This is a genomic window from Cohnella thermotolerans DSM 17683, assembly GCF_000429825.1.
In the GTDB taxonomy this organism is placed as follows: Bacteria; Bacillota; Bacilli; order Paenibacillales; family Paenibacillaceae; genus Cohnella; species Cohnella thermotolerans.
In genome coordinates, this window is the sequence record NZ_AUCP01000052.1 from 1 (window position 1) to 48,606 (window position 48,606).

Sequence of the window (48,606 nt, forward strand, 5' to 3'; positions counted from 1 at the left end):
TGTTCCAGGAGACGTGCCCATTCCTCTGTTTCTCCGCATGAACAGGTCGTACAGAATCTTCCTTTACAACGATACGGAACGAGCCGTAGGTCATGACATCCTTCACATACCATCAGCTTAAAACCGTTTCTGGGATCCCCGCATCGACGGAACTTCTCTACTTCTTTCCGCACATTGGCACGCAGCTTGCCACCATGTTTTGCCACAAACCGATCCCAGTGCCCTCGCTCATCAAAGAAGATTCGTTTCAAGATGTTCGTCTCCATATCCTAACCTTACCAAAAACAGAAATCAGGCGGAAGACCTGCTCCCACCCCAAAATTTATAAATTCTATAATGTCAAAAAAGGCTGCCCCTCCGGGCAGCCCCGCCGCGCGATTAAATCCAGCCGCGCTCCTTGAACCAGGCGTAATTGAGCTTCGCGCTCTCCAGCGAAGAGACGTCGTAGCGCTCCTGCTCGATGATGATGTATTCCACGCCGGTCTCTTCGCAAGCCGCCAGCGCCGAATCCCAATCGACCGAGCCGCGGCCGATCTCCGTATCCGTGCCGTCTTCCTTGAAGTCCTTCGCGTGAACGACCGGCACCCGGCCGGCGTACTTCTTGACGTAAGCGGCCGGATCCTCCCCGCCGACCTTCACCCAGCCGAGGTCGAATTCCGCGAACAGCAGCTCCGGAGACACCCGCTGCAGCAGAAGATCGATTGCCGGCGTGCCGTTGACCTTCTTGAACTCGAACGCATGGTTGTGATAGCCGAACTTCAAGCCGCCTTCGATGACGATCGCCGCCGCTTCCTCGAGAACCGCCGCCATTTTGGCCACGTCGTCCTCGGTCGGGTTGTCGCCCAGCGGATAGTAAGGAACGATGTAACGCTTCAGCCCCAGCTCCTGCGCATATTCGAGCTGACGCTTCACCTGATCCGCAATCGGCTCGGAGAGGTTCAGGCCGATGTGCGCCGAGGGCGCGTTCAGCCCGGCATCCGCCAGCGCCGCCTTGAGCTCGCGCGCCGAGACGCCGTAGTATCCTGCGAGTTCCACGTTGCGGTAGCCGATGCCGGCGATCTGCCGGATCGTGCCGAGATAGTCCTTCTCGCACAAATCCCGTACGGAATACAATTGAATGCCTACTTGCGGTTTGGCCATCGATTCGCGCACCACCTTGTCCATTATGGCGTGCTTCGGCTTTCGGACGCTTTGGCGCCGCCCTCCGATTTCGCACGCTGTTACACGTTTTATTATATCGGAATCGTTTTCATTCGAAGATGGCGGATTTTGCTCTGTTCTTATGGCATTTGGGTTGGCCCTTTAAACAAAATTTAACTTCCGGCTCCCGCATCGCTCGGCTATCATAAGGGGATAATCGAGCTGCGTAACGAGGTGTCATCCATGGCAAAAAGAGTGCTGTACATCGAGGACGATGCCGACATCGGCCAATGGGTCAAAGAGGACCTGGAGCGGCGGGGCTATGAGGTGGAGTGGCTGCAATCGGGCGACCGGGCGGCCGAACGGGCGGCGCAGGCCGATCTCGTCGTCCTGGACGTCATGCTGCCCGGCCTGGACGGGTTCACGATCGGGCAGCGGCTGAAGCGGGAAGCGCCGAACGTGCCGATTCTCATGCTGTCCGCCCGGACGTCGGTGGACGACAAGCTGCAGGGCTTGCAGTTCGCGGACGACTATCTGACGAAGCCGTTCCATCCGGACGAGCTGGCGGCGCGGCTGGAAGTGCTGCAGCGGCGTTACGGCCTGTCGGCCGAGCAGCAAATCCAGTGCGGCCATCTCCTGATCAAGCCCGAGCTGCAGACGGTGATCGACGGAAGAACGAACGAGGAAATCCCGCTCACGGCGAAGCAGCTGCAGATTCTGATGTACTTTCTCCGCAACCGGGGTCTCATTTTGACCAAAGAACAAATCTATGAAGCGGTGTGGGGAGAGCCTTATATGGAAGGCGACAAGACGGTCAACGTCCATATTCGCTATTTGCGGGAAAAAATCGAGCTCGACCCCAGCAATCCGCAAATTATCGAGACGATCCGGGGCATCGGCTATCGGGTGAGGCCATGAGGAACGGACGACGGCGGTTCAGTCTGAAAAACTCCTTAATGACCAAATATCTGCTCATCATTGTGTCGGCGCTGGTGCTGATTCCCTTCGTGTATCCGCTGATCGCCGTCCTCCTGACAGTCCAGATATGGGCGGGCCATCATGGAGATACCGAGCCCTATAGGAGCGCTTCGCACCTTGAGAGCATCTGGCACGAGGAAGCGGCCCGGCTGGACGGGGCGACGCCCGAGAAGATTGACGCGGAGCTCCGGAGGTTGAAGAGCGTCTACCCGAAAGCCTCGATGTTCTGGGTGGACGCGAGCGGCCGGACCCGCCTCCGGCTTCCGGACGGACAAGAGGTGCCGGCGCAATGGAGCGTTCCCTACACGGTTCAATTTATGAAGGAGGCTTCTAACTTCCGTATTTTTACGGTCGTGGCGTTCCTCGGCGACAAGCCGGGCCACGGCTTCATGGTGCTCAAGGTGCCGCGCGAGGCGTTCGAATCGCCCGCTGCGATCATGGACGCCCGCCAAGGCACCATTCTGATCTCGGGGATTCTGATCGTCCTCGGGCTGTTCCTGTTCGTGTCGCTGCTCTTTTTCTACCGCATCCGCAGAAGGCTCGTCCTTCTCCAGCAAGCGATGAGCGAGCCGACCGACAGCGGCATTCCTTCTCCGGTCGAGACCGGCCGCTCGGACGAGATCGGCCGGCTGGAGCAATCGTTCAACGAGATGATCCGCAAGCTGGAGCGAAGCCGGGAACGCGAAGCCGAGGAGGAAGCGCTCCGGCGCGACCTGATCGCCAAGCTGTCGCACGATTTGCGGACGCCGCTGACCGCCATCCGGGGCCACGCTTACAGCCTCGGGCAGGAGAAGCTCAGCGACAAAGGACGGGAATCCCTCCGCCTGATCGACCGGAAGATCGACTATTTGGGACGGCTGATCGAGAATCTGCTGTCTTTCACGCTGCTGACCTCGGGCAAATATCCGTATCGTCCGCAGCGCGTCGACATCGTCCGGATGGCGAAAACGCTGTTCGCCGGCTGGTACCCGGCCTTCGAGCAGGCGGGCTTCGAGATCGACTCGGACCTGCCGGAGACGGCGATTTACTGGGAGCTCGACCCGCAATGGCTGGAGCGCGTGCTGGACAATTACTTGCAGAATGTGCTGCGTCATGCGCAGTCAGGCCGCTACGTCGGTCTGAAGGTGTCGGAGGCGGACGGCGGAACGATTATAATCGAAGACCGGGGGCCCGGCATGACCGGCGAATCGGAGGAGAAGGGCGCCGGCATCGGCCTGTCGATCGCGGCGCTCATGCTGAGAGACATGCGGCTGCAAAGCGAGGTGCTCAGCGGGCCGGAAGGAACGACGGTGCGCATTTCGCGCGGGTGAATGGGCCGATTTTTGCTGAAGGCCGTTCGTCGAATGGATAGAGGCAGGCGGGAAGGTGAGCGTCACCGGCGGTCCTTCTATCGAAACCAAGAAGATGATGTCCTCTTCGCTCGGCGGATTTAACGAAGGCTTTTTAAACCCATCTTAATCGCCGCGCTTCCTTTCCTTTAACCTTCGCCTTCTAGAATGGAGCGCAGAGGTGATGGAGATGTCGGCCAATCAAGAGCTGATTCTGGAAACGAATGAATTAACGAAGAAGTTGGGCGGCAAGCCCGTCGTAAAAGCTGTAAATATGCAGATCCGTCGCGGGGATATCTACGGATTCCTCGGACCGAACGGCGCGGGCAAAACGACGACGATCCGCATGCTCCTCGGACTCGCCAAGCCGACAGCGGGAAGCATCCGCATCTTCGGCAAGGACATCCGGAAGATGAGGCTGGCGATTCTGCGCAAAGTGGGTTCGCTCGTCGAGTACCCTTCCTACTACGGCCATTTGACCGCCACCGAGAACCTGGAGGCGGTTCGCCGCCTGCTCGGCGTGCCGAAATCGCGCATCGACGAGGTGCTCTCGATCGTGCGCCTGACGAAGGAAGCGAAGCGGCCGGTCAGAGGGTTCTCGCTCGGCATGAAGCAGCGGCTCGGCATTGCGACGGCTCTGCTCGGCGATCCGGAGCTGCTCGTGCTGGACGAGCCCACGAACGGCCTCGATCCCGCAGGCATCCAGGAAATCCGCGAGCTGATCAAGAGCCTGCCCCAGACGAGCGGGGTGACCATTCTCATCTCGAGCCATCTGCTCTCCGAAGTGGAGCAAATGGCGACCCGCGTCGGCATCATCTCCAAGGGCGAGCTGATTTACGAAGACAGCATTCACCGCCTCCGCGAACAGGCCCAGGGGCGCGTCCGGCTTGGGGTGAGCAACCCCGAATCCGCCTGGCGGCTGCTGCTCTCGCACGGCTATCCGGTCGGCTGGGAGAACGGCAGGCTGACGGTTGCGAAAGCGGACGACCGGACGGTGGCTTCCATCGTCGCGCGGTTGGTAAAGCAGGACTTCGAGGTTTACCGGGTGGAAGAGGAGACGGCCTCGCTTGAGAGCATTTTCCTCCAGATGACCGGGACGGAGGGGAGCTTGTAATATGATGCTGCGCATTCTCTCCTCCGAATTTCTGAAAATCCGCAAGAAGCTGATCTGGCTGCTGGTTGCGGCCGGCCCGATCGGGGTCGTCGCGCTGCAGGCGGTCAATTACGGCGTCCGCTACGATTATTTAGTCGCCGGCAAGGAAACCGCGAAGCTGTGGAGCGGTCTGATCGGCAACGTCTCTATGCTTGCGCTGCCCGCTTTGATGGTCGGCCTCGCCCTCGTCGCTTCGATGACGGCGGGCATCGAGCATCAGATGAACGCCTGGAAGCTGACGCTGGCGCTGCCGGTGCGGAAGCGGCAAGTGTTCGCCGGCAAGTTCCTGCTTACCGCGCTGCTTCTGCTTATTTCCTGCACGCTTCTTGTGCCGCTGACCGTCGCGCTCGGCCTTGCGCTCGGCTTCGACGGGCCGATTCCGTACGGCGATTTGCTGACGAACGCGTATTATCCGTATTTGGCCGCGATGCCTTTTATCGCCTTGCAGGCGTGGCTGTCGGTGACGATGGCGAACCAGACGCTGCCGCTGACGATCGGCATCGTCGGCATGATCGTCTCGATGTTCGCCGGCGGCCGTTTTCCCGACTGGGTGCCTTACAAATGGCCGCAGCTGGTCAACGCCTCGCACGAGCCGCTGTACTCGGTGACCGCAGGCGTCGCTCTCGGGCTCGTCGTCTTTGTCGCGGGGATGGCCGAGTTCGTGCGAAAGGATGTGAAGTAACCGATGATGCGCATGTTTCGTTCGGAGTGGATGAAAATCCGGCGGTCCGTCGTCTGGCTGCTCGTCGCCGTCAGCCCGCTGATCGCCGCCCTGTTCGGCTTGTTCGCGGCGAAGAAAGGCGGGGATTTCCCCTGGCTCGAAGCGCTGTCGCTTATGTCCGTGCTGCACGCCATGCTGTTCCTCCCGCTTCTTACCGGCGTGTACGCCGCGATGATCTGCCGTTACGAGCATACGGGCGGCGGCTGGAAAGCGATGCTGGCCATGCCGGTATCCCGCACCCAGGTTTACGTCGTCAAGTTTGTTATTGTCATGCTTATGCTTGCGGCCACCCAGTTGCTGCTTCTGATCGTGCTGCTGCTCGTCGGCTTCGCGCGCGGGTTCTCGGACCCGATCCCTTGGCGGGAATTGGCTTCCTCGTTCCTGGGCGGCTGGATCGCCTGCCTGCCGCTCGCGGCGCTGCAGCTGTTCGTCTCCGTCGCGTTCCAGAGCTTCGCCGCGCCGCTCGCGGTCAACGTCGTGCTGACGCTGCCGAACATGCTGGTCGTCAACTCGGCGAAGGTCGGACCCTATTATCCGTGGGCTCAGCCGATGCTGGCCATGATCCCGCGCGACCATTACGGGTTTGGCGCGTTCAACCTTCCGCTCGAGACGCTGTTTGGCGTCGTGCTCGGCAGCTTCTGCGTCTTCTTCGTCGCGGGGTGGGCGTACTTCGCCCGAAAAGCCGTGTAGCCAGCGTCGGGGGTTGCTCGATATCATCGAGCAACCCCCGGCTTCTTTTTGCCCGCTCAGGGAACGCTTTGTTCGATTCTTCTCGTAACTCCTCGCTTTCCGCCCCTCGGAGCGCGCGTTGTTCGATTTATTCGAGTAACTCCCCGGCCTTGCTCCCCTCGGTACGCGCATTCAGCGTTGGGTTCTCCCCTTTTGAAATCCCTCGTTGACAGGGTACACAGCCGATGCTACTATATCCCTACTAATCCACTATGATTTATTTATTTTATCCCATTGGAGGTCTCGATTATGGCAATTAAAGCATCGCCCCTGGGCAAGCTGCTTCTTGCCTCCACCCTGTCCGCGGCCCTGTTCTTCCCGGGCATCACCGCCGTACATGCGGAAGACATCGCGGCGCCTGCTGCATCCAAGGACATTTCCTCGTCCGAGTATGCAACTTTTCTGCAGGACAAGTTCGGCATTACGCTAACCGCGAACGTCACGAAAGGAGCGTTTATCTCCGACCTGGCCCAATCGCTCCGCCTCGAGCCGACGGCAGACCCCGTCGTCTTCCGTGACTTGCCGCAGTCGAACCCGTACTACAACGCTGCCAAAGCGCTGTACCAAACCGGCGTATTGACCTCGGATACGGTGAACGCGTCGGAACCGCTCGGCGCCGTGAATGCCGTGCAAATCGCCCTCAAGGCGGCCGGCCTCAAGGAGTTGGCCTATACATACCCGCAGGACAAGGTCGAAAAAGCGCTGGCAAAACTCCCTCTGAAGCCGGCCGCGCTAGGACAGCAGGCGGCGCAAGAGCTGGCGGCCGCGGTCGATACCGGCCTTCTGCCGCCCGCTTATTACGGCGAACTCAAGCCGGGCGCCAAGGCTTCCGCCGACCTGGCGGCGGTGCTGATCGGCAAGGCGCTCACTTTTAAAGGACAATACAAGCACTATCTTGGCTACGTGAGCGACCCGGACATTTACGCCAAACTTACGGACGCCTTCGAAACCTCGGATATCATCCATGCGGACGAGCTTCAAAAAATCGTCGACGCTGCGCTGGAGCAAAACCTCGTGACCGGCTACAACCTGAAAGACACCCGTTACGAGCCCAACTTTGTAGACTCCCTGTCGCTTGTCTACGGGCATTCCGACCTGACGCACGCCCTGCAGCTGATCGGTTTGCTGCGAAGCGAAGGCATCGACGCCAAAGTCCAGTTCGAACCGAAAACGTCCGCCTTCGTCTACTTGAAGGAATGGGGAGATCCCGCCCCGTCCGACCTGTACGAAGTGAAGCAAATTGCCAACGGCAACTATATCGAATATGCCAAAGAATACGACATCGCCTTCGAATTCGACAACGCGGCCGACAAGCAGCGCTTCAATTCGATCGTGCTCGCGTACGCCAAGAAAAACGAAGAGAACCAGAAAGGCCTGCTGTCGGGCTCCTGGTGGCAGCCGCTGTACTACTCGTTGACCGAGCTTCCGGACTATAAGCTCATCACGAACAACAAAATCCAAATCGGCCATTATTACGCGCAGTCTTTCTCGCTCAAGGAACAGTCCCCGGCGGTCATCGACGGCTTCCAAAAGGTCGATCCCTCCGTCACGGTCGAGCATTACGACTTCTGGGCCGACGTCCCGTTCTTCAATTACCTGAACGGCGAATCGCTCTGAGCTCGCGAACTGTAAGCCGACGTTAGCGGCTTGCAGTTCGCGCTTCGGCGCCATAACGCCGCCATACGAACAAAGGGTGTCGTTCCGAAGGTACATGACCTTCGGAACGACACCCTTTTCGCGCGCTTACTTGGAAGCGGCGACGCCCAGCGTCACGATCTCGCATGGGCCGACCGGCACGACCAGCGTTCCGGTCGCGTCCGCGCCCATGACAGCTCCGCCGGTACGCTCCAGCACGTCGCTCTTATAGACGGGACGATACGGCTCGCCCGCGCGAAGCCGAAGTTCCGACGCTTGCGGTCGCAGGTTGTACCAGCGCAGCATCGCGCTGCCGTCGTTCTCCCCGATCTTGAGCGAGGAGAACGCGAGGCCCTCGCCTTCCCACGCGTAAGCCGCGTCGACCGGTGCCAGCTTGCCTTCGTGCACGCCGGTCTGGGCGGCCGTCCACGGCACCTGGAACTGGTAGGCTTCGGCATAAGCGCCGTCCACCGCTCCGTCCCCACCGTGCGGAATGATCTCCAGCTCCACGGTGTGCTCGCCGAGGCATTGCGCCTCCGGCGTCGGGAAGACGCCCCAGTCGCCCAGCTCGGCCACCGAGCGGAGCAGGGTGACGGCGATCGTGTTGCGGCCGTCGCGCAGCACCTCGTACTCGTTCAGCCCTTTGTTGGCGACGGTCAGCCCGCAAGCGCCGTCGACGACGTCGACAAACGCCTGCTGATGCTGAGCGTTGCTCGGGTTCCGCCATTCGGCCGCCGGCTCGTTGTCGCGGACGGCGACTTCGAAAATCGAGTCCGCGCGATGCGTGGAAGCCGCCAGATCGGTCGGGAACAGCGCGCGCAGGCGGTGATCCTTCGCCTGGTTGTCGAAGGTCGCGCGCACGCCGACGCCCCGGCCGCCGCGCTCCAGGCTGACGACCGTGCGGATCGTCAGCGGCACCGTCTCCCGGACGCGCTGCGCTTTCCGCTCCGGGAAGTACACCGCTTCTTGCTTCTCCGTCTCGAAAAGCGCGTCGGCCGAAGCCGGAACCGCCCACCGGTGAACGATCTCAATCGCGGCCCGATACGGCGTGTCCTCGATCAAGCGGATGTCCGCCGCTAATCCGCGGGTCGTGAGCGGCTTTTCCCCGTCCGGCTGCTTGTACATGTACTCGTTGCCGATATCCCCGGTATCCTCGTACACGAGCAGATCGCGGAACGTCCGGCCGGTCGTCTTGTCCGTCACGGCGAGCGAACCGTCATCCGCCACCTCGACGCGCAAGCGTTCGTTCTCCAGCGCACGTTCGCCGGCCGCCAACGAAGGGGAAGCCCCTATCGTCTCCCCGTTCCGCACCCACGCATAAGCTTTCCAGCCGAGCGCCGGCACGCCCGCGGCTTCGAACGTCAGCTTCACGCGGCGCGACCAGTACGCCTGGCGGAACTTGTCTTCCGGCAGATCGTAGCCGAACTGCAGCCCCAGGTCTTCCACGACGCATGCGACAGCCCGGCCTTCCGCGTCGACGAGCGTTCGCCCGCCGATGCCCGTCGCCTTCATGCGGCGGATCATCTCCTCCGGCGGCAGCCCGTCGCGGTAATAAATCCGCTCGACGTCCAGCTCGATCTCGACCGTTCCGCCACGCGCCCACCCCGTCGTGTTGAAGACGACAAACGGCAGGGCATCGCCTCCATAACGGGCGAAGGCGGACGTATCTACCGCCTCGGCCACGGCACGCTTGCTGTCGTCGATGACGGCCTCGGCGACGTGCCTGCTTTTCTCGAACCGGGTCACCATCTCCCGATGCACCTCGTCGACGCTGCAGCCGCAGATGCTGTCGTGCGGGTGGTTTTGCATGAGCGTTTTCCAGGCATACGTCAGCAAATGGTGCGGGTACGGCTCGCCTACTCCGTGCGCAATCGCCGCCAGCGGCTCCGCCACCTTCTCCAGCAGCGTCTGCCCCTGCTGGTTCATCTGCTTCAGATACACCCGCGCGGACGCGGTGTTGACCAGCGTCGACCAGCCGTCGGTGCGCTGGCTGCGCAACTCGCCCTTGACGACGGACAGCCGGCTGCTCAGCGAACGCTTGACCGAAGCCAGGTAATCCGCGAAGTTGGAGTGAACGAATTCAACGTCCGGATACAGCTTGCGGGCGACGCGAATCGCCTCGGGCAAGTCAGTCTGGATCGGCTGATGGTCGCAGCCGTTCATGTACAGCAGCTGCCCGGTCGACGCGTATTGCTCGGCGTCCGCCAGCTTGCGGTCCCAGTAGGCCTTGGCTTCGGCTTCGTCTGTGGGCACCTCGTTGCCGTTGCTGTACCAGTTGGCGAAAAGAATGCCGAGCACCTGCGAACCGTCCGGTCCTTCCCAGATCAGCTCCGAAAACGACGATTCGTACTCGGAATCGGCAACCGTATTGTTGAAGCCCGTCGGCTTGACGCCCCGGCCGAACACGGCGTTGTCGATGCCGGCCTGGCGCAAAATTTGCGGAGCCTGCCCGATGTTGCCGAACGTATCGGGGAAATAGCCGACTTTTGCGGCCGCGCCGTAACGCTCGGCTTCCCGATGGCCGATGAGCAGGTTGCGGAGGTTCGCCTCCCCGCTCGTCAGGAATGCGTCCTGCAAAATGTACCAAGGCCCGATATGAATCCGGCCTTCCCGAATCCACTTCGTCAGGCGCTCCCGCTGCTCCGGGCGAACCTGCAAGTAATCCTCGAGAATGATCGTCTGGCCGTCGAGGAAAAAGCTGCGGTACTCCGCGTCCCGCTCCAGCGTATCCAAGAGCGTATCCATCAGCTTGACAAGCCGCACATGATGCTTCTCATAGGGCAAATACCATTCGCGGTCCCAGTGGGTGTGCGAGATGATATGGGCGGTTTTTCTCTCTGTCATCCTTCCGGTCTCCTCTCCTTAAACCCCGGCTTCGCACGTTACGTTCACTTCGTCCGGGCGGTAAACGGCGGTCACCCGCCCTTGCGGATCCGCAGCGAACAGCACCGCGCGTTCTCTCTCCAGCACGAACGAATAAACGGTCCCGTTCTCGCGGTCCTTCACCCGAATCGGAACGTCGAAGGCGTACTCCGAGACGAAAACGAACATCGACCCTTCCGCGAACCGCAGCCGTCTTCCGTACACGCCCGGCAGATCGCCGCCGCTCAGCCAGTCGAGCTCCGGGCGGCAGCCCGCGGCTTCCAACGCATAAGCGTACAGCGCCGCAATCGGCTCCGTGCGGTCGTTCAGCTCCACGGGCAGCGGACACCAAATCAGACGTCCGCCCCCATACGGGACGTCGACGACCGCGTCCGCTCCGCCGCCGCTTGCGCCGACGGCTCCGTTCGCTCCCGCAGCCCCTCCAACTTCGCCGGCTCCTGCAGCTCCGCCGGCCGCCGGAACTTCCTTGGCGACCTGGGCGATGCGCCGATTGCCGAAGCTGACCGCGTATTGCCGCCCGCCGATGGCGAGCCGCTCCTCGCGGACGACGTTGCTTGGCTTGCGCTCGCCCAGAACCGACGCCAGCCGGTCCGTATGCCGCCAGTAGGCGTCCAGCCCCGCCGGCCCGGTTACAAGCAGCGTCGCCCCCGTCCGGTCTACGATGCCAAGCAGCCCGGCGAACGCCGCGTCGTCCACGTTGTGCGCGGACGGCAGCAGAATGAGCTTCGCCGGGTGCTTAAGCAGCGGCTTCAGATCGTATTCCGACACGCCGCGGAACGGCACCTTCAACTCGTACCCGAGCACGCGGGCCAGCTTCGTCGTGGCGTCGTAAGCGAGCTTCCGGTTGGAGAAGTCGTTGGAGTACGGGAACACGACCGCCACGTCTTCCAGCTCGCGCTCCCGGAACAAGTCCCGGGCCGCTTCCATGAACGCCCCGAAGCCGTAGGAGACGTCCGCCTCCGGCTTCTCCGTTCCGTCCGCGCGCAGCGCGCCGATATGCGACTCGTTGGCGTTGTCCATATAGAAATTCGTATTCCAAATCCAATGGATGGCGCCTGCACCTCCGGCTGCGAAAGCATAGGCGTACTTGCGCTCCAGCATGGCGCGCAGCTCTTCCTCCGTGCGCTTCGCCAGTCCTTCCGGCGTTTCCACATACATAATGCCGGTCTCCTGCACGACGCACGGCTTGTCGGCCGTTTTGGCGAAGACGCCGTCCCAGAGCAGTTGGTCGTTCAGCCACCAGGAGTGGACCGTCGTGTAATCGACCGCTTCTCCGTAGAAGAAAGGCGAAGGCCGCTGCGCGCCCAGCGCTTCGTCCTGGCCGACGGTGACGAGATGGTCCGGGCAGATGTCCTTGATCGCTTCGACCAGCTGCTTCGCCCACCGGTTGTGCATCTCCATCGAGAACAGGACGTAATCGAGCCAACGCGTGCCTTTTTTCCCCTGGTGCATATCCTGCACGTCGAAGTTGATCTCCTCCGGCTCCGGAACGGTGGCCGAGGCGAAGCCGGGCAGCTCGCCGGGCGTCATACTCCAGCGCTCGCGCAGCGCCTCGATCGAGCCGTGCCGCTTCTCCAGCCACTCGGCGAACGCAGCTTGCTCGAACGTGTCCCGGCAGGAGCGCGGACCGTCCGAGAAGATGCGTGCCGGATCGAACATCGAAGGCTCGTTGATCAAATCCCAATCGACGTGCTTCGTCTCCCGGTGGCGGCTCACGATCGAGCGCACGAACCGCTTCTGCGCTTCCACGCTGCGCGGGTCGAGATACGGATTGCGGCCCTCCCACGGCTCGGGGGTGAACGAGAAGAACGTAAACGTCACCTGCAGCCCGTGCTTCTTCGCCGTCAGCAGGAACGCGTCGATCGCGCGGAGAACTTCCTCCGACGCGTGGCCGTCCACCTGCATGACGTTGCGGTAAGCGGTCCAGATGCCGGTGCGAATCCAGTTGATGCCGGCCCGCCGCATTTGCGCCATATCGCGATCCCACACTGCGGCGTTCGGCAGGAACAGGAACTTGCGCGCGACGTCCGAGGTCATGTACGTCATGCCGACGATGGGCAGCGGGCGGCCGTCCTTCTCGAAGTAGTCGCGGCCCGCCCGGATCGGCGCACCTTCGGCCAGCAGCTCCGGATCGGCGCCCCAGAAGCCTTGGCGAAGATAGCGGACTTCGCCTTCCTCCGACTCCGCCCGGCACCATACCCGGTAAAAGCCGCTGCGAACGTCGATCGGAACCGGAATCCTTCGCAGCTCCAGCTCCGGTCCCACGTCGGCTGCGAGCTCATGGCGAAACTCCTCCGTAGGCCGGTCAACCGCAGCAGCCTCGCCGCCGCAAGCCTCCGTTGCCCGCGTTCCCGCCGTGCCGCTATCCTCGCGTTCGACTGCGATCGCGAACGTCCACCGGACGGCGGCCTTCCCCGCAGCCGAACCGCCGCCGCGCCCGAGCTTCTGCGCCTGCAGCGTCAGCGTCGGGCGTTCGTGCGCCTCGTAAGCCGCATAGCCCGGCTTGAGCCACAGCTCGGTCACGCCCGCAGCGCAGAAACGGGCCCAGCCCGCCAGCGCCTCCAGACCGCCGCGCGCGGCGAACTCGCCGCCGAGCGGCTGGTTGACGAACAGCCAGCGCCCTCCGGCAAAGTCGCCCTTCGTATTCTCCCAGAGCACGACCGGCGCGGACAGCTCGCGTCCTTCCGCCGACACTCCCTTCAGCAGCGCGTAGACGTGCGCGTCCATCGGCCCCGCCGAGCCCATCTGATGCGGCAGGTCGCTCGCCTTCGTCACGTGGGGCACGAGATTCCACGTATCCGCCACATCGAACAGCGCTTCCTGCCCCCGCAGCAGCGGAATGTCGCCGAACGCTTCGTATCCCGCCACCCGGTCGGCTTTCACCCGCAGCATCTCGTGAATGCGCAGCCGGCGATGATAGGCCGTCTGCTCGGCTTCCACATGCCAGGCGCCGCCCTCGCGGCGGACCGGCTTGCGGAAAGGCGCGCCTCCCGCGCTAATCAGCCCCCCGCCCCGCTTCAAATAGGCGAGAATGTCTTCCCACGCCGCCACGGGGAAGAACGGGGCATGCAGCGACACGAAGCAGCCCCCGTCCGCCGTTCGCAGCCGTTCGCCCAGCTCCGCCGCTCCCGCAACTTCGCCGAGCCGCCGAACTTCCGCTTCGGTCAGCGCCGGCGCTCCGGGAAACGACGGGTCGTAGAACACGATCACATTTTGCACCCGATCAGCCATCGAGAAGACCGTCCTTCATCGCTTTGTAGACGAGCTGCGAGAACAGGCTGTTGGACCAGGCGAACCATTTTCTTGTGAAAACGGCGGGGTCGTCCGCATGGAAGCCTTCGTGCATAAACCCGGTGTCCGCGTCCGTCGCCTCCAGCATCGCGATCATCTCCAGCTTCTCTTCGTCGGTCGAGGCCGTCAGTCCCTGCATGGAGAGCGCCATGTGCCAGATGTAGCCCGGCGGCGTATGCGGGCTTCCGATGCCCTTGGCGGCTTTGCCCTCATAGTAGAACGGATTCTCCTTGCTCAAGGCGAACCGGCGCGTATTCCGGTAAATCGGATCGTCGGCCGTCACATAGCCGAGATAAGGAATCGACAGGAGGCCCGGCGTACCCGCGTCGTCCATCAGGCAGTAGTTGCCGAAGCCGTCGGTCTCGTATGCGTAGATCGGTCCGAATTCCGGATGCCGGTAAATGCCGTACAGCCGGATGCCGTGGTCGATCTCCGCCTCCAGCTCCTTCAGCTCCGCCAGCAGCTCCAGGTCGCGGAACACCCACTCGGCGAATTCCTGCATGTACCGCAGCGCGACGACCGCGAACATGTTGCCCGGGATGTTGTAATGGAAGTCGCAAGCGTCATCGCTCGAACGGAAGCCGGACCAGACCATGCCCGTGTAGTTGACCGGCATTCCCATCCCGTTGTTGCGGAGGGAATCCGAAGGAATGCCGTTGTTGCGGGTGAAGCGGTAGGGCGAGAGCTCGAAGTGGCGCTGCTCGGTCTTGAACAGGTCGACGATGATCCGCATCGCCCGCTTGAAGTCGGCGTCGAACACATCGGCGCGCCCGGTCTCCTTCCAGTACAGGTAAGCGAGGCGCATGGAGAAGCACAAGGAATCGATCTCGAACTTGCGCTCCCACACCCACGGCGACATCTCGGTGACGTCGCTTGCGTTCCAGTGCCAGTCGCTCGCCGATTCGTTGAACGCGTTGGCGTAAGGGTCGATCTGAATGTAAGCGACGTGGCGGCGGATCAGGCCGGCGATGACGCGCTGAAGATCGGGATCGTTCGCGGCCAGCGGGATGTAGTGGACGACCTGTTCGACCGAATCCCGCAACCAGGAGGCCGGAATGTCGCCGGTAATGACGAACGTCGTGCCGTCGTCCAGCAGCTTCGTCGTCGTCTCCAGCGTGTTCGGGAAGCAGTTCCTGAACAGCCGGAGCAGCTTCGGCCGGTGCGCCAGCCGCTTCTCCGCCTCGGAGAGCACGTCTTGGACGGCCTTCGGCAGCTCCAGCTTCGGCATGTCGATCTTGGGCAATCTGAATTGTTCCAAAGGGATCGGCTCCTTCACCATTAACGGTCTAAAACGTTAACAACGTTGATTGTATATGCTCATAGGCTTGCCCGCCCCGAATTCGGCGGCGCGCCTTTTCTTCCGTACTCCCGTGTTTCACTCTTTCACCGACCCGACGGTCAATCCCTGCACGAAATAGCGTTGGAAAAACGGATAAGCAAAAATAATCGGAACGGTTGCCAGCACGACCATCGCCATGCGGGCCGTATCCTGGGGCATCGATTGCAGCAGCTCCAAGCTGAGCGAGCTGTTGGCCGAGTTCTGCTGCAGGAATTGCATGCTGGATTCGATCCGCATCAGCATCGATTGCAGCGGCACCTTGTTCGGATCGTCGATATAGAGCAGCGCGTTGAACCAGTCGTTCCAATAGCCGAGCGTGCTGAAGAGGCCGATCGTGGCCAATCCGGGCAGCGACAGCGGCAGCACGAGCCGGACGAAAATGCGGAACTCGCCGGCTCCGTCGATTTTGCCGGATTCGATGATCGCATCCGGCACGCTTGTGACGTAGAACGTGCGAAGAATCATAATGTAGAAGGCATTGACGGCAAGGGGAAGAATGAGCGCCCAGATGCTGTCCTTCAGGTGGAGCAGCTGCGTAACGACGATATAGGTCGGAATCATCCCTCCGTTGAACAGCATCGTGAAGACGGCGAACAAGGAGAAGAAGCGGCGGTAACTGAAGCTCTTGCGCGATATCGCGTAAGCGTATAAAGAGATAAAGACGAGGCTGACGATCGTTCCGACGGCCGTGACCAGAATGGTGACGCCGTAGGAACGAAGCAGCAAGTCGCCGGTCTGGAACACGTAGCGGTAGGCTTCGAGGCTCCACTTCGCCGGGATGATCCGGTAGCCGTCGCTAGCCAGCGTCTTCTCGTCCGTGAACGAGATGATGACCACGAACAGGAACGGGAACACGCACAAGAAAGCAAAGATGCCCGCAATGAGGTTGAACGCAACGTTCCAGCCCGGCGTCAGCCGATGGAAGTCGCGTTTCTTCCGTTGAACGTTGGACACGAAGAACGCACTCCTTTCTCGAATCGGAAAATCAGAACAACGCGCTGTCTTTGTCGATCTTGCGCACGATGAAGTTGGACACGATGACCAGCACGAAGCCGACAACCGATTGGTACAGCCCCGCCGCCGTGCTCATGCCGATCTCGCCGGTCGTCTTGAGCCCGCGATAGACATAGGTGTCGATAACGTTCGTCACCGAATACAGCGTGCCGGAATCCCGGGGCACTTGGTAGAACAACCCGAAGTCCGCGTAGAAAATTTTGCCCACCGCCAGCAGCGTCATAATGATGACGATCGGCTTGAGCAGCGGAAGCGTAATGTTGCGCACTTGCTGCAGCTTGCTCGCTCCGTCGATCATCGCGGCTTCGTACAGCGATTTGTCGATGCCCAGAATGGAGGCCAGGTAGACGACGCTGCTGTAGCCGACCGACTTCCACAGATAGACGAACACGAGAATGTAGGGCCAGTATTTCGGATCCGAGTACCACTGCAGCGGTCCGCCGCCGAAATAGCCCAGAATGTGGTTCAGCAAGCCGCGGTCCATGCTGAGGAAGCTGAACGCGAAGTATCCGACGATGACCCAGGAGAGGAAGTACGGCAGGAACATGCCGGTCTGGTACACTTTGGCCATCTTCTTGTTCGTCAGTTCCGACAGAAGAATGGCCAGGCCGACCGAACAGACGAGGCCGAGGACGATAAAGGCGATATTGTAAAACAGCGTATTTCGGGTAATCGTCCACGCCGCGTCGGTGCTGAACAAAAATTTGAAGTTGTCCCATCCGACGTTCTTGCTGTGAATCAGGCTGTATAAGAAGCCGTGCCGGCTGAATCGGTATTCCTTGAACGCGGCGATCGTGCCGACTAGCGGCAGGTAGGAAAAGCAGAGAAACCAAAGCGCTCCCGGCAGCACCATGAGCAGCAGAATCTTGTTGCGGTTGAGGCTTCGAAGCATGGAACCGAACATATGACAGCACTCCCCCCTCTTGTCGTTCCGAAATGGAAAAAGGTCGGGCGAATGCTCGCTCGCCCGCCCGACCTTCGTCTTCCGTCCGTCCTTTATTTCTTGTTGGCGGCCACCCAAGCATCAAGCTGGGATTGGGCCTCCGCGATCACTTTGTCCAGACCCGCCTCTTTGAACTGCTTGATCGCCTTCGGCAAATACGTGTCCGGATCGACCGTACCGGTCATCAGCGACGACCAGAACTGCTCCTTGACGTTCTGCACGGCGGCCATCTCCGACGCGACCTTCGTGCTGTCGAAGTTGAAGCCGAGAATCGGGGACGGAATGCCGGAAGCGTTGAACTTCTTGAATTGCTCCCACTTGTCGTCCGGATCGTTCTCGTTGAGATACAGAATCATGTTGTTCCCCAGCGAATACGAAGGCATGTCATAGTTCTTCGATTCCGGCAAGTTCTTCATGCGATTGTCGCCGATCTTCTCATAATGCGTACCCTCGATGCCGGAGTCGACCATGTTGCGAAGCACCGGATCGGTGTTGAGCAGATTCAGGAACTCCATCGCCTTCTCCGGATGCTCGGAGTTGGCCGAGATCGCCATGATCGAGCCTTGGACCGACGTGTTCGTGATGATCGGATCGCTGGCCGGTGTCGAGACGACCGGATAGCCATAGCTGGCGGACCAGAGGTTGTCGGCCAGCGGCTGGGTTTGCGCCATATCGAGCAGCCATTTGCCCGCTCTCTCCAGGTCGGTTGTAGAACCTGTCGTCGCCGCTTCCGGCGCGATGTAACCGGCGGTGTAGTATTTGTGCATCGTCTTCAGCGCTTGCTTCATCTCGTCCGTCTCGAGAATATCGATGACCTTGTAATCCGTCGAGTCGAGCTTGACGGCGAGCGGCATGTTTGTAATGAGGTAGTCGTACGGCACGTAAGGCACGAAGTCCTTGGTCATGACGAAGGGAGTGATGGTCGGATCGTTCTCCTTAACCGTCTTGAGCAGCGGCTCCAGACTTTCGAGCGAACGAACGCTGGAGGTGTCGAGGTTGTACTTGTCGGCCACGTTCTTATTGAAGCGCCACACCCACTGCTGCGGAAGCTCCTTGTTGGCCGGAATGCCATAGTTGTGGCCGTCGACCTTCGAGCCGCTCAGGAAGCTTGGGTCGATCGCGTTCTTGATTCCCTGGCCGTACTTGTCCAGCAGATCGTCGATTTGGAGGAACGCGCCTTTCCTCGCGTTCTGCACGTAATCGAAGCCGCCGGCCGAAGTAAATATAATGTCCATCGGCTCGCCCGACGACACCAGCACTTGCATCTTCTGCGAGTAATCGCCCCAATCGATCATTTTCATCGTGACCGTGGCGTTGATTTTTTCCTTCGTATATTTGCTTACTTCTTCCATGACTTTGTTCACGTCTTTTTGCGGCGTTCCGATCGTGTACCAGATCAAGTTGACGGGCTTATCGGAATTGTCGCCGGACCCTGCCGCTTCGTTGCTGTTACCGCTTCCGCCGCAGGCGCTCAGAACAAGCGACAACGCCGTAACCGAAGCGAGCGCAAAACCAGCTTTTTTCTTTGCCTTGCTCATCTGTTCAGTACCCTCCCATGAAGTGAATATCTCTATCGGCAAGTTCAACTTTAATTCATGAAAGCATTTTCAAATAGAAGAGAAACTTAAGATATTCTGTCCAAAATAAAGAAAAGAACTGCCCGTCCGGCAGTTCCGATCGTGCTCCCGTTCCCGGCCGGAAGCCGGTTCGTCTACAGCAGCGCTTTGTAATCCGTGGGGGAGATGCCCACATGCTTTTTGAACTGTTTGTAGAAGTAGCCCGTCTCCCAATACCCCACCTTGCGGGAAATCTCCTGCACTTTGAGCGTCGACGTCTTCAGCAGCTCCTTCGCCTTCTCGATCCGGTACTTGTTGACGTACTCGGTGAAGCTCTCGCCCGTCTCCTTCTGGAACAGCTGGCCCAGGTAGACGGGGTGAACGTGGTATTGCGCGCCCAGCGCCTTCAGCGACAGCTCTTCCGCGTAGTTCCGATGGATTTCGGCCAACACTTGGGCGACGACCGGGCTCCGCACGTCGCTCGCGAGCGAATCGACGCAGCGTTCGGCCACCAGCCGGACCGCCTCCGTCAGCGACGCGAAATCGGCGGCCGCGTTCACACGCTCGAATCCGAGCGAGAAGATGTCCCGCTCGTCCGTATGTTTGATCGCCTTCAGCTCTATCTTGAAGCGGATGATCAGCTCCATCGCCAGCTCCTGCATGTAGGACGGGGTGACGCCTTCCCGCCGCCGAAGCCGGTCGAAGTCGCCGAGAATTCGGGCCGACAGCCCTTGCTTGTCCTTCGCCACGAGCAGCTTCGCGTAATCGCCCCAATCGATCGAAAATTCGGACAAGTCGGCCTGCTGGAACGACTCCGTATCGCCGTAATCGATCCATTCCTTCTCGGGATAGACTAAGAAATATTCCTGCGCCTTCTTGGCTTCCTCGTAGCTGTCCGTCAAGCGGGAGCGAAGCGGATAGACCTTGCCGAAGGAGAGCCGCGCCTGCCCGCCTCCGGAGCTTAGGGAGGCGCGCAGCTCCGACAGCTGCCGCGCCAGCTTCGGCTTGTCCTTCTCCGGTACGCGCAGTCCGGCCGCAATGACGATGTCTTCCTCCATGTCCCGGAACGGCACGACCGTCCGGTTCCCCGCGAAAGCGTCCGCCACCCGGGCGAACGCCTTCTCGTAATCTTCGGAATGCGGCGATTCGTATCGAAGCACGGCGGCCAAGCCGTAAGGGGCATGGAGCGAGATGCCCAGCATGCCGGCCCGCTCGTCGAATTCGGCGTCGGAGATGCGGCCGGTAATCCAGCGGTACATCGTATTGTCCTTCATGATCTGAACGTTGTATTCCCGCAGCAGCGGGTCGAAGGGAACGCTGTTCAGCTTCTCGACCGTATTGGCGAGCGTGTCGTTCAGCTCCTTCACGTTGATCGGCTTGAGCAAGTAGTTTTCGATGCCGAGCTGCATGCCTTCCTTCAAGTAATCGAATTCGTTGAATCCGCTCAGGATGATCGCCTTCAGCTCCGGGCGGAATTCGCGGGCGCGCCGGATCAGATGGAGGCCGTTCATCAGCGGCATGGAGATGTCGGTAATGAGAATGTCGACCGGCATTTGCCGAATGCGCCGGAGCGCATCCTCGCCGTTCTCCGCGGTGCCGACGACCTCCAGGCCGAAGGCGGGCCAATCGACGGCATCGAACAGCCCTTCGGTAATGAACGGCTCGTCGTCCACCAGAAACACTTTATGCATCGCTTCCTCCGCCTCCTTCCCCCGTCTCGGCGGGAATCGCAATGGCAAACACCGTGCCGCTCTTGGGTCCGCTCTCGATCGTCAAGCCGTATTCGGCTCCGTACACCAGCTTCAGCCGCTGGTGAACGCTTCGCAAGCCGAACGATCCTTCCTCCGTCTCCGGATCGTTCAGCGACGCCCGAATGCGCTCCAGTTCCTCCGCGTCGATCGTCCTGCCGTTGTTCCAGACGCGGATGCGGATCAGCCCTTCCGCCGCTTCCGCCTCGATCGCGATCCGGTTGTCTGCGCTCTGGGGCTCCAATCCGTGCACGATATAATTTTCGACGAGCGGCTGAATGAGCATCTTCGGGATCGTGACGGACGATATCTCCGGGTCGCAGTCGATCGTATAAGCGAATTTGTCCCTGTAGCGGATTCGGAACAGCTCCAGGTATAGCCGGCACATCTCCAGCTCTTCCGCCAGCCGGCATTCCGCGTTCGTGCGCACCGAATTCCGGAACAGCGCCGCAAGACTGTATATCATCTCCGCAACGTCGTCCGCCCCTCGCGACACCGCCCGCATGCGGATCACTTCCAGCGTGTTGTATAGAAAATGCGGATTGATTCTCGCCTGGAGGGCCGCCAGCTCGGTCTGCTTCATCCGAATCTCCGCCTTGTACTCCCGGTCGATCGTCCGGTTCAGCTCCTCCACCATGTCGTTGAAGCTGCGCGAGATTTGGCCGAGCTCGTCCTCGTGCGGGTCGTCCAGACGGGCGTTCAAATCGCCGCTCTCGACTTTCCTCATGAACCGCACGATTTTGTTCGTCCGTCTGGCGATGCTGACGATGACCAGCGACGGAATGACGACCGCGAACACGATGCAGACGCTGCTGATCAGCACGATCGTCCGTTTCAGTCCCGCGTAAGCCGCAGCCACCTCGCTCTTGGGCAGGATGCCGACGATCGTAAAGCCTGCGGAATTTTGCGCGAGCGTCGAGACGAAGGAAGGCTCCTCCAAATCCGCCGTCTCTTGCAGAGAATCGATTTTGTCGAGATAAGGGTACTTCTGGCCGTAATACCGCCCCGAGGAGTCGAACATGACCTGGCCGTCGGACGTCAGGACGAGCAGCGTTCCTTTCAAGGTCATGTTCCGGGGCAGGGATTGGCGGATCAACTCCGAGTCGAAATAGACGACCAGTTGGCCGATGTTCTTGAGCGTGTTCTTGTCGTTGATCTGGCTTCTCATGGAGTACAGGCGCGTGTCCCACTGCCCGATCGCCTTGCGCACCCAGACGTTCGGGATCGAGGCGCTGGGGCCTTCCGAGGCCATGACGTCCGGGACGTAGGAGCGGGCCGCGTTGACGGAGACCAGCTTCGGAGCGCCGGACGTCTGGTAGACGTACAGGAACTGCATCTCCGAGCTGTAGAGTATAATGTCGCGAATGTCGGAATCGGATCCGAGCTTGTCCCCGAAATACTCGATCGCGTTGGCTCCGCGCGAGCTTCCGTTAGCGTTCTCACCGAGCGTATATTGGATGTATTGCTGGAAGGAATTTTTTAGCAAGTAAGACACATTGTCCGACAGCAAATTATCCGCGTAAATATTCTGAACGACCGACTGCGTCCAGGCGTATTTCTGCTCGAGGTAGCGATTGACGCGATCCATCGCTTCCCGCTGGTCGCTGAGCTCGTTCCGCACGATGGAGGCGGACATGAAGTTGAACAGCAAGTAAGACAACGTAATAATCGTCAAATTGACGATAATCGCGAAGACGAAGATCACTTTGATGAACAGGTTGTTCTGGATGTAGTTGCGATAGATTTTGCCGATCCTCACGATGAACATCCTCTGCGGCGGTTCTTAAATAGGCCCCTCCATTATAGCATGATCGGCTTCGCTCCCGTCTTCATAAAAAGGCAAATCCCCGGAGAACGGCCATTCGGCAGCGTTCCCCGGGGATCGGTGTGAGTTGTATATGGATGTTAAGCGGATTGGCTTATTTGAACTTGCGCAGGTTGTAGAACGCGGACTTGCCGGCGTATTGAGCCGTGGAGCCCAGGCGGTCTTCGATGCGCAGCAGTTGGTTGTACTTGGCGACGCGGTCCGTACGGGACGGTGCGCCCGTCTTGATCTGGCCGGCGTTCGTCGCAACGGCGATGTCGGCGATCGTGCTGTCTTCGGATTCGCCGGAACGGTGGGAGATGACCGCCGTGTAGCCGGCGCGCTTCGCCATCTCAATCGCGTCGAACGTCTCCGTCAAGGAGCCGATTTGGTTGACTTTGACGAGGATGGAGTTGCCCACGCCCTTCTCGATACCGGTAGCCAGGCGCTCGGTGTTCGTGACGAACAGGTCGTCGCCGACGAGCTGCACGCGGCCGCCCAGACGTTCGGTCAGCAGCTTCCAGCCTTCCCAGTCGTCTTCGGAGCAGCCGTCTTCGATCGTGATCAGCGGGTACTTGTTCACCCAGCCCTCAAGAAGATCGACGAACTCGTCGGAAGTGAAGGACTTGCCTTCGCCTTCAAGATGATACTTGCCGTCCTTGTAGAACTCGGTGGAAGCGACGTCCATGCCCAGGAACACGTCGACGCCCGGTTTGTAGCCGGCTTTCTCGATCGCTTCGATAATCGTGCTCAGTGCTTCTTCGTTGGAGCCGAAGTTCGGAGCGAAGCCGCCTTCGTCGCCTACGGCTGTGCTCAGGCCTTTGGATTTGAGGACGGATTTGAGCGCGTGGAAAATTTCAGCGCCCGTACGCAGCGCTTCCTTAAAGGAAGGCGCGCCGACAGGCAGGATCATGAACTCTTGCACGTCGACGTTGTTGTCGGCGTGAGCGCCGCCGTTGACGATGTTCATCATCGGAACCGGCAGCGTCTTGGCGTTGAAGCCGCCCAGGTAGGCGGACAGCGGAATGTTCAGCGCGTCGGCCGCGGCGCGGGCGACGGCGATGGAGACGGCGAGGATGGCGTTGGCGCCCAGCTTCCCTTTGTTCGGCGTGCCGTCCAGCTCGATCATCTTGCGGTCGATCGCGACTTGATCCAGCGCGTCGTAGCCGATGATTTCCGGAGCGATGATGGAATTGACGTTCTCGACGGCTTTTTGCACGCCTTTGCCGAGGTAACGGTCTTTGTCGCCGTCGCGAAGCTCAACGGCTTCGTAAGCGCCGGTGGAAGCGCCGGACGGTACGATGGCGGAGCCGAAGCCGCCGGATTCGAGGGTAACTTCTACTTCTACGGTCGGGTTGCCGCGGGAGTCCAATACTTCGCGAGCGTAAACGTCGGAAATGATCGTCATAAGTAAACACTCCTTCATTGAGATTTGAGTGGCGCCGTTTAGGCGGCGTATGTTTAACCAGGCTTACAATTTATACGGTGAAAAGAGCCGTAAGGAGCACCCCGGGTGTGCTGTAACCCGACATTTGCGGCTTACAGCGCACTTTACTGGATCAGCGATGCGCCGGTCATTTCCTTCGGCTGCGGCAACTCCATCAGCTTCAGCAGCGTGGGCGCCACATCCGCAAGGATGCCGCCTTCGCGCAGCGTCACGCCGGGCTTCGTCACGATGCACGGCACCGGATTCGTCGTATGCGCCGTGTACGGACGGCCCTGGTCGTCGATGACCATGTCCGCGTTGCCGTGGTCGGCGATGATGACGGCGACGCCGCCCTTCGCCAGAACCGCTTCGACGACTTTGCCGAGGCATTCGTCGGTCGCCTCGACCGCCTTGATCGTCGGCTCCAGCATGCCGGAGTGGCCGACCATGTCCGGATTGGCGAAGTTCAGGATGATGGCGTCGTGCTTCTCCGCCTCGATCTCCTTCACCGCCGCGTCCGCAACTTCGTAGGCGCTCATCTCCGGCTTCAGGTCGTAGGTCGCGACCTTCGGCGAATTAATGAGAATGCGCGTCTCGCCCGGCAGCTGCACGTCGCGGCCGCCGCTGAAGAAGAAGGTGACATGCGGATACTTCTCCGTCTCGGCGATGCGAAGCTGCTTCTTGCCTTGCTGCACGAGCACTTCGCCGAACGTGTTGTCGAGCTCCTTCGGCTTGTAGGCGACGTAGCCGCCGACGGATTCGGCGAACAGCGTCAGGCACACGAAGTACAGGTTCTTCGGGAACTTGTCGCCGCGGTCGAAGCCGCGGAAGTCTTCGTTCGTGAACACCTGCGACAGTTGGATCGCGCGGTCCGGGCGGAAGTTGAAGAACACGACCGAGTCTTCCGCTTCCACGAGGCCGACCGGCTTGCCGTCCTCGCCCACGATGACCGTCGGCATGACGAACTCGTCCATGACCGACTTCTCGTACGATTCCTTCACGGCCTTGATCGGGTCCGTGTAGGCCGGTCCTTCGCCGTACACCATCGCGCGGTATGACTTCTCGACGCGGTCCCACCGCTTGTCGCGGTCCATCGCGTAGTAACGGCCTTGAACCGTCGCGATGCGGCCGACGCCGAGTTCCTTGATTTTCGCTTCAAGCTGCTCCAGGTACCCGACCGCGCTGTCCGGCGCGACGTCGCGTCCGTCCAGGAACGCGTGAACGCAAACGTCGGACAACCCTTCTCTCTTCGCCAGTTCCAGCAAGGCGAAGCAGTGGGCGATATGGCTGTGCACGCCGCCGTCGGAGAGCAGCCCGTACAGATGGAGCTTCTTGCCGTTCTGCTTGGCGTGGCGGACCGCGCCGAGCAGCGTCTCGTTCTGGAAGAAGTCCCCTTCGCGAATCGACTTGGTGATGCGCGTCAAATCCTGATAGACGATGCGTCCCGCGCCGATGTTCAGATGGCCTACTTCGGAGTTGCCCATCTGTCCTTCCGGCAAGCCGACCGCTTCCCCTTGCGCCGTCAATTGCGTATGGGGATAGGTCGACCAGTAGCGGTCGAAATTCGGCTTCTTCGCTTGGGCCACGGCGTTGCCGTGCGTCTCCACGCGAAGGCCGAAGCCGTCCAGAATAATCAGCGCGACCGGTTTCGGTGCCGCCATCTTACTTCGCCCCCTCGACCAGCGCCACGTAGGAAGCCGGCTCCAGGCTCGCGCCGCCTACGAGGGCGCCGTCAATGTCGGATTGCCCCAGGTATTCGGCCACGTTGTTCGGCTTCACGCTGCCGCCGTATTGAATGCGGATTTTCGCCGCCACTTCGGCGCCGTACAGGCCGTCGACGACGCTGCGGATATAAGCGATCGCTTCGTTCGCGTCCGTCGCCGTCGAAGATTTGCCGGTTCCGATCGCCCAGATCGGCTCGTACGCGATGACGACTTGCGCCGCTTGCTCGGCCGTCAGGCCCGCGAGCGCCGCTTCCGTCTGCACGCGGTTCACTTCGTTCGTCTTGCCGGCTTCGCGCTCTTCGAGCTTCTCGCCGACGCAGAGAATCGGAACGAGCCCGTGCTTGAACGCCGCATGCAGCTTCTTATTGACCGTCTCGTCCGTCTCGTTGAAATATTGGCGGCGCTCGGAATGCCCGACGATGACGTAGTCGACGCCGAGATCCTTCAGCATGACGCCGCTAATCTCGCCCGTGAACGCGCCGCTGTCTTCGAAGTGAAGGTTTTGCGCACCGATCTTGAGCGACGTGCCCTTCACGGCTTCCGTGAGCGCCGGAAGCGCGGTGAACGGCGCGCAGATGACGCTCTCGACGCCCGCGACTTCCGCCTTACCCTTCACTTCGTTCACGAAAGCGACCGCTTCGGAGACGGTTTTGAACATTTTCCAGTTGCCTGCGATAATCGGAGTTCTGCTCATCGGTTCAACCCTCGCTTCTCACTTGTCGTTCAGCGCCACGACGCCGGGAAGAGCCTTGCCTTCCATGAACTCGAGCGAGGCGCCGCCGCCGGTGGAGATGTGGTCCATCTTGTCGGCGAGATGGAACTTCTCGGCCGCCGCCGCGGAATCGCCGCCGCCGATCACCGTGTAGGCCGAAGTCTCGGCGCAAGCTTGCGCCACCGCGCGGGTGCCGTGCGAGAACGGCTCGATCTCGAACACGCCCATCGGTCCGTTCCAGACGACGAGCTTGGAGTTCTTGATGACGTCGGCGTAGATCTCGCGGGTTTTCGGCCCGATGTCGATGCCTTCCCAATCGGCCGGAATGCCGTCGACCGGAACGATCTTCGTGTTCGCCGTCGCGCTGAAATCGTCGGAGACGACGACGTCCACCGGCAGGTAGAAGTTCTTGCCGAGCTTCTTCGCCTTCTCGATGAACTCGAGCGTCAGGTCGAGCTTGGAGTTGTCGCACAGCGACTTGCCGATCTCGTAGCCTTGCGCTTTGAAGAACGTATAGGAGAGGCCGCCCCCGATAATGATATTGTCGGCGATCTCAATCATTTTGTTGATGACGTCGATCTTGTCCTTGACCTTGGAGCCGCCGACGATCGCCGTGAACGGACGCTCCGGATTGTTCAGAGCTTTGCCCAGGACGTCCAGCTCTTTCTCCATCAGCAGGCCGGAGACGGCCGGCAGGAAGTGGGCGATGCCTTCGGTGGACGCATGCGCGCGGTGAGCGGCGCCGAACGCGTCGTTGACGAAGATGTCCGCCAGAGCGGCGAAAGCCTTGGCCAGCTCCGGATCGTTCTTCTCTTCCCCTTCATAGAAGCGCACGTTCTCCAGCAGCAGCACATCGCCTTCGTTCAAAGCGGCTACCTTCGCTTGCACCGCTTCGCCGACCGCCTCGTCGGCCTTGGCGACCGGCTTGCCGAGCAGCTCGGACAGGCGCGCCGCCACCGGCGTCAGACGCATTTCTTCGACGACTTGTCCTTTCGGACGTCCCAGATGGCTTGCCAGAATGATCTTGGCGCCGCGCTCGATCAAATAGCGAATCGTCGGCAGCGTCTCGCGAATCCGGGTATCGTCCGTGATCGCTCCGTTCTCCAGCGGCACGTTGAAGTCTACGCGAACGAACACCTTCTTGCCTTTTACGTCGATATCGCGAATGCTCTTCTTGTTCATGGTCAGCTCTCCTCCTGCGCAGGATCTTCGGTTACAAACAGCCTTAAAGAGGAGCGCATAGACTCCTCTTCATAAGCCGCTTGCCAATATGATCGAATCTTAGAGGCCTTTGCTTGCGATGTACGCAGCCAGGTCTACGACGCGGTTGGAGTAGCCCCATTCGTTGTCGTACCAGGAAACGACTTTAACCATGTTGCCTTCGACGACCATCGTGGACAGCGCGTCGATCGTGGAGGAAGCCGGGTCGCCGTTGTAGTCGCTCGATACGAGCGGCTCTTCGGAGTAGTTCAGGATGCCTTTGAGCGGGCCTTCGGAAGCGGCCTTCAGGGCGGCGTTTACTTCTTCGACCGTTACGTTGACTTTCAGCTCGGCAACGAGGTCCGTTACGGATACGTTCGGGGTCGGAACGCGCATCGACATGCCGTTCAGCTTGCCTTTCAGTTCCGGCAGAACGAGAGCGACAGCCTTCGCGGCGCCCGTCGTGGACGGAATGATGTTCTCTGCGGCAGCGCGGGCGCGGCGCAGGTCTTTGTGCGGCAGGTCAAGCACTTGCTGGTCGTTCGTGTAGGAGTGAACGGTCGTCATCATGCCTTTGACGATGCCGAACTTTTCGTGCAGAACCTTCGCGAAAGGAGCGAGGCAGTTCGTCGTACAGGAAGCGTTGGAGATGACGGTATGAGCGGCCGGATCGTATTTCTCGTGGTTGACGCCCATAACGATGGTGATGTCTTCGTTCGTCGCCGGCGCGGAGATGATGACTTTCTTGGCGCCGCCTTTGAGGTGAAGCTCGGCTTTCTCCTTCGCGGTGAAAATACCGGTGGATTCGACGACGATTTCGGCGCCGACGGAAGCCCAGGGCAGGTTGCCCGGATCGCGTTCCGCGAATACTTTGATCGTCTTGCCGTTGACGACAAGAGCGCCTTCGCCCACTTCGACCGTCGCGTTCAGGCGGCCGTGGGTGGTGTCATACTTAAGCAAATGAGCGAGCGTGTTTACGTCGGTAAGGTCATTGATCGCAACGACTTCTACATTCGGGTTGTTCAGGGAAGCGCGGAATACATTGCGTCCGATCCGTCCGAAACCGTTAATGCCGATTTTAACACTCATTGATGGTTCCTCCTTGAAAAGCTATTTTGTATTTTGATCTATAACAGGCGCAATAATGCGCCCAGACCACGATTTTCCATGCCGCCGTCCGGCCTGCTCCCGTGCCGGACGGGCGCCTGCGGCCTGGCCGCCTAGGCGTGGCGCAGCGCTTCCTCGGCCGCGGCTTCGTCCGTCACGAGCACGTCGTCGTGTCCGAACCGCATGACCGCCGCGATGGCCTCGCCCTTGCTCTTGCCGCCGGCCAGCCCGATGACCGTCTCCGCCGCCTCGATGTCTTCCAGCCGCAAACCCGCGGTGGCCATCCGGTGGACGACGCAGCCGTTGCGGTCGAAGTAGTAGCCGAACGCTTCCGCCAGGGCTCCGTCCTTGAGCAGCTCCCGGATCGTGTCCTGATCCAGCTTCCGGCGGCGCGCCATCGTGGCGGCGTCTCCGATGCCGTGCACGACGATGCGGGCGGACCGGATCATGTCGACGACTTCCCGGACGTTCGGCTCCTGCATGATCGTCTGGTATGCTTCTTCGCTCAGGTGGTCCGGCACGTGAAGCATCCGGTACCGGGCGCCCGTGCGCTTGGCCAGCTCCGAAGCGATCGTGTTCGCTTGGTATTCCACGCTCTCGCCGAGTCCTCCCCTGGCAGGCACGAACCAGTTGTCAGCCAGCGGGGCGCTCACCTTGAAGTGGGCGGCCATCCGGGCCATCGTCGTGCCGCCCATGACGGCGACGATGTCGCCCGGCGACAGCGACTGGCTGAGCACGCGGCTGCCGGCCCGGCCGAGCTCCCGCTTGACGTCGTCCGACACGTCCGAGTCGCCGGCCACGATGACGACCTTCCGCAGGCCGAACTTCGAGCGGACGGCCTCTTCGAGCTCGGACAAGCCGAACAGCTCCTTGACGAGCGGCTCCATCTCTTCGAGCAGCCGCTTGCCGGATTCGCTAAGCGTCATTCCGGCCGTTCCCGCTTCCAGCAGCCCCTGCTCCCGGAGCAGATCGAGCTCGGCCCGAAGCGTCCGTTCCGTCAGGTCCAGGCTGGCGGCAAGACTCCGTCTTCCCATCGTTCCCGACACCAGAATGCGGTGAAGAATCTTGTAGCGCTTCTCCATCACCTGGAGCAGATCGGGAATCAGCTTCTTCTGAATATGAAGGATGCTCCGCAAACTTATAGGCCCCCCTAATGCCGGTTGGCCTCGGCACGATTGCGGGCGAATGGGCTGGACGCGAAATGTCCCGCTGCATTCATTTAAGTCCCACACCCTCATTCTAATGGAATTCGACACTTCGCGCAAGGGACGCCTTCAAATAATTGCCCATTTTTCATTTGGATTTCAACTTGCTTTTTGCTCCGCTATCCCCTATAATAACTTTTGCTGTCGATTTAAAACGTGCGCCCGTGGTCCAACGGATATGACGCAGGCCTCCGGAGCCTGAGATTGGGGTTCGATTCCCTACGGGCGCGCCAATTCATCGCAAGACGCCAACGAATAGCATTTAGTGAAAGCGGCCGTAGCATACGGGCGTTTTTTATTTTGCACCCTTTGGTTTGACTTTCTTTGACTTTTGATGCCCGATCCATTAGAATGAAGAAACCAACCATCCAAAGGAGGGTCAACGCATGAGTTTCGTCCCTATGGTCATCGAACAGAACAACAGGGGAGAACGGGCTTACGACATCTACTCCCGTCTCCTGAAGGATCGCATTATCTTCCTCGGGACCGGCATCAACGACGTCGTCGCCAACTCGATCATCGCGCAAATGCTGTTCCTAGCCGCGGATGATCCGGAGAAGGACATCAGCCTGTACATCAACTCCCCCGGCGGATCGATCACGGCCGGCATGGCGATTTACGACACGATGCAATTCATCAAGCCGGACGTCTCCACCATTTGCGTCGGCATGGCCGCCTCCATGGGCGCTTTCCTGCTCGCGGCAGGCGCTAAGGGCAAGCGCTACGCGCTGCCGAACAGCGAAGTGATGATTCACCAGCCGCTCGGCGGAGCGGAAGGACAAGCCAGCGACATCGAGATTCGCGCCCGGCGCATCCTGAAGCTTCGCGACAAGTTGAACGGCATTCTGTCGGAGCGCACCGGCCAGCCGCTGGAGAAAATCGAGAAGGATACCGACCGCGACAACTTCATGGATGCCGAAGAAGCGAAAGCTTACGGACTCGTGGACAAAGTGATCGAGAAGCTGTAACGACGGCCCTCTCGATTCTGACAGGCTCCCGCAAGCGGCTCGTCCGCTTGTCCGGGAGCCATAACATATTCTCGCACGCTTGTCAACATAAATTCAAAACTCTGAATCCCCCCTCTTCTAATTCGTCCGCACGTGATATGCTACGTTAAAGAAACATTCCATAAACAACCATATCTAGCTACCCACTAGAAATACCGCAAAGGGGGGATCCCCACATGAGTCGCCACTCTCAATCGATTCGCCCGGTCCCGCGCGCAAGGAGCGTCTCGCCCTTCCCGGCCGGAACGAATCAGGAAGCGGACTTTCCGAACATGGTTGCCGCGCGAAACCTCAGCGACAAGGCGTCGCTGCTTCGCCCTCTTAAAGACGAGCACTTGTTGGAAGTGTACCGTGAGGCCAAGAAGATGAACTTATCCTCCGAATTTATCGAGCTGTTGGAGGATGCAATCGAGCTGCGCCAGTTGGAGCACCGGTTGAAGGCATAACGACATACGACTTGCATTTGCGCGTCTTCTGTGGAAGGCGTCTTTTTTTTGCTCTTTTTTCCACTTGAAAACGAACGCGTGTTTGGATTATGATGTATGGATATTTTCCTGATGGAGAGCGTACTTTTTATGAAGTTAAAAGATTGGGACCTTAACCTTAAAATTCGCCTGGGTGGGGAGACGGCCGCAAACATTCTGTTCTGGACGTTCTTCCCTTACTTGTCCATTTCCTTCTCGGAGTCGTTCGGCAAAAGCTGGGCCGGCGTGCTGCTCGTGCTGTCGCAGGTGGTGTCCGTCTTCGCCAACTTGCTCGGGGGCTACTGCGCGGACCGGTTCGGGCGGAAAAAAATGATGGTGATCGCCTCGGTCGGCCAAGGGGGCGGCTACGGCATTTTCGCCTTGGCCTCGACGCCCTGGCTCGACCTGCCGGCGGTCGGCTTCGCCGGGTTCGCCATCGCCAGTCTGTTCGGCTCGATCTATTGGCCGGCCAGCCAGGCGATGGTGGCGGACGTCGTGCCGGAGAAGGAGCAGTCCGCCGTCTTCGCGATTTTCTATACGTCCTCCAACATCGCGGTCGTCATCGGCCCCTTGCTCGGCTCGCTGCTGTATGTCAACTACCCGTCCGCCGTTCTGGGGGCTGCCGGCCTCTTCTGCGTGCTGCTCGCCCTGCTGCTGAGCCGCAAGCTGACCGAGACGCGGCCGAGCGGCGGGGCCGATCCGGCCGGAAGACGCGAAGCGGTCTGGTATCGGGCTGTCTGGACCCAGCTGTCCGAGTACCGCGTCATTGCGTCCGACCGCGTCTTCCTCCTGTATGTCGTGGCCGGCGTCGTGCTGTCCCAGACGTTTATGCAGCTCGATCTGTTGTTCCCGGTGTTCCTCAAAGACACGGTTTCCGCCGTATCCGTCTTCCCCGGCGGCTCCTGGAACCTGCAGTTGTCCGGAGAGCGGCTGTTCGGCTTCCTTCTCTCGGAGAACGGCCTGCTCGTCGCCTTGTTTACGGTGCTCGTCACCCGCTGGATGAACGGGCTGCGCGACCGCTACGTGTTTATCGGCAGCTCGCTTGTCTACGCCGCGAGCATCTTCCTGTTCGGGCAGATGTCCACATTCTGGGGCTTTGCCGCCATGATGGCCTTGTTCACGCTGGGGGAACTCATGTCCGCCGGTCCCCAGCAGACGTTCATCGCCCGGCTGGCTCCGGACCATATGCGCGGCCAATATTACGCGGCGGGCAGCCTTCGCTACACGCTCGGCCGCACGATCGCGCCGCTGTCGATTCCGCTCAGCGAGGGAATCGGCTATACGCCGACGTTCGGGCTGCTGGCGGTTCTCTCGATCGTCTCCGCCTTGCTGTACCATCTGATGTTCAATTGGCACGAGAAGCCGTCGCCCGCCTCGTGACCGGCCGGTAAGGCGCCGCAGCACTCCGGACTTTCCAGCCGCCGCAACGCAACGAAGGCCGGCCCCGACATTCGGGACCGGCCCTCGTTTTACTCGACACCGTTTATTTCATCGCGTACTGAACCGTCACGCTGACTTTAATCTCGATCTGCCCGCTCTGTACCGAGGTGGCGGGGGACTTCGCCGCCGTGTCGAACATGGCCTTAGACTCCGCTGCGGTTTGAACGATCGGAATCGACGCCGCGTTGCCCTGTACGATGTTGATGACATTGCCGAGCTGCCGCTTCGCGGAAGACGCGAGCACGCCCGCCTTCGCGTCCGCGTTCGCCATCGCCTTCTTCAACGCCTCGAGCTCGTACTGCTCCTGCTTCTCCGTACCGAACGTTACGCCGTACATTCGATTCGCTCCGGCCGTCGACAGCGCGTCAAGCAGCTTGCCGATGTCGGCGAGCTTGCGGTAGGTCACCTTGAGCTCGTGGTCGGCGACGTAGCCCTTCAGCACTTGCCCGTCTTTCTCGGTGTAGTTGTACTCCGGCTGTACGTTGAAGCCCGTCGTCTGTACGTCCTTCTTCTCGATCGCAAACGTCTCGTACAGCGTCTTCTCCACGGCGGCGAACTTGTCGGCATTCGCCTGCTGCGCTTCCTGCGCCGTCTTGCCGCGGGTCTCCACGGCGAACGTCACGTAAGCGACGTCCGGCTCGACCTGGATCGAGCCGTCGGCTCCGACCGTGATCGTGTTCTGCACCGTATCCGTCGTCTCCGCCGCCACGGAACCGACCTCCCCTTTTCCTCCGAATGCGAACCAGCCGACCAGCACTGCCGCCAGCACGATCGCCGCAGCCTGCAGCCCTCGTTTCGTACCCATCCTGCCTGTCATCCCCTTTCCAAGCTTTGTCTTCTCGACGCCTCCTTTACTCTAAAAGTTGCACCTGCCGCCTGGATTTCAATAAAACTTTTCGGCTTTCCGCCCATCCCGCCATACGTCCAAAAACCCGCAAAAACGCCAAAAGCTCCCTCCCGGGAGCTTTGAGCTTCACTCGCTTTATTGGTTCTCCAGTTCTTCCTTGCTGACTAATTGGACTAAAGCGGTTACAGCCTGCTCTGCATCGGAACCTTCCGCACTGATGGATACCTCAGTGCCCGAGCTGATCGCCAGGCTCATGATCCCCATGATGCTCTTGGCGTTAACCTTCTTGTCGTCCTTCTCCACGAAGACGTCGGAGGAGAATTTATTGGCTTCTTGAACGAATAAAGCCGCCGGTCTGGCGTGAAGCCCCGTTTTAAGCCGAACAACCACCGGCTGTTTCGTCATGGAACGGATACCCCCTATCTTTGTTCATCGTCCCGTTGCCGGGACCCGCCGTGCATGGTCTGTCATCTATTATAGCATTGTTCCGAACCATTACGCCAGACGCTACGACCCGCCGTTCCGGATTTTTTCGGCCCACTCGTCAATTTTGCGCAGACGGTGGTTCACGCCCGATTTGCTGACTTGGCCTTTCAGCAGATCGCCGACTTCCTTCAGGTTCAAATCGGGATGCTTGAGCCGGATTTCGGCCACTTCGCGCAGCTTCTCGGGCAAATTCTCCAATCCGACTTCTTTCTCCAGCAGCTTGATGTTGTCGATTTGCCGGACCGCCGCCCCGATCGTCTTGTTCAAATTCGCCGTCTCGCAGTTGACGATCCGGTTGACCGAATTGCGCATATCCCGCATAATCCGGACGTCCTCGAATTTGAACAGCGCCTGGTGTGCGCCGATAATGCTCAGAAATTCGATGATCTTCTCGCCTTCCTTGATGTAGAGGATGAACCCCTTCTTCCGCTCGATGAATCTGGCGTTCAGATGGAACTTGTTCGCCAGCTCGACGAGCGCACGGCAATGCTCCTCGTACATGGAGGCGATCTCCAGGTGATAAGACGAACCTTCCGGATTGTTGACCGATCCGCCGGCGAGGAAAGCGCCTCTCAGGTAAGCGCGCTTGCAGCAAGGCTTGCGGATCAGCTCCTTGTCAATGGAAGGGTGGAACTGGAACCCGGCGCCGGCGATCTTCAATTCGGACAGCAGCTGCTCGACCCCGACGGGGACGCGAACCATGTAGACGTTGTTTTTTTTCAGCCGCATTTTTTTGCGGACGAGCAGCTCCGTCGGCACCGCGTAATGCCGCTTCAGCAGCGTGTACATGCGCCTTGCGATGGCTGCGTTCTCGGTGGAGATGTCGAGCACGATGCGCTTGTTGGTTAGCTGCACCGAGCCGTTCATCCGGATGAGCGCGGACAGCTCCGCCCTTTCACAGCACGGTTCCGCTTCGACCATCGTAAGCTCTTTCTTGGTTTGCGCCGCGAAGGACACGGCCCACTCACCCCTTTCTCTGCATCCAATCCGAGACCAGCTGGTAAATGTGCTGACTGAGCTTGGAAGCGTCGTGACGAAGATAAGTCCGGAACAGCACAAGCGTGTCGGCGATCACTTTGTATCCCCGTCGGGTCACTTCCTCCATGTCCACGTGAACGGCCCGGGAGCCCTTCTCCGCGTACATTTGGTGAACCTGGGTCGGAATTTCCCCGTCGTTGACGATGACGTAATCGAACAGTTGATGACCGATGTGCGCCTGAATGGCGTCCAAATGATTGCTGACGGTATAATTGTCGGTTTCCCCGGGCTGCGTCATCACGTTGCAGACGAAAATTTTGACCGCGTCGCTGCGAACGATCGCTTCCGCCAGCTTGGGCACGAGCAGGTTCGGAATGATGCTGGTGTACAAGCTGCCGGGACCCATCAGAATGGCGTCCGCCTGTTCGATCGCTTGCACCGCTTCCGGCAGCGGTTCGACTTCGGCCGGTTCGATGAATACCCGTTTGATGGAGCCGCCCGCCTTCGGGATGGACGATTCGCCCACGACGACGGTGCCGTCCGTCATCTCGGCCTTGAGCACAATCGCTTGATTCGCTGCGGGAAGCACGCGGCCCCGGACGGCCAGCACGCGGCTGAGCTCCCTGACCCCCGCGACAAAATCGCCCGCAATGTCGGTCATCGCCGCTAGAATTAGGTTGCCCAAACTATGGCCCGCCAGACCTTTCCCGTTGTTAAAACGGTAAGAAAGCATATCGGCCAGCAGCGGCTCCGCATCGGCCAGCGCCGTCAGCACGCTGCGGATGTCGCCCGGAGGAGGCATCTGCATCTCCTCGCGGAGAATGCCGGAGCTCCCGCCGTCGTCGGCGACGGTGACGATCGCCGTAATGTCGAGCGGCTTCTGCTTGAGGCCGCGCAGCATGACGGACAGACCGGTTCCGCCGCCGATGACGACGATTCTTGGCAATCGGCCCTGGAACCCGGATGAGGTCGGATTCATCTGTTCACCTCAGCCATGGCGGTCTCGTTCGGCGTCGCGGTGGCTGACTTTCACCGTCTCCGTCTCGCTCGTGCCGAGCATGCGTCCAAGATATTCGGCCAGCGCCACCGAACGGTGCTTGCCTCCGGTGCAGCCGATTCCGATCACAATCTGGCTCTTGCCTTCCTTGTGGTATAACGGAATTAAATATTGCAGCATGTCAAGCAGCTTCCCGAGGAACGTCTGGGTCTCCTGCCACTTCATGACGTAATCGTACACTTCCGGGTCCTGTCCCGTCTTGGGCCGAAGACTGTCCACGTAATGCGGATTGGGGAGAAAACGGACGTCGAAAATCAGATCGGCGTCGATCGGAATGCCGTACTTGAAGCCGAAGGAGGTGACATTGATCGAGATCGTGCTGCGGTCCAGGTTGGAGAATCGGGAGACGATTCGCTCCTTGAGCTGGGCCGGCTTCAGGTTGCTCGTATCGATGACCTGCATGGCCCACCCTTTGAGATCCTCCAGAAGCTTGCGCTCCAATTGAATGCCGTCGAGCAGATTCCCATCCGGTGCGAGCGGATGACGGCGCCGGCTTTCCTTGTAGCGTTGAACCAGAACGGCGTCCGTCGCGTCCAGGAACAGAATTTCGTAATGAATGGAGGAGTGCTCGCGGATGTAGCCGAGCGATTCGGACAACGCGGTAAAAAACTCCCGGCCCCGCAAGTCGATGACCAGCGCGACCTTCCCGATGCGCCCTTGTGATTGGTCGATCAGCTCGGCGAACTTCGGAATGAGCACGGGCGGCAAATTGTCGACGCAGAAGTAGCCCAGGTCTTCCATGCTCTGAACGGCGATCGTCTTGCCGGCCCCCGACATCCCCGTGATGATGACGAGCGTCGGCTTGGTCAGGATCTTATCCATGACAGTCCCCTCTTCTGTTGCGAATTGGCGCCTTTGCCGGCGGCTGGCCGCCGGACTTCAAGCTCGGGTAGAACAAAGCGCCTGGCCGCCGGGACCTCGGCGAAGCAGGCGCCTCTGACGTCAAGCGTGAAGGAACAGCCCCGCCGCGCCGACGACTCCCGCATTGTTGCCCAGTTCCGCCGCGACGATATCCACTCCGGCATGCGCCCGCTCGGGAGACAGCTTGCGGAATACTTCCCGGATTTGCTCGAACAGGAACTCTCCCGCCTTGCTCACTCCGCCTCCGAGAATGAACCGCTGCGGGTTGACGACAACGGCGACGGTCGCCATCGACTTGCCGAGATAGAACGCGGCCCGGCTTACGATGCGCGCGGCCACTTCGTCCCCGGCTTTCGCCGCGTCGAACACTTCCTTGGCCATAATGTTCTCGACCATCGACAGCGAGGTGCGGTCTCCCCGCTCCACCGCGTCCTTGGCCATCCGGATGATGCCGGTCGCGGAAGAGACGGTCTCCAGGCAGCCCATCTGTCCGCAGCCGCATTGGATCGCTTCCAGATCCGGCACGACGGACATATGTCCGAGCTCGCCGGCCATGCCGCTGAACCCTTCGATGAGACGGCCGCCCACGATAATGCCGCCGCCGACTCCGGTTCCCAGCGTGTAGCAGACACAATCCGCCACCCCCTTGCCGGCTCCGCCCCAGGCTTCGCCCAGGGCGGCTACATTGGCGTCGTTGTTGATCTTGATCGGTTTGCCGAGCTGCTCTTCCATGATCCGCTTAACCGGCACGTTCTTGAACGGAAGATTCGGCGAGAAATTGATGATGCCGCCCGGAATGTCCAGGAAACCGGCAATACCGATTCCGACGCCCTGAACGTTCTCCCATTCCGGCGTGCCCGGAGGGACGAGCTCCTTGACGTATGCCGCAATGTTGTTCAGCACGGTCTCGGCGCCCTGCTCCGTCTGGGTAGGACCTTCGTGCGTGCGAATGAGCTCTCCCTCGGCGTTGCACAAACCGACTTTGATGGCGGTACCGCCCAGATCGACGCCAATGTATAAAGCTTGGGACTTCATGATGGACACCTCGAGATCGTTATGGGATAACAAATAAAACGAAAATGGATGATTCCGCCGTTGCCGGCGGACAACCGCAGCGAATCGGCTATCGAACGTCCGCGGAAAATCGGCAGCATCAAGCAAAAACGCCTTCGGCGTCTTCGGGCGGCGAAGGAGCTTTTGCTCAACACGATAAAAGGGAGCGAAGCTCCCCCGGACTTACCCTAATGAGACGCTCCAATCCTGGGTAACCGCGCCTTCCAGGAACTTCTCGCAGTCAAGCGCCGCCATACAGCCGCTGCCTGCCGCGGTAATCGCTTGCCGATATTTGTTGTCCTGCACGTCGCCGCAAGCGAAGACGCCCGGCACATTCGTCTCCGAGGATCCCGGCTTCGTAATGATGTAGCCGTGCTCGTCGGTCTCGACCTGCCCGCCCAGAAACTTCGTGTTCGGCGTATGGCCGATCGCGACGAACACGCCTTGCGCTTCGATGATTTCTTCTTCTCCGGTCTCGTTGTTGCGCACCTTCAGCCCGGTGACGCCGTTCTCGCCGGACAGCACTTCCAGCGGAGTGCGGTTCAGGCTCCAGCTGATCTTGGGGTTCTCGCGAGCGCGGTCCTGCATAATCTTCGAGGCGCGGAGTTCGTCCCGGCGATGCACCAGCGTCAGCTCGGACGCGAACCGGGTCAGGAAGTTCGCTTCTTCCATGGCGGAGTCCCCGCCCCCGACGACGATAATCTTCTTCCCGCGGAAGAAGAAGCCGTCGCAAGTGGCGCAGGTGCTGACGCCGCGGCCGACGTTGTCCTTCTCGCCGGGAATGCCCAAATATTTCGCGGAAGCTCCCGTGGAGATGATCAGCGTCTCGGCTTGCAGCGTCTCCCCGCCTTCGAGGGACAGCGTGAACGGACGCTTGGACAAGTCGACGGAGTTAATCCAGCCGGAGCGGAATTGGGCGCCGAAGCGCTCCGCTTGCTTGCGCATGTTGGCCATCAATTCCGGACCCATAATCCCTTCCGGGAATCCGGGGAAGTTCTCCACTTCGGTGGTCGTTGTCAGCTGGCCGCCCGGTTCCGGACCTTCGATGACCAGCGGATTCAGATTGGCTCGCGCCAAATAAATGGCCGCCGTCAATCCGGCAGGGCCCGTTCCGATAATAACGCTTTTGTACATCTGTCTCTCTCCTCCTCAACCTGTGGCTGGCAAACTAACTGTAATTAAAATTGTAACAGTGGAGCCTGCGATCCGCAAGCCAGCCGTGTGCTTAGCTCTGCTCCTTGAAGGTGGACAACGCCATGGACAGCTTCAGCTTCTCGCGGATGCCGCACGCTTCGTCGATGCGGTTGGCATAGCGGCTGATGCTCGCCTGCGAGGCTTCGTACCGGTTGACGAGATCGGCGTACGTGATCGTCTGCCGATGCATCTTGGCCGTCCAATATTCGAGCGCCGCCGCCCAGCCGGCTGCATTGTGCAGCTTCGGAACTTGCGGATAAACGCGCGACAGATAGTCGACCCACAGCGTCATCATATCGTGCTGCTGCACAACGTCGTAGCGCCCGGCCATCCGCTCCATCGCAATCTCCAGCACCGTCTGCCAGGCGCTGTCCCATATCGGCAGCCTGGCCGTCTTCCGGCGGGGCTCCAGCGTCAGCGTGCGGCCGCCGAACGAAACGGTGAGAGCGTCGTGTACGCCGATCGAACGGAGCACGAGCACGGCCACCCGCTTCAGCTCGTCTTCCTCCTCCGGATCGACGAGGAACGCCTTGAGCGCGTCGATGACCTCTTCGTCGGCCACCAGCCCCAAAGCTTGAATAACCTGCACCTTCGTGCGGCGGTCGCCATGGCGAAGCGCCCAGAAGAAGGAGGAGCGAATGAGCGGATCCTGCTTCAGCGCCCCCGGAACGAGCTCCGGCGACTGCTCCCACTTGCGGAACTGCTCGTCGAAGGGCAAATGGTAATGATAATGCGTCGGGGGAGCGGCCTTGCCGCTCTTCATATCCCCGAGCTTCTTCAGATAGAACGGCGGAACCTCCGATTGCGGGTCGAGCCGCTGCGCCTGAAGCCAGTACTTCTCGGCGTCGTCGAAACGCCCGATGTTGGCCGCGGCGACGGCGGCGAAATGATGCAGACTGGGCTCGCCCGCCAGCTCGCCCGAGCGAAGCAGCCGGCGGAAGTGCCGGTAAGCCTCGCGGTGTTCGCCGACAATGCCGAGCGTCGTTGCCAGCTTGAAGACGTGCTCCGGATGGAACGGAACGGTCTTCCGCAGCACCTCCAGCAGCCCGCCGAGCTGCGGGCCCTGGTTCGAATGCTGGTAGAAAATCGCCAGATTGCACAGCGCATGCAGGTTGCCGGGCTCGGCGTCGAGCACTTCGGAGATGGTCTGAATCGATTTGTCGAACAGTCCCATGTAGTAGTATGCCAATCCAAGATTGTTGCGCGCGGCCAGAAAATCAGGCTGCCGCTCGATAATTTCTTCCAGAATGCGCACCGCTTCCGCGAAGCGGCCCGCTTCCAGCAGCTCTCTGGCCCGGTCGTGCTTGTAGACGTTCTCTCTGGACTTGATCGTCGCCAGCTTCGTCGGACGGTTCAGCTCGTAATGGAGCAAGTCGAGCAGTTCGTCCGCTTCCTCCAGGAACTGCCCCTCCGGATCCGTCTCCAGATAACGGACGAGCGCATCCTCGGCGGCTTCGTACAATTCCATGTTGGCGTAATTGTTCGCCAAATAATAGTAGCACTCCGTCATCGCCGGATCGATCCGGTCCAGCACGGAACGCAAAATGTCGTTGGACTCTTCGTAACGGCCCAACTCGGAGAGGATTCCCGCCATATTGCAGTGGTTGACCGGATTGTCCGGCTCATACTCGACCGCTCGGCGGAAATACTTCAGTGCCTTGTCATAATGGAATCGGTCCAGCGACTGTACGGCCCTCTCGAAGAAGAAAGTGGCGTCGAGCGAAAACGGAATCACCTTCGGGCGTTTGTTGTTTACCGCTTGCTTGCGCTTACGCTGATTCATAGACAAGGCACCTCCCCGGTCGTCTCGTGTCGTTTGCAGCTCCGGCCGCGCCGGAGATACGTCAACCCGATTATAACACAGCGCGCGCCATCCATAAAACAAAAACACCGCTTCGCGGAGGAAGCGGCGACTAGGAGCAAATGAGTACGGGATGGTATTAAACGCCTTTGGTCTTGAACAGCGTGCTGATCGAGCCGCCCTCCATAATGATGCGGATCGCTTCCGCAAGCAACGGCGCGACGGACAACGTCTTGAACCGGGGAGAGCAATCCCGCGGCAATTGAATCGAGTCGGTGACGACGACTTCCCGGATATGGGGGTGGTCAAGCTTCCGCAGCGCGTCTCCGGAGAACAGCGGATGGGTCGCGCAGACGAAGACGTCCTCGGCGCCGCGTTCCTTCAGGCTCTCCACGACGTTGACGATCGTCGTGCCGGTGTCGATCAGGTCTTCGATAATGATCGGAGTCTGGCCTTCGACATCCCCGATGACGTGGGTAATGACCGATTCGTTGTGCCCCGGGCGCTTCTTGATCATGATGGCGAAGGGAGAATCCAGCTGGTTCGCCAGCTTCTCGGCCGTGGAAGCTCTTCCGGCGTCCGGAGAGACGACGACGGGCCGGGCGATGTTCTTCGCCTTCAAGTAGTCGCTGATCAGATCCAGCGCGGTCAGATGGTCGACCGGGATGTTGAAGAAGCCTTGGATCGCCGCCGCATGCAGGTCGATCGTCACGACCCGTTGCGCGCCGACCGTCGTGAGCACGTCCGCCACCATCTTCGCCGAGATCGGCTCGCGCGGGGCCGCCTTCCGTTCCTGCCGGGCGTATCCGTAGTACGGCAGCACTACCGTGATCGTCCGGGCGGATGCGCGCTTCGCCGCGTCGATCATCACCAGCAGTTCGACAAAAAATTCGTTGATGGGATGAGACAGGGACTGAACGAGGAACACGTCGCAATTGCGGATCGTCTCCTCATAGTGAACGTAGACTTCCCCGCTCTTGAAACGGGAAAGCTTGATTTTCCCCAGCGGCAACCCGAGTTGGTCGGCGATATTCTCGGCCAGTAACGGATTCGAGGACCCTGAGAAAATGCGAAGCTTGCTGCTGCTGTACATGCGCCCCTCCAGAAAGATCGGTCGACTCGCGTCATTTTACACAAATCGACTTCATTATACATGAGTTCCGGGAAGATTCCAAAGCCGGTATCGTCCCGATTGGGCCAGTCAGAAACCGTTAGCGGCGGAATTCCGGACCTTTTCCATCTCTTCCCGACGCTGGTCCCCCCGCAACGGGACGAAGCGCGCCCGAAGCCGGACGCGCTTTGATTTCAAGCGGCTTAGTTTTTCTTGACGGGCTTGCGGTGACGGAATTCAAGCTCCTCCATCACATCGTCGAGCGGAATGTTCTGTTGCCGGAGCAGCACCAACAAGTGGAAAATCAGATCCGCGGCTTCGCTGCGAATTTCCTGCTTGTCGCCGTTTTTGCCGCCGATAATGACTTCCGCCGTCTCTTCGCCGATCTTCTTCAAAATTTTGTCGAGACCTTTGTCGAAAAGATACGTCGTATACGAGCCCTCCGGGCGTTCGGCCTCGCGCTTCGCGATCGTCGCCTCGAGCGCGCTGAGCGCGGCGAAGCGGTCCGGCTGGGGCCGGCTCTCCGGCGGGAGCTCTCCGTCGGCGTCGCGATAGAAGCAGCTATATGCGCCCGTATGGCAGGCCGCGCCGTTCTGCCGCACCAGCACAAGCAGCGTGTCGCCGTCGCAGTCGTAGCGCAGCGATTGGATGCGCTGCGTATGGCCGGATGTCGCCCCCTTATGCCACAGCTCCCCGCGGGAGCGGCTCCAGAACCAGGTCTCGCCGCTTTCAAGCGACTTCCGCAGCGATTCCCGGTTCATATAGGCGAGCATCAGCACTTCCTTGCTGACGGCGTCCTGCACGATAGCGGGGACGAGGCCGTCGCCGTTCCATTTGATTTGGTCCATAAGCGCGAATTCCGTCATCGCACGTTCACTCCTTGCGTCCGGAGAGCGTCCTTGACTTCCCGGATCGTCACTTCTTTGTAGTGGAAAATGCTCGCCGCCAGCGCGGCGTCCGCTTGCCCTTCCGCGAAGACGTCGGCAAAGTGCCCGGCGTTCCCCGCTCCGCCCGACGCGATCACGGGGATGCCGACGCTGCCGGATACCGCCTTCGTCAGCGCCAGATCGAAGCCGTCCTTCGTGCCGTCGGCGTCCATGCTGGTGAGCAGCAGTTCCCCTGCGCCCCGGCGTTCGGCTTCCTTCGCCCACTCCAGCGCCTTGATTCCCGTCGGATTCCGGCCGCCGTGCGTGAACACTTCCCATTCGCCCCATTCGGCGTTGAACTTCGCATCGATGGCGACGACGATGCACTGCGCGCCGAACATGCGCGCCCCGTCCTCGATGAGGCCGGGCTGGCGGATCGCCGCCGTGTTGATGCCGATCTTGTCCGCGCCCGCGCGGAGCAGCCGCTTCATGTCGTCGACGGAAGAGATGCCCCCGCCGACGGTGAACGGAATCGTGATCTCGCCGGCGGTGCGCCGCACGACTTCGATCATCGTGGCCCGGCCTTCGACCGAAGCCGATATGTCGAGAAACACGAGCTCGTCGGCGCCCTCGCGGTCGTAAATCGCCGCCAGCTCCACCGGATCGCCCGCGTCCCGCAAATTGACGAAGTTGACGCCTTTGACGACACGCCCGTCCTTGACGTCCAGGCACGGGATAATTCTTTTCGCCAGCATCGGGACAACCCTCCTTTCTCCTCTGCCCGCGGTTTCGGCCGTTCGCCCGTCCGTGTCCTAGCGCCGCTTGGCTCCATTGGCCGCCTTATGGCGGCATTTCCGTCTATGTGAGGAACTCAGTTACTCTCTTTCGCCGACTCCTCCGCATTTCCGCTAATGTGAGGAATCCAGTTACTCTCTTTCGATCGCCGCGCCGCATTCCCGTCAGTTCGTTCCCGGCTGGTCCCTGCCCGTAGCGAGATCTTGCCCAGCGGGAGCCAATCGCTAACGGACATTCAGTCCGCTATTTGCCCAAAAATCGATGTTTTGACGCGCTAACGGACACGGGTTCCGCTATCCTTCGAATTTTCCTCGCTTGGGGCTCAGTTTGAAGCAAATAACGGATCCTGTGTCCGTTAAATTTCAGAACGGCCTTCCAGGCGGGAAATAACGGATCCTATGTCCGTTACAGCCAGAGTCGGTGCCGATCTATTCGGCGTCCCTGACCGTGAATAAGCTCTGCGTGAACAACTCGTCAATTGACTGACCGCCGTCGTACCACCCCACACTTTCGCGTGGGAGCTGCGTACGGTATCGGCAATCTGCTGCGTCCGTCAATTCTTCCCGCCGAACCGGCGTACCGCTTCCGCCAACTGAATCGTTCCCGTATACAGCGCCTTCCCGACGATCGCGCCGCCGACGCCGTCCCGGGCGTGTCCCGCCAGCCGCTCCAAATCCTCCGGCTTGCTGACGCCGCCCGATGCGATCACCGTACGGCCGGACACTTGCGCCAGGCGGACGATCGCTTCGACGTTCGGTCCGCTCATCATGCCGTCGCGGGAGATGTCGGTGAAAATAAACGTCTCCGCCCCTTCCGCCGCAAGCTGAACCGCCAGATCCTCGGCTTTCACCTCGGATGTCTCCAACCAGCCGCGGGTGGCGACACGTCCGTCGCGCGCGTCGATGCCGATCGCCACCTTCGAGCCGTGCTTCTGCAAGACGCGCTTCACGAACTCGCGATCCTCGATCGCCGCCGTTCCCAGAATGACGCGCGACACGCCGAGCCCCAGCAAGCGGTCGACATCCGCCTCCGTGCGGAGTCCTCCGCCGACCTGCACCGGCACCTGCACGGCCGAGGCGATCGTGCCGATCAGTTTGTCGTTGACGGGATGCCCCGCTTTGGCGCCGTCCAGATCGACGAGGTGCACCCATTGGCCGCCCTGGGCCTCCCAGTCTTTCGCGACCGCGACGGGGTCCTCGTTATAAACGGTCTCCCGGTTATAATCGCCCTGCACCAGGCGAACGCACTTGCCGCCCCTGATGTCGATGGCGGGATAGATAATAAAGTTGGCCATCCTTCGCCTGAACCTCCCTATGTCAATCAACGCGCATGGTTGCGCTGGCCACGCCGCCTGGCCCTTCAACAAGACGGTTTTTTCCGCTTGTTCCGCCGGCCGCGGCGCCCATACGCCACAACGAGCGTGCTCGCGCCCTCGATCAGCCCGCCCGGTCGCCCGCCGCCGCATCGACCAGCGCCACGAACCGTCCGAGCAGCGCCATGCCGAGCTCGCCGCTTTTCTCCGGGTGGAACTGCATGCCGAACACCGACCCGCGTCCGACGATCGCCGACACCGGTTGATGGTAATCCGTCGTCGCCAGCAGATCTTCCCGCCGCTCGGGCAGCGCATGGTAGGAGTGGACGAAGTAGACGTGCCCGGGCGTCAGGCCCTCGAACAGCGGGCTGTCTTGCAGGAACGACAGCTCGTTCCAACCCATATGGGGAACCTTATAGTTCCCTTGGAACCGAACGACCCGCCCCGGCAGCAGCCCGAGCCCCTCGTGCGTCCCGTGCTCCTCGCTCTCGTCGAACAGCAGCTGCATGCCCAGGCAAATGCCGAGCAGCGGCTTGCCCGTCGCGGCGAACGCCTTCACCGTCGCGTCCAGCCCCGTCTCGCGCAAATTGCGCATCGCATCGCCGAACGCGCCGACGCCCGGCAAGATCGCCCCGTCCGCGGCCAGAATCGCCTCCGGCGACGACGTGACGACCGCCTCGCGCCCGAGACGCTCCACCGCTTTGCTCACGCTGTGGAGATTGCCCATGCCGTAATCGATGATCGCGATCATCTTACAGCACTCCCTTCGTGGAAGGCACGCCTTTCACGCGGGGATCGATCGAGGTCGCCTCGTCGATGGCGCGTCCGAGCGCCTTGAACACCGCCTCGATCATATGGTGCGTGTTGCGCCCGTAGTGCACGATGACGTGCAGCGTAATCCGCGCCTCCAACGCCAGCTTCCACAGAAATTCGTGCACCAGCTCCACGCTGAAGCTGCCGACCTGCGCCGAAGGGTATTCCGCCCGATACTCGAAATGCGGCCGGTTGCTCACATCGATCACCACTTGCGCCAGCGCCTCGTCCATCGGCACGAACACGCTCGCGTAGCGCTTGATGCCGGCTTTGTCCCCGAGCGCTTCACGCAGCGTCTGGCCGAGGCAAATGCCGATGTCCTCCACCGTATGATGATCGTCGATGTCCACGTCGCCGCGGGCTTCCACGTTCAGATCGAACTGGCCGTGCTTCGCGAACAGATCCAGCATATGATTGAGGAACGGGACGTCCGTCTCGATATGGACCGAACCGGTTCCGTCCAAGCCGAAGCTCAGCTTGATGTCCGTCTCGTTCGTTTTGCGGGCCACTTGGGCCGTACGCCCTCCAACAGTCATTTCGCTTCTCCACCTTCCAATCGGATTTCCACCGCTCTCGCGTGGGCTTCGAGCCCTTCGTGTCTGGCCAGAGCGGCGATGCCCGCCGCATCCCGCAGCAGCGCCTCCCGGCTGTATCGGATCAAGCTCGACTTTTTCACGAAGTCGTCCACGTTCAGCGGAGAAGAGAACCGCGCGGTTCCGTTCGTCGGCAAAATGTGGTTCGGCCCGGCGAAATAATCGCCGACCGGCTCGGAGCTGTACGGTCCGAGGAAAATCGCGCCCGCGTTCTCGATGCCGCCCAGCAGCGCCTGCGGGTCTTCCGTAATCACTTCCAGATGCTCCGGCGCGAGCTTGTTCACGACCGCCACCCCTTCGGCCAGGTCGGCTACCGTCAGAATCGCGCCGTACTGCGCTAGCGACGCCTCCGCGATGTCGCGCCGGGGCAGCGTCGCGACTTGGCGGTCCAGCTCGGCCGCCACCGCTGCCGCGAGCCGCTCCGACGGCGTCACGAGCACCGCCGACGCCATCTCGTCATGCTCCGCCTGCGACAGCATATCCGCGGCCACGAACCGCGGATCCGCGCTGTCGTCGGCCAGCACGACGATCTCGCTCGGCCCGGCGATGCTGTCGATGTCGACCGCGCCGAACACGGCGCGCTTCGCCAGCGCCACGTAGATATTGCCGGGCCCGCAAATTTTATCGACGGCGGGAATGCTCGCCGTCCCGTACGCCAGCGCGGCAATCGCCTGCGCGCCGCCGACCCGGTACATCTCGGTCACGCCCGCCTCGGCGGCCGCGACCAGGATGTACGGGTCGATGCCTTCCCTGCCGCCGGTCGCCGGCGGCGTCACGAGCGCGATCTCCGGCACGCCGGCCACCTTCGCCGGCAGCACGTTCATGAGCACGGACGACGGATAGGCCGCCTTGCCGCCCGGCACGTAAAGGCCGACCCGCTTCAGCGGGCGCAGCACCATGCCGAGCATCGTCCCATCCGGCGACACGTCCATCCACGACGACCGCTTCTGCTTCTCGTGGAACGCCGTGATGTTCGCCGCCGCCTGACGCAGCGCCGTCAGAAACTCCGGCTCCACGCGGTCGTACGCGGCCGCGATCTCCTCAGGCGTCACCTTGAGCTGCTCCGGCCGCAGCTTCACCTTGTCGAGGCGCTCCGTGTACCGAAGCAGCGCTTCGTCGCCTTCGCGGCGAACCGCGTCGACAATTTCGCGGACCGCCTCGTTCTGCTCGGGCGTGCCGTATTCGCTCTCCCGTTCCAAGCGGAATCCGCTGGCCGAACCGATATACATCTCCTTCAGACCTCCCCGGCCGCTCGCCTTCCTTCTTCGCGAACGGCGCTTCTCTATATGCGTCCTATTTCCAGGTGCTGTCCTAGTTCTGAACCGCGGCGATCATTCGCCCGAGACGGTCGCACAGCCCCTGGATGGCGTTGTTTTGCATCCGATAGCTGACGCGGTTGGCGATGAGCCGGCTGGTGACCGCGAACATCGTCTCCATCTCGACCAGCCCGTTCTCCCTCAGCGTCTGCCCCGTCTCGACCATATCGACGATCCGGTCCGCCAGACCGATCAGCGGGGCCAGCTCGATCGAGCCGTTCAGCTTGATCACTTCCACCTGCTGGCCGCGCTCGCGGAAATATTGCGAAGCGACGTTCGGATACTTGGTCGCCACGCGGGGATGAATGACCGGCTTCCAGCCCGGCAATCCGATGACGGACATCCGGCACTTCGCGATCCCCAGATCAAGCAGTTCGTACACGTCCTTGTTCTCTTCCATCAGGACGTCCTTGCCGACGATGCCGATGTCCGCCACACCGTATTCCACGTAAGTCGGCACGTCGACCGGCTTCGCCATAATAAACTCCATGTTCGCTTCGGGAACCGGAATAATGAGCCGGCGCGAATCGTCGAAGTCTTCGGGAATGGGCAGTCCCGCTTGACGGAACAGCTTGCTCGCCTGCTTGTAAATCCGCCCCTTGGGCATCGCCACCTTCAAAACGCCCTGTTCCGTCATGGCCGCCCCTCCTTGTATGCTAAGAGCAGCTCCTGATTTAAGGGTTGCTCTTATGATTTTGTACCTTGAAAATTGAATAATTTTGTCCCGGTGGAGGAAGCAGCCCAAGCGAAGCGCGGGAGCGACCCGTAGGGACGAAAAAAGGTGTTTACGATACTGGGCTGTCCTTGGGAAAATGCCAATAGGTGCTACCGACGGGAATATTCCTTCTCCTCCTGTAGACTCGATCATTCGGGTTCTACCAAGTTAGAGTGTTTCCTTGGCCTCTTCCGTATTTTCCAACACGCTGACTGTATCCCGCGCGTCGCCATCTCTTCCGCATAGCAGAGGAAGGTTCGT

Annotated in this window: 40 protein-coding genes, 1 tRNA gene and 1 pseudogene; 10 read left to right on the forward strand and 32 right to left on the reverse strand. The window is 60.6% G+C overall.

Annotated features, from left to right (window positions below):
• Positions 1-266: transposase zinc-binding domain-containing protein (locus tag G485_RS29010; RefSeq protein ID WP_420805753.1), on the reverse strand; the 266-nt coding region annotated here is incomplete at its 3' end.
• A 112-nt stretch (positions 267-378) separates the two neighbouring features.
• On the reverse strand, positions 379-1,164 hold the full coding sequence (locus tag G485_RS0110940) for a sugar phosphate isomerase/epimerase family protein (RefSeq protein ID WP_240489125.1): 786 nt from the start codon (positions 1,162-1,164) through the stop codon (positions 379-381).
• A 219-nt stretch (positions 1,165-1,383) separates the two neighbouring features.
• Here G485_RS0110940 and G485_RS0110945 point away from each other — a divergent pair, with 219 nt between their 5' ends.
• The 6 genes from G485_RS0110945 to G485_RS0110970 all read left to right on the forward strand — a co-directional run bounded on the left by G485_RS0110945 (position 1,384) and on the right by G485_RS0110970 (position 7,666).
• On the forward strand, positions 1,384-2,058 hold the full coding sequence (locus G485_RS0110945; RefSeq protein WP_027092590.1) for a response regulator transcription factor: 675 nt from the start codon (positions 1,384-1,386) through the stop codon (positions 2,056-2,058).
• Between the two features lie 38 nt (positions 2,059-2,096).
• Positions 2,097-3,428, forward strand: a complete 1,332-nt coding sequence (locus tag G485_RS0110950) for a HAMP domain-containing sensor histidine kinase (RefSeq protein WP_240489126.1) — start codon at positions 2,097-2,099, stop codon at positions 3,426-3,428.
• A gap of 208 nt (positions 3,429-3,636) precedes the next feature.
• Positions 3,637-4,560 (forward strand): ABC transporter ATP-binding protein, encoded by a 924-nt coding sequence (locus tag G485_RS0110955; protein WP_027092592.1) that lies wholly within the window; start codon positions 3,637-3,639, stop codon positions 4,558-4,560.
• A 1-nt stretch (position 4,561) separates the two neighbouring features.
• Entirely contained in the window at positions 4,562-5,281 is a 720-nt protein-coding gene (locus G485_RS0110960; RefSeq protein ID WP_027092593.1) for an ABC transporter permease, read from the forward strand.
• A 3-nt stretch (positions 5,282-5,284) separates the two neighbouring features.
• Complete coding sequence (locus tag G485_RS0110965; protein ID WP_027092594.1) at positions 5,285-6,010, forward strand: ABC transporter permease; 726 nt, start codon at positions 5,285-5,287, stop codon at positions 6,008-6,010.
• Positions 6,011-6,298: 288 nt separating this feature from the next.
• Entirely contained in the window at positions 6,299-7,666 is a 1,368-nt protein-coding gene (locus G485_RS0110970; protein ID WP_027092595.1) for a hypothetical protein, read from the forward strand.
• Between the two features lie 126 nt (positions 7,667-7,792).
• On the opposite strand, the gene G485_RS0110975 is transcribed toward G485_RS0110970, so the two are convergent.
• From G485_RS0110975 to G485_RS0111040, 14 genes are all read right to left on the reverse strand, one after another.
• The gene (locus G485_RS0110975; RefSeq protein ID WP_027092596.1) at positions 7,793-10,528 is read right to left on the reverse strand and encodes an alpha-mannosidase; all 2,736 of its coding nucleotides are present in this window, start codon (positions 10,526-10,528) and stop codon (positions 7,793-7,795) included.
• 18 nt (positions 10,529-10,546) lie between these two features.
• The gene (locus tag G485_RS0110980) at positions 10,547-13,798 is read right to left on the reverse strand and encodes an alpha-amylase family protein (protein WP_027092597.1); all 3,252 of its coding nucleotides are present in this window, start codon (positions 13,796-13,798) and stop codon (positions 10,547-10,549) included.
• Positions 13,791-15,116 carry a glycoside hydrolase family 125 protein gene (locus G485_RS0110985; protein WP_027092598.1) on the reverse strand — a complete coding sequence of 442 codons (1,326 nt, stop codon included), beginning with the start codon at positions 15,114-15,116 and terminating at the stop codon, positions 13,791-13,793. Before G485_RS0110985 ends, G485_RS0110980 begins: the two co-directional genes overlap by 8 nt.
• Positions 15,117-15,233: 117 nt before the next feature.
• Positions 15,234-16,151 (reverse strand): carbohydrate ABC transporter permease, encoded by a 918-nt coding sequence (locus tag G485_RS0110990; RefSeq protein WP_027092599.1) that lies wholly within the window; start codon positions 16,149-16,151, stop codon positions 15,234-15,236.
• A 31-nt stretch (positions 16,152-16,182) separates the two neighbouring features.
• Positions 16,183-17,115, reverse strand: coding sequence for an ABC transporter permease (locus G485_RS0110995; protein ID WP_027092600.1), 933 nt, complete (start codon positions 17,113-17,115; stop codon positions 16,183-16,185).
• A 92-nt stretch (positions 17,116-17,207) separates the two neighbouring features.
• Entirely contained in the window at positions 17,208-18,692 is a 1,485-nt protein-coding gene (locus G485_RS0111000) for an ABC transporter substrate-binding protein (protein ID WP_027092601.1), read from the reverse strand.
• Between the two features lie 173 nt (positions 18,693-18,865).
• The gene (locus G485_RS0111005) at positions 18,866-20,401 is read right to left on the reverse strand and encodes a response regulator transcription factor (protein ID WP_027092602.1); all 1,536 of its coding nucleotides are present in this window, start codon (positions 20,399-20,401) and stop codon (positions 18,866-18,868) included.
• Positions 20,394-22,217, reverse strand: coding sequence for a sensor histidine kinase (locus tag G485_RS0111010; protein ID WP_027092603.1), 1,824 nt, complete (start codon positions 22,215-22,217; stop codon positions 20,394-20,396). Before G485_RS0111010 ends, G485_RS0111005 begins: the two co-directional genes overlap by 8 nt.
• A gap of 160 nt (positions 22,218-22,377) precedes the next feature.
• Positions 22,378-23,670 carry a phosphopyruvate hydratase gene (eno, locus tag G485_RS0111015; protein ID WP_027092604.1) on the reverse strand — a complete coding sequence of 431 codons (1,293 nt, stop codon included), beginning with the start codon at positions 23,668-23,670 and terminating at the stop codon, positions 22,378-22,380.
• Positions 23,671-23,813: 143 nt separating this feature from the next.
• Positions 23,814-25,349, reverse strand: coding sequence for a 2,3-bisphosphoglycerate-independent phosphoglycerate mutase (gene gpmI, locus G485_RS0111020; RefSeq protein ID WP_027092605.1), 1,536 nt, complete (start codon positions 25,347-25,349; stop codon positions 23,814-23,816).
• A 1-nt stretch (position 25,350) separates the two neighbouring features.
• Positions 25,351-26,106, reverse strand: a complete 756-nt coding sequence (tpiA, locus tag G485_RS0111025; RefSeq protein ID WP_027092606.1) for a triose-phosphate isomerase — start codon at positions 26,104-26,106, stop codon at positions 25,351-25,353.
• An 18-nt stretch (positions 26,107-26,124) separates the two neighbouring features.
• On the reverse strand, positions 26,125-27,306 hold the full coding sequence (locus G485_RS0111030) for a phosphoglycerate kinase (protein WP_027092607.1): 1,182 nt from the start codon (positions 27,304-27,306) through the stop codon (positions 26,125-26,127).
• A 99-nt stretch (positions 27,307-27,405) separates the two neighbouring features.
• On the reverse strand, positions 27,406-28,413 hold the full coding sequence (gene gap / locus G485_RS0111035; protein ID WP_027092608.1) for a type I glyceraldehyde-3-phosphate dehydrogenase: 1,008 nt from the start codon (positions 28,411-28,413) through the stop codon (positions 27,406-27,408).
• A 131-nt stretch (positions 28,414-28,544) separates the two neighbouring features.
• The gene (locus G485_RS0111040) at positions 28,545-29,567 is read right to left on the reverse strand and encodes a sugar-binding transcriptional regulator (protein ID WP_027092609.1); all 1,023 of its coding nucleotides are present in this window, start codon (positions 29,565-29,567) and stop codon (positions 28,545-28,547) included.
• Positions 29,568-29,794: 227 nt separating this feature from the next.
• Between G485_RS0111040 and G485_RS0111045 the strand changes: the two genes are divergently transcribed.
• The 4 genes and pseudogenes from G485_RS0111045 (at position 29,795) to G485_RS0111060 (ending at position 32,487) form a co-directional block, all read left to right on the forward strand.
• Positions 29,795-29,869, forward strand: a tRNA-Arg gene (locus G485_RS0111045).
• Between the two features lie 147 nt (positions 29,870-30,016).
• Positions 30,017-30,604, forward strand: a pseudogene (gene clpP, locus G485_RS0111050) (ATP-dependent Clp endopeptidase proteolytic subunit ClpP); the annotation flags it as partial.
• A gap of 215 nt (positions 30,605-30,819) precedes the next feature.
• Positions 30,820-31,089 carry a sporulation histidine kinase inhibitor Sda gene (sda, locus tag G485_RS30910; RefSeq protein WP_035155761.1) on the forward strand — a complete coding sequence of 90 codons (270 nt, stop codon included), beginning with the start codon at positions 30,820-30,822 and terminating at the stop codon, positions 31,087-31,089.
• A gap of 129 nt (positions 31,090-31,218) precedes the next feature.
• On the forward strand, positions 31,219-32,487 hold the full coding sequence (locus tag G485_RS0111060) for an MDR family MFS transporter (protein ID WP_027092611.1): 1,269 nt from the start codon (positions 31,219-31,221) through the stop codon (positions 32,485-32,487).
• Between the two features lie 103 nt (positions 32,488-32,590).
• Here G485_RS0111060 and G485_RS0111065 read toward each other — a convergent pair whose 3' ends face one another.
• From G485_RS0111065 to hisG, 16 genes are all read right to left on the reverse strand, one after another.
• Positions 32,591-33,352 (reverse strand): SIMPL domain-containing protein, encoded by a 762-nt coding sequence (locus G485_RS0111065; RefSeq protein ID WP_027092612.1) that lies wholly within the window; start codon positions 33,350-33,352, stop codon positions 32,591-32,593.
• 177 nt (positions 33,353-33,529) lie between these two features.
• Positions 33,530-33,799 carry an HPr family phosphocarrier protein gene (locus G485_RS0111070; RefSeq protein ID WP_027092613.1) on the reverse strand — a complete coding sequence of 90 codons (270 nt, stop codon included), beginning with the start codon at positions 33,797-33,799 and terminating at the stop codon, positions 33,530-33,532.
• Between the two features lie 102 nt (positions 33,800-33,901).
• Positions 33,902-34,837 carry a DNA-binding protein WhiA gene (whiA, locus tag G485_RS0111075; protein ID WP_027092614.1) on the reverse strand — a complete coding sequence of 312 codons (936 nt, stop codon included), beginning with the start codon at positions 34,835-34,837 and terminating at the stop codon, positions 33,902-33,904.
• Positions 34,838-34,844: 7 nt separating this feature from the next.
• The gene (locus G485_RS0111080; RefSeq protein ID WP_027092615.1) at positions 34,845-35,837 is read right to left on the reverse strand and encodes a gluconeogenesis factor YvcK family protein; all 993 of its coding nucleotides are present in this window, start codon (positions 35,835-35,837) and stop codon (positions 34,845-34,847) included.
• 9 nt (positions 35,838-35,846) lie between these two features.
• Positions 35,847-36,737 carry an RNase adapter RapZ gene (rapZ, locus tag G485_RS0111085; RefSeq protein WP_027092616.1) on the reverse strand — a complete coding sequence of 297 codons (891 nt, stop codon included), beginning with the start codon at positions 36,735-36,737 and terminating at the stop codon, positions 35,847-35,849.
• A 120-nt stretch (positions 36,738-36,857) separates the two neighbouring features.
• On the reverse strand, positions 36,858-37,811 hold the full coding sequence (locus G485_RS0111090) for an ROK family glucokinase (protein WP_035155765.1): 954 nt from the start codon (positions 37,809-37,811) through the stop codon (positions 36,858-36,860).
• 201 nt (positions 37,812-38,012) lie between these two features.
• Positions 38,013-38,963 carry a thioredoxin-disulfide reductase gene (gene trxB / locus G485_RS0111100; RefSeq protein WP_027092618.1) on the reverse strand — a complete coding sequence of 317 codons (951 nt, stop codon included), beginning with the start codon at positions 38,961-38,963 and terminating at the stop codon, positions 38,013-38,015.
• Positions 38,964-39,054: 91 nt separating this feature from the next.
• A complete protein-coding gene (locus tag G485_RS0111105; protein ID WP_027092619.1) occupies positions 39,055-40,806 on the reverse strand; it encodes a tetratricopeptide repeat protein in 1,752 nt (583 codons plus the stop codon).
• Between the two features lie 157 nt (positions 40,807-40,963).
• Complete coding sequence (locus G485_RS0111110; RefSeq protein ID WP_035155766.1) at positions 40,964-41,917, reverse strand: ribose-phosphate diphosphokinase; 954 nt, start codon at positions 41,915-41,917, stop codon at positions 40,964-40,966.
• Positions 41,918-42,138: 221 nt separating this feature from the next.
• A complete protein-coding gene (gene hisIE, locus G485_RS26050; protein ID WP_035155769.1) occupies positions 42,139-42,801 on the reverse strand; it encodes a bifunctional phosphoribosyl-AMP cyclohydrolase/phosphoribosyl-ATP diphosphatase HisIE in 663 nt (220 codons plus the stop codon).
• Complete coding sequence (hisF, locus tag G485_RS0111125; protein ID WP_027092621.1) at positions 42,798-43,556, reverse strand: imidazole glycerol phosphate synthase subunit HisF; 759 nt, start codon at positions 43,554-43,556, stop codon at positions 42,798-42,800. The genes hisIE and hisF overlap by 4 nt, the downstream gene beginning before the upstream one ends.
• Before the next feature lie 593 nt (positions 43,557-44,149).
• Positions 44,150-44,890, reverse strand: a complete 741-nt coding sequence (hisA, locus tag G485_RS0111130; RefSeq protein WP_027092622.1) for a 1-(5-phosphoribosyl)-5-[(5-phosphoribosylamino)methylideneamino]imidazole-4-carboxamide isomerase — start codon at positions 44,888-44,890, stop codon at positions 44,150-44,152.
• 142 nt (positions 44,891-45,032) lie between these two features.
• A complete protein-coding gene (gene hisH, locus G485_RS0111135; RefSeq protein ID WP_027092623.1) occupies positions 45,033-45,659 on the reverse strand; it encodes an imidazole glycerol phosphate synthase subunit HisH in 627 nt (208 codons plus the stop codon).
• A 1-nt stretch (position 45,660) separates the two neighbouring features.
• Positions 45,661-46,257, reverse strand: coding sequence for an imidazoleglycerol-phosphate dehydratase HisB (hisB, locus tag G485_RS0111140; protein WP_027092624.1), 597 nt, complete (start codon positions 46,255-46,257; stop codon positions 45,661-45,663).
• Positions 46,254-47,543: a histidinol dehydrogenase gene (gene hisD, locus G485_RS0111145; RefSeq protein WP_027092625.1), complete on the reverse strand. Its 1,290-nt coding sequence runs from the start codon at positions 47,541-47,543 to the stop codon at positions 46,254-46,256. Before hisD ends, hisB begins: the two co-directional genes overlap by 4 nt.
• Positions 47,544-47,625: 82 nt before the next feature.
• Positions 47,626-48,267, reverse strand: coding sequence for an ATP phosphoribosyltransferase (hisG, locus tag G485_RS0111150; protein WP_027092626.1), 642 nt, complete (start codon positions 48,265-48,267; stop codon positions 47,626-47,628).
• Positions 48,268-48,606 lie beyond the last annotated feature (339 nt).

Coding starts and splice junctions, on each gene's coding strand:
- G485_RS0110940 (WP_240489125.1), bottom strand. CDS start 1,164: ATGGACAAGGTGGTGCGCGAATCGATGGCCAAACCGCAAGTAGGCATT.
- G485_RS0110945 (WP_027092590.1), top strand. CDS start 1,384: ATGGCAAAAAGAGTGCTGTACATCGAGGACGATGCCGACATCGGCCAA.
- G485_RS0110950 (WP_240489126.1), top strand. CDS start 2,097: ATGACCAAATATCTGCTCATCATTGTGTCGGCGCTGGTGCTGATTCCC.
- G485_RS0110955 (WP_027092592.1), top strand. CDS start 3,637: ATGTCGGCCAATCAAGAGCTGATTCTGGAAACGAATGAATTAACGAAG.
- G485_RS0110960 (WP_027092593.1), top strand. CDS start 4,562: ATGATGCTGCGCATTCTCTCCTCCGAATTTCTGAAAATCCGCAAGAAG.
- G485_RS0110965 (WP_027092594.1), top strand. CDS start 5,285: ATGATGCGCATGTTTCGTTCGGAGTGGATGAAAATCCGGCGGTCCGTC.
- G485_RS0110970 (WP_027092595.1), top strand. CDS start 6,299: ATGGCAATTAAAGCATCGCCCCTGGGCAAGCTGCTTCTTGCCTCCACC.
- G485_RS0110975 (WP_027092596.1), bottom strand. CDS start 10,528: ATGACAGAGAGAAAAACCGCCCATATCATCTCGCACACCCACTGGGAC.
- G485_RS0110980 (WP_027092597.1), bottom strand. CDS start 13,798: ATGGCTGATCGGGTGCAAAATGTGATCGTGTTCTACGACCCGTCGTTT.
- G485_RS0110995 (WP_027092600.1), bottom strand. CDS start 17,115: ATGTTCGGTTCCATGCTTCGAAGCCTCAACCGCAACAAGATTCTGCTG.
- G485_RS0111000 (WP_027092601.1), bottom strand. CDS start 18,692: ATGAGCAAGGCAAAGAAAAAAGCTGGTTTTGCGCTCGCTTCGGTTACG.
- G485_RS0111005 (WP_027092602.1), bottom strand. CDS start 20,401: ATGCATAAAGTGTTTCTGGTGGACGACGAGCCGTTCATTACCGAAGGG.
- eno (WP_027092604.1), bottom strand. CDS start 23,670: ATGACGATCATTTCCGACGTTTACGCTCGCGAAGTATTGGACTCCCGC.
- gpmI (WP_027092605.1), bottom strand. CDS start 25,349: ATGGCGGCACCGAAACCGGTCGCGCTGATTATTCTGGACGGCTTCGGC.
- tpiA (WP_027092606.1), bottom strand. CDS start 26,106: ATGAGCAGAACTCCGATTATCGCAGGCAACTGGAAAATGTTCAAAACC.
- G485_RS0111030 (WP_027092607.1), bottom strand. CDS start 27,306: ATGAACAAGAAGAGCATTCGCGATATCGACGTAAAAGGCAAGAAGGTG.
- gap (WP_027092608.1), bottom strand. CDS start 28,413: ATGAGTGTTAAAATCGGCATTAACGGTTTCGGACGGATCGGACGCAAT.
- sda (WP_035155761.1), top strand. CDS start 30,820: ATGAGTCGCCACTCTCAATCGATTCGCCCGGTCCCGCGCGCAAGGAGC.
- G485_RS0111060 (WP_027092611.1), top strand. CDS start 31,219: ATGAAGTTAAAAGATTGGGACCTTAACCTTAAAATTCGCCTGGGTGGG.
- G485_RS0111065 (WP_027092612.1), bottom strand. CDS start 33,352: ATGGGTACGAAACGAGGGCTGCAGGCTGCGGCGATCGTGCTGGCGGCA.
- G485_RS0111070 (WP_027092613.1), bottom strand. CDS start 33,799: ATGACGAAACAGCCGGTGGTTGTTCGGCTTAAAACGGGGCTTCACGCC.
- G485_RS0111080 (WP_027092615.1), bottom strand. CDS start 35,837: ATGAATCCGACCTCATCCGGGTTCCAGGGCCGATTGCCAAGAATCGTC.
- rapZ (WP_027092616.1), bottom strand. CDS start 36,737: ATGGATAAGATCCTGACCAAGCCGACGCTCGTCATCATCACGGGGATG.
- G485_RS0111090 (WP_035155765.1), bottom strand. CDS start 37,811: ATGAAGTCCCAAGCTTTATACATTGGCGTCGATCTGGGCGGTACCGCC.
- trxB (WP_027092618.1), bottom strand. CDS start 38,963: ATGTACAAAAGCGTTATTATCGGAACGGGCCCTGCCGGATTGACGGCG.
- G485_RS0111105 (WP_027092619.1), bottom strand. CDS start 40,806: ATGAATCAGCGTAAGCGCAAGCAAGCGGTAAACAACAAACGCCCGAAG.
- G485_RS0111110 (WP_035155766.1), bottom strand. CDS start 41,917: ATGTACAGCAGCAGCAAGCTTCGCATTTTCTCAGGGTCCTCGAATCCG.
- hisIE (WP_035155769.1), bottom strand. CDS start 42,801: ATGACGGAATTCGCGCTTATGGACCAAATCAAATGGAACGGCGACGGC.
- hisF (WP_027092621.1), bottom strand. CDS start 43,556: ATGCTGGCGAAAAGAATTATCCCGTGCCTGGACGTCAAGGACGGGCGT.
- hisA (WP_027092622.1), bottom strand. CDS start 44,890: ATGGCCAACTTTATTATCTATCCCGCCATCGACATCAGGGGCGGCAAG.
- hisH (WP_027092623.1), bottom strand. CDS start 45,659: ATGATCGCGATCATCGATTACGGCATGGGCAATCTCCACAGCGTGAGC.
- hisB (WP_027092624.1), bottom strand. CDS start 46,257: ATGACTGTTGGAGGGCGTACGGCCCAAGTGGCCCGCAAAACGAACGAG.
- hisD (WP_027092625.1), bottom strand. CDS start 47,543: ATGTATATCGGTTCGGCCAGCGGATTCCGCTTGGAACGGGAGAGCGAA.
- hisG (WP_027092626.1), bottom strand. CDS start 48,267: ATGACGGAACAGGGCGTTTTGAAGGTGGCGATGCCCAAGGGGCGGATT.